Annotated in this window: 59 protein-coding genes (1 of these 59 cut by a window edge); 25 read left to right on the top strand and 34 right to left on the bottom strand. The window is 72.4% G+C overall.

Annotated elements, in window-relative coordinates; genetic code table 11:
• Nucleotides 1–856, bottom strand: partial view of an erythromycin esterase family protein gene (locus AB0G11_RS27585; protein WP_357589323.1) — the 5' portion only. Its footprint begins 500 nt before the window's first position; the window shows 856 of its 1,356 coding nt (coding positions 1–856); its start codon is at nt 854–856; its stop codon lies off the left edge, out of view.
• A 59-nt stretch (nt 857–915) separates the two neighbouring features.
• Here AB0G11_RS27585 and AB0G11_RS27580 point away from each other — a divergent pair, with 59 nt between their 5' ends.
• Nucleotides 916–1,485 (top strand): helix-turn-helix domain-containing protein, encoded by a 570-nt coding sequence (locus AB0G11_RS27580; RefSeq protein ID WP_357589321.1) that lies wholly within the window; start codon nt 916–918, stop codon nt 1,483–1,485.
• Here the strand turns inward: AB0G11_RS27580 and AB0G11_RS27575 are convergent.
• From AB0G11_RS27575 to AB0G11_RS27560, 4 genes are all read right to left on the bottom strand, one after another.
• Complete coding sequence (locus tag AB0G11_RS27575; RefSeq protein WP_219509115.1) at nt 1,465–2,610, bottom strand: DUF418 domain-containing protein; 1,146 nt, start codon at nt 2,608–2,610, stop codon at nt 1,465–1,467. The two genes, AB0G11_RS27580 and AB0G11_RS27575, sit on opposite strands and share 21 nt — an antisense overlap.
• 61 nt (nt 2,611–2,671) lie before the next feature.
• Nucleotides 2,672–3,874: a cytochrome P450 gene (locus AB0G11_RS27570; RefSeq protein ID WP_357589319.1), complete on the bottom strand. Its 1,203-nt coding sequence runs from the start codon at nt 3,872–3,874 to the stop codon at nt 2,672–2,674.
• 11 nt (nt 3,875–3,885) lie between these two features.
• The gene (locus AB0G11_RS27565; RefSeq protein ID WP_219509318.1) at nt 3,886–4,647 is read right to left on the bottom strand and encodes an ABC transporter permease; all 762 of its coding nucleotides are present in this window, start codon (nt 4,645–4,647) and stop codon (nt 3,886–3,888) included.
• 11 nt (nt 4,648–4,658) lie between these two features.
• A complete protein-coding gene (locus AB0G11_RS27560) occupies nt 4,659–5,423 on the bottom strand; it encodes an ATP-binding cassette domain-containing protein (protein ID WP_219509319.1) in 765 nt (254 codons plus the stop codon).
• A gap of 311 nt (nt 5,424–5,734) precedes the next feature.
• On the opposite strand from AB0G11_RS27560, the gene AB0G11_RS27555 reads away from it, so the two are divergent.
• The 4 genes from AB0G11_RS27555 to AB0G11_RS27540 all read left to right on the top strand — a co-directional run bounded on the left by AB0G11_RS27555 (nt 5,735) and on the right by AB0G11_RS27540 (nt 10,488).
• Nucleotides 5,735–7,129 (top strand): serine hydrolase domain-containing protein, encoded by a 1,395-nt coding sequence (locus tag AB0G11_RS27555; RefSeq protein WP_357589317.1) that lies wholly within the window; start codon nt 5,735–5,737, stop codon nt 7,127–7,129.
• A gap of 103 nt (nt 7,130–7,232) precedes the next feature.
• Entirely contained in the window at nt 7,233–7,877 is a 645-nt protein-coding gene (locus AB0G11_RS27550) for a helix-turn-helix domain-containing protein (RefSeq protein ID WP_357589314.1), read from the top strand.
• A gap of 92 nt (nt 7,878–7,969) precedes the next feature.
• The gene (locus AB0G11_RS27545; RefSeq protein WP_357589312.1) at nt 7,970–8,899 is read left to right on the top strand and encodes an ABC transporter ATP-binding protein; all 930 of its coding nucleotides are present in this window, start codon (nt 7,970–7,972) and stop codon (nt 8,897–8,899) included.
• Nucleotides 8,896–10,488, top strand: coding sequence for a hypothetical protein (locus AB0G11_RS27540; RefSeq protein WP_357589310.1), 1,593 nt, complete (start codon nt 8,896–8,898; stop codon nt 10,486–10,488). The genes AB0G11_RS27545 and AB0G11_RS27540 overlap by 4 nt, the downstream gene beginning before the upstream one ends.
• Before the next feature lie 6 nt (nt 10,489–10,494).
• On the opposite strand, the gene AB0G11_RS27535 is transcribed toward AB0G11_RS27540, so the two are convergent.
• From AB0G11_RS27535 to AB0G11_RS27520, 4 genes are all read right to left on the bottom strand, one after another.
• Entirely contained in the window at nt 10,495–11,730 is a 1,236-nt protein-coding gene (locus AB0G11_RS27535; RefSeq protein ID WP_357589308.1) for an FAD-dependent monooxygenase, read from the bottom strand.
• Between the two features lie 33 nt (nt 11,731–11,763).
• Nucleotides 11,764–12,483 carry a maleylpyruvate isomerase family mycothiol-dependent enzyme gene (locus AB0G11_RS27530; RefSeq protein ID WP_357589306.1) on the bottom strand — a complete coding sequence of 240 codons (720 nt, stop codon included), beginning with the start codon at nt 12,481–12,483 and terminating at the stop codon, nt 11,764–11,766.
• A 34-nt stretch (nt 12,484–12,517) separates the two neighbouring features.
• Nucleotides 12,518–13,666, bottom strand: a complete 1,149-nt coding sequence (locus AB0G11_RS27525) for a cupin domain-containing protein (protein WP_357589305.1) — start codon at nt 13,664–13,666, stop codon at nt 12,518–12,520.
• Between the two features lie 114 nt (nt 13,667–13,780).
• Nucleotides 13,781–14,611, bottom strand: a complete 831-nt coding sequence (locus AB0G11_RS27520) for a sugar nucleotide-binding protein (protein ID WP_357589303.1) — start codon at nt 14,609–14,611, stop codon at nt 13,781–13,783.
• A 98-nt stretch (nt 14,612–14,709) separates the two neighbouring features.
• Between AB0G11_RS27520 and AB0G11_RS27515 the strand changes: the two genes are divergently transcribed.
• The 4 genes from AB0G11_RS27515 to AB0G11_RS27500 are packed head-to-tail and all read left to right on the top strand — an operon-like array spanning nt 14,710 to nt 19,699.
• Entirely contained in the window at nt 14,710–15,360 is a 651-nt protein-coding gene (locus AB0G11_RS27515; protein ID WP_357589301.1) for a TetR/AcrR family transcriptional regulator, read from the top strand.
• On the top strand, nt 15,357–16,226 hold the full coding sequence (locus AB0G11_RS27510) for an amidohydrolase family protein (protein ID WP_357589299.1): 870 nt from the start codon (nt 15,357–15,359) through the stop codon (nt 16,224–16,226). The genes AB0G11_RS27515 and AB0G11_RS27510 overlap by 4 nt, the downstream gene beginning before the upstream one ends.
• Nucleotides 16,223–17,800 (top strand): AMP-binding protein, encoded by a 1,578-nt coding sequence (locus AB0G11_RS27505; RefSeq protein WP_357589297.1) that lies wholly within the window; start codon nt 16,223–16,225, stop codon nt 17,798–17,800. Before AB0G11_RS27510 ends, AB0G11_RS27505 begins: the two co-directional genes overlap by 4 nt.
• Nucleotides 17,801–17,803: 3 nt before the next feature.
• A complete protein-coding gene (locus tag AB0G11_RS27500) occupies nt 17,804–19,699 on the top strand; it encodes a CocE/NonD family hydrolase (protein WP_357589295.1) in 1,896 nt (631 codons plus the stop codon).
• Nucleotides 19,700–19,706: 7 nt separating this feature from the next.
• Here AB0G11_RS27500 and AB0G11_RS27495 read toward each other — a convergent pair whose 3' ends face one another.
• Entirely contained in the window at nt 19,707–20,573 is an 867-nt protein-coding gene (locus AB0G11_RS27495; RefSeq protein ID WP_219509331.1) for a sigma-70 family RNA polymerase sigma factor, read from the bottom strand.
• 90 nt (nt 20,574–20,663) lie between these two features.
• Here AB0G11_RS27495 and AB0G11_RS27490 point away from each other — a divergent pair, with 90 nt between their 5' ends.
• Nucleotides 20,664–21,092 carry a DoxX family protein gene (locus AB0G11_RS27490; protein ID WP_357589293.1) on the top strand — a complete coding sequence of 143 codons (429 nt, stop codon included), beginning with the start codon at nt 20,664–20,666 and terminating at the stop codon, nt 21,090–21,092.
• On the opposite strand, the gene AB0G11_RS27485 is transcribed toward AB0G11_RS27490, so the two are convergent.
• The gene (locus tag AB0G11_RS27485) at nt 21,010–21,795 is read right to left on the bottom strand and encodes an FHA domain-containing protein (protein ID WP_357589291.1); all 786 of its coding nucleotides are present in this window, start codon (nt 21,793–21,795) and stop codon (nt 21,010–21,012) included. The two genes, AB0G11_RS27490 and AB0G11_RS27485, sit on opposite strands and share 83 nt — an antisense overlap.
• Before the next feature lie 150 nt (nt 21,796–21,945).
• Here AB0G11_RS27485 and AB0G11_RS27480 point away from each other — a divergent pair, with 150 nt between their 5' ends.
• Together AB0G11_RS27480 and AB0G11_RS27475 are read left to right on the top strand one after the other, a co-directional pair.
• Entirely contained in the window at nt 21,946–23,886 is a 1,941-nt protein-coding gene (locus AB0G11_RS27480) for a serine/threonine-protein kinase (protein WP_357589289.1), read from the top strand.
• A 68-nt stretch (nt 23,887–23,954) separates the two neighbouring features.
• Nucleotides 23,955–24,332: a hypothetical protein gene (locus AB0G11_RS27475; RefSeq protein ID WP_219509335.1), complete on the top strand. Its 378-nt coding sequence runs from the start codon at nt 23,955–23,957 to the stop codon at nt 24,330–24,332.
• Here the strand turns inward: AB0G11_RS27475 and AB0G11_RS27470 are convergent.
• Nucleotides 24,322–25,128 carry a cytochrome c biogenesis CcdA family protein gene (locus AB0G11_RS27470; protein WP_357589287.1) on the bottom strand — a complete coding sequence of 269 codons (807 nt, stop codon included), beginning with the start codon at nt 25,126–25,128 and terminating at the stop codon, nt 24,322–24,324. The two genes, AB0G11_RS27475 and AB0G11_RS27470, sit on opposite strands and share 11 nt — an antisense overlap.
• A 6-nt stretch (nt 25,129–25,134) precedes the next feature.
• Nucleotides 25,135–25,917 (bottom strand): thioredoxin domain-containing protein, encoded by a 783-nt coding sequence (locus tag AB0G11_RS27465; protein WP_357589285.1) that lies wholly within the window; start codon nt 25,915–25,917, stop codon nt 25,135–25,137.
• Nucleotides 25,918–26,054: 137 nt separating this feature from the next.
• On the opposite strand from AB0G11_RS27465, the gene AB0G11_RS27460 reads away from it, so the two are divergent.
• Nucleotides 26,055–26,438, top strand: coding sequence for a BlaI/MecI/CopY family transcriptional regulator (locus AB0G11_RS27460; protein ID WP_219509338.1), 384 nt, complete (start codon nt 26,055–26,057; stop codon nt 26,436–26,438).
• The gene (locus AB0G11_RS27455) at nt 26,435–27,409 is read left to right on the top strand and encodes a M56 family metallopeptidase (protein ID WP_219509339.1); all 975 of its coding nucleotides are present in this window, start codon (nt 26,435–26,437) and stop codon (nt 27,407–27,409) included. Before AB0G11_RS27460 ends, AB0G11_RS27455 begins: the two co-directional genes overlap by 4 nt.
• A gap of 21 nt (nt 27,410–27,430) precedes the next feature.
• On the opposite strand, the gene AB0G11_RS27450 is transcribed toward AB0G11_RS27455, so the two are convergent.
• From AB0G11_RS27450 to AB0G11_RS27425, 6 genes are all read right to left on the bottom strand, one after another.
• Complete coding sequence (locus tag AB0G11_RS27450) at nt 27,431–27,937, bottom strand: pyridoxamine 5'-phosphate oxidase family protein (protein ID WP_357589283.1); 507 nt, start codon at nt 27,935–27,937, stop codon at nt 27,431–27,433.
• Nucleotides 27,934–28,698 (bottom strand): metalloregulator ArsR/SmtB family transcription factor, encoded by a 765-nt coding sequence (locus AB0G11_RS27445; protein ID WP_357589281.1) that lies wholly within the window; start codon nt 28,696–28,698, stop codon nt 27,934–27,936. Before AB0G11_RS27445 ends, AB0G11_RS27450 begins: the two co-directional genes overlap by 4 nt.
• A gap of 32 nt (nt 28,699–28,730) precedes the next feature.
• Nucleotides 28,731–29,114, bottom strand: a complete 384-nt coding sequence (locus AB0G11_RS27440) for a VOC family protein (RefSeq protein WP_357589279.1) — start codon at nt 29,112–29,114, stop codon at nt 28,731–28,733.
• The gene (locus AB0G11_RS27435) at nt 29,111–29,494 is read right to left on the bottom strand and encodes a metalloregulator ArsR/SmtB family transcription factor (protein ID WP_357589277.1); all 384 of its coding nucleotides are present in this window, start codon (nt 29,492–29,494) and stop codon (nt 29,111–29,113) included. Before AB0G11_RS27435 ends, AB0G11_RS27440 begins: the two co-directional genes overlap by 4 nt.
• Nucleotides 29,481–29,915 carry an SRPBCC domain-containing protein gene (locus AB0G11_RS27430; RefSeq protein ID WP_357589275.1) on the bottom strand — a complete coding sequence of 145 codons (435 nt, stop codon included), beginning with the start codon at nt 29,913–29,915 and terminating at the stop codon, nt 29,481–29,483. The genes AB0G11_RS27435 and AB0G11_RS27430 overlap by 14 nt, the downstream gene beginning before the upstream one ends.
• Nucleotides 29,916–29,991: 76 nt before the next feature.
• Nucleotides 29,992–30,399, bottom strand: a complete 408-nt coding sequence (locus AB0G11_RS27425; RefSeq protein ID WP_357589273.1) for a nuclear transport factor 2 family protein — start codon at nt 30,397–30,399, stop codon at nt 29,992–29,994.
• Between the two features lie 57 nt (nt 30,400–30,456).
• Between AB0G11_RS27425 and AB0G11_RS27420 the strand changes: the two genes are divergently transcribed.
• The 3 genes from AB0G11_RS27420 to AB0G11_RS27410 all read left to right on the top strand — a co-directional run bounded on the left by AB0G11_RS27420 (nt 30,457) and on the right by AB0G11_RS27410 (nt 32,597).
• On the top strand, nt 30,457–31,038 hold the full coding sequence (locus tag AB0G11_RS27420) for a TetR/AcrR family transcriptional regulator (RefSeq protein ID WP_357589271.1): 582 nt from the start codon (nt 30,457–30,459) through the stop codon (nt 31,036–31,038).
• An 87-nt stretch (nt 31,039–31,125) separates the two neighbouring features.
• Nucleotides 31,126–31,659, top strand: a complete 534-nt coding sequence (locus AB0G11_RS27415) for an RNA polymerase sigma factor (RefSeq protein ID WP_357589269.1) — start codon at nt 31,126–31,128, stop codon at nt 31,657–31,659.
• Nucleotides 31,659–32,597: a CU044_5270 family protein gene (locus tag AB0G11_RS27410; RefSeq protein WP_357589389.1), complete on the top strand. Its 939-nt coding sequence runs from the start codon at nt 31,659–31,661 to the stop codon at nt 32,595–32,597. Before AB0G11_RS27415 ends, AB0G11_RS27410 begins: the two co-directional genes overlap by 1 nt.
• 21 nt (nt 32,598–32,618) lie before the next feature.
• On the opposite strand, the gene AB0G11_RS27405 is transcribed toward AB0G11_RS27410, so the two are convergent.
• Nucleotides 32,619–33,374 carry a helix-turn-helix domain-containing protein gene (locus tag AB0G11_RS27405; protein ID WP_357589267.1) on the bottom strand — a complete coding sequence of 252 codons (756 nt, stop codon included), beginning with the start codon at nt 33,372–33,374 and terminating at the stop codon, nt 32,619–32,621.
• Nucleotides 33,375–33,446: 72 nt separating this feature from the next.
• Here AB0G11_RS27405 and AB0G11_RS27400 point away from each other — a divergent pair, with 72 nt between their 5' ends.
• Nucleotides 33,447–34,874, top strand: coding sequence for an MFS transporter (locus AB0G11_RS27400; RefSeq protein ID WP_357589265.1), 1,428 nt, complete (start codon nt 33,447–33,449; stop codon nt 34,872–34,874).
• An 8-nt stretch (nt 34,875–34,882) separates the two neighbouring features.
• Here the strand turns inward: AB0G11_RS27400 and AB0G11_RS27395 are convergent, their stop codons facing one another.
• Nucleotides 34,883–35,713: an alpha/beta hydrolase gene (locus tag AB0G11_RS27395; RefSeq protein WP_357589263.1), complete on the bottom strand. Its 831-nt coding sequence runs from the start codon at nt 35,711–35,713 to the stop codon at nt 34,883–34,885.
• Nucleotides 35,710–36,147, bottom strand: coding sequence for a MarR family transcriptional regulator (locus AB0G11_RS27390; RefSeq protein WP_357589261.1), 438 nt, complete (start codon nt 36,145–36,147; stop codon nt 35,710–35,712). The genes AB0G11_RS27395 and AB0G11_RS27390 overlap by 4 nt, the downstream gene beginning before the upstream one ends.
• A gap of 125 nt (nt 36,148–36,272) precedes the next feature.
• Between AB0G11_RS27390 and AB0G11_RS27385 the strand changes: the two genes are divergently transcribed.
• Entirely contained in the window at nt 36,273–36,797 is a 525-nt protein-coding gene (locus tag AB0G11_RS27385; protein WP_357589259.1) for a hypothetical protein, read from the top strand.
• Nucleotides 36,798–36,834: 37 nt separating this feature from the next.
• Here the strand turns inward: AB0G11_RS27385 and AB0G11_RS27380 are convergent, their stop codons facing one another.
• From AB0G11_RS27380 to AB0G11_RS27365, 4 genes are all read right to left on the bottom strand, one after another.
• Nucleotides 36,835–38,739: a serine hydrolase domain-containing protein gene (locus AB0G11_RS27380; protein ID WP_357589257.1), complete on the bottom strand. Its 1,905-nt coding sequence runs from the start codon at nt 38,737–38,739 to the stop codon at nt 36,835–36,837.
• 122 nt (nt 38,740–38,861) lie between these two features.
• On the bottom strand, nt 38,862–39,110 hold the full coding sequence (locus AB0G11_RS27375) for a hypothetical protein (RefSeq protein ID WP_357589255.1): 249 nt from the start codon (nt 39,108–39,110) through the stop codon (nt 38,862–38,864).
• A complete protein-coding gene (locus AB0G11_RS27370) occupies nt 39,107–39,439 on the bottom strand; it encodes a winged helix-turn-helix domain-containing protein (protein WP_357589253.1) in 333 nt (110 codons plus the stop codon). The genes AB0G11_RS27375 and AB0G11_RS27370 overlap by 4 nt, the downstream gene beginning before the upstream one ends.
• A gap of 123 nt (nt 39,440–39,562) precedes the next feature.
• The gene (locus tag AB0G11_RS27365; protein WP_219509353.1) at nt 39,563–39,943 is read right to left on the bottom strand and encodes a helix-turn-helix domain-containing protein; all 381 of its coding nucleotides are present in this window, start codon (nt 39,941–39,943) and stop codon (nt 39,563–39,565) included.
• Between the two features lie 97 nt (nt 39,944–40,040).
• Here AB0G11_RS27365 and AB0G11_RS27360 point away from each other — a divergent pair, with 97 nt between their 5' ends.
• Entirely contained in the window at nt 40,041–40,445 is a 405-nt protein-coding gene (locus AB0G11_RS27360) for a RidA family protein (protein ID WP_357589251.1), read from the top strand.
• 24 nt (nt 40,446–40,469) lie between these two features.
• On the opposite strand, the gene AB0G11_RS27355 is transcribed toward AB0G11_RS27360, so the two are convergent.
• Entirely contained in the window at nt 40,470–41,414 is a 945-nt protein-coding gene (locus AB0G11_RS27355) for a LysR family transcriptional regulator (protein WP_357589249.1), read from the bottom strand.
• Between the two features lie 103 nt (nt 41,415–41,517).
• On the opposite strand from AB0G11_RS27355, the gene dnaE reads away from it, so the two are divergent.
• On the top strand, nt 41,518–45,063 hold the full coding sequence (gene dnaE, locus AB0G11_RS27350) for a DNA polymerase III subunit alpha (RefSeq protein WP_357589247.1): 3,546 nt from the start codon (nt 41,518–41,520) through the stop codon (nt 45,061–45,063).
• 32 nt (nt 45,064–45,095) lie between these two features.
• Here dnaE and AB0G11_RS27345 read toward each other — a convergent pair whose 3' ends face one another.
• The 3 genes from AB0G11_RS27345 to AB0G11_RS27335 form a co-directional block, all read right to left on the bottom strand.
• Nucleotides 45,096–45,545 (bottom strand): hypothetical protein, encoded by a 450-nt coding sequence (locus AB0G11_RS27345; RefSeq protein WP_357589245.1) that lies wholly within the window; start codon nt 45,543–45,545, stop codon nt 45,096–45,098.
• Between the two features lie 135 nt (nt 45,546–45,680).
• A complete protein-coding gene (locus tag AB0G11_RS27340; protein ID WP_357589243.1) occupies nt 45,681–45,917 on the bottom strand; it encodes a hypothetical protein in 237 nt (78 codons plus the stop codon).
• 11 nt (nt 45,918–45,928) lie between these two features.
• Complete coding sequence (locus tag AB0G11_RS27335) at nt 45,929–46,798, bottom strand: PhzF family phenazine biosynthesis protein (RefSeq protein WP_357589241.1); 870 nt, start codon at nt 46,796–46,798, stop codon at nt 45,929–45,931.
• A gap of 97 nt (nt 46,799–46,895) precedes the next feature.
• Here AB0G11_RS27335 and AB0G11_RS27330 point away from each other — a divergent pair, with 97 nt between their 5' ends.
• Complete coding sequence (locus AB0G11_RS27330; protein WP_357589239.1) at nt 46,896–48,332, top strand: PLP-dependent aminotransferase family protein; 1,437 nt, start codon at nt 46,896–46,898, stop codon at nt 48,330–48,332.
• A 9-nt stretch (nt 48,333–48,341) separates the two neighbouring features.
• Here AB0G11_RS27330 and AB0G11_RS27325 read toward each other — a convergent pair whose 3' ends face one another.
• Nucleotides 48,342–48,932 (bottom strand): hypothetical protein, encoded by a 591-nt coding sequence (locus AB0G11_RS27325; protein ID WP_357589238.1) that lies wholly within the window; start codon nt 48,930–48,932, stop codon nt 48,342–48,344.
• A gap of 70 nt (nt 48,933–49,002) precedes the next feature.
• Nucleotides 49,003–50,079, bottom strand: coding sequence for a right-handed parallel beta-helix repeat-containing protein (locus AB0G11_RS27320; protein ID WP_357589236.1), 1,077 nt, complete (start codon nt 50,077–50,079; stop codon nt 49,003–49,005).
• Nucleotides 50,080–50,308: 229 nt separating this feature from the next.
• Here AB0G11_RS27320 and AB0G11_RS27315 point away from each other — a divergent pair, with 229 nt between their 5' ends.
• Genes AB0G11_RS27315 through AB0G11_RS27305 form a run of 3 tightly spaced genes read left to right on the top strand, consistent with a single transcriptional unit; the run spans nt 50,309 to nt 52,210 of the window.
• The gene (locus AB0G11_RS27315; RefSeq protein WP_357589234.1) at nt 50,309–50,872 is read left to right on the top strand and encodes an RNA polymerase sigma factor; all 564 of its coding nucleotides are present in this window, start codon (nt 50,309–50,311) and stop codon (nt 50,870–50,872) included.
• Nucleotides 50,872–51,807, top strand: a complete 936-nt coding sequence (locus AB0G11_RS27310) for a CU044_5270 family protein (protein ID WP_357589232.1) — start codon at nt 50,872–50,874, stop codon at nt 51,805–51,807. The genes AB0G11_RS27315 and AB0G11_RS27310 overlap by 1 nt, the downstream gene beginning before the upstream one ends.
• A gap of 55 nt (nt 51,808–51,862) precedes the next feature.
• Complete coding sequence (locus tag AB0G11_RS27305) at nt 51,863–52,210, top strand: hypothetical protein (protein WP_357589230.1); 348 nt, start codon at nt 51,863–51,865, stop codon at nt 52,208–52,210.
• Between the two features lie 70 nt (nt 52,211–52,280).
• Here the strand turns inward: AB0G11_RS27305 and AB0G11_RS27300 are convergent, their stop codons facing one another.
• Together AB0G11_RS27300 and AB0G11_RS27295 are read right to left on the bottom strand one after the other, a co-directional pair.
• The gene (locus tag AB0G11_RS27300; RefSeq protein ID WP_357589228.1) at nt 52,281–53,078 is read right to left on the bottom strand and encodes an alpha/beta hydrolase; all 798 of its coding nucleotides are present in this window, start codon (nt 53,076–53,078) and stop codon (nt 52,281–52,283) included.
• Nucleotides 53,079–53,250: 172 nt separating this feature from the next.
• Nucleotides 53,251–53,658 (bottom strand): hypothetical protein, encoded by a 408-nt coding sequence (locus AB0G11_RS27295; protein WP_219509367.1) that lies wholly within the window; start codon nt 53,656–53,658, stop codon nt 53,251–53,253.
• Nucleotides 53,659–53,764 lie beyond the last annotated feature (106 nt).

Here is a 53,764-nt window from a genome sequence, read left to right as displayed (position 1 = left end):
GGACGATCCGGTCGTGCCCGCGCAGGATCTCCTCGACGGTGCCGGCGATCTCGGCGTCGCGGTTGTAGAGCACGCTCCGCTGGTCACCGCCGGTCATGCCGCGGATGACGGAGTCCAGGGTGAGCGCGTGGCGCAGGGAGCGCAGCGCTCGCTCGTACGCCTCGGTGGTCGTGCGCCTGACGTACTCCAGCCGCCGGCCCCGCATGCGCGCGGCGAGGCCGGCGAGGCCCGCCGTCAGCGCGTTCCCGGTCTCCGGCCGAAGCTGCGCGTAGGCGGCCATGGTCGCGGGCGCGGCGAACGGGGACGTCGCGGCGAAGGCCGAGGCCGTCTCCCGGACGGCCGGGTCGGCCTCGAAGCCGTGATCGGCGTGCGCGAGGAAGGCGAGCACGGCGTCCAGGGCGGGGATCAGCGAGGCGTTGTGGCCGCCCAGGTCGATGCCGTGGAAGCCGATCGGGCGCTCGGCGGAGGCGTTGTGCCCGCGCATCCACTCCAGGTGGGCGCCCATCTGCCGCCACAGGCCCATCAGCGAGGTCAGACCGTCCGCCATGACCTCGCCGAGCCGGTCGCCGCCGCCGCGGACCCAGGCGTCAGCCCGCCATCCTTCGGTGAAACCGGTCTCCATCGCGTAGGCGCCGAAACCGTGGCGCTCGGCCAGGTGGCGCAGGAGGCGGTGGCGCAGTTCGTAGGACTCGCGGTTGTAGTGCGCGCTCTCGCCGATCGCCACCACCCGCGCGTCCCCGATCGCCTCGTCCAGCCATTCCAGGTCGTCCAGCGCGGCGGCCGGATCGAGCGTGCGCAGGGGGATCACCGCCGCGTCGCTGAGGCGGGCCGGTGGTGTGGTCGTGTGCGTGGCCATCGACACCCTCTCAATTCTCCCAAGTTTGGGAACAGTACCATTTATGGGAGTATTGATTCGTGGACACGCTTGAGCTGATCTTGCATCCGATCCGGCTGCGCATCATGTGGGCCCTGTCGGGCGGACGCGTCCGGACCACGTCCGACCTGTGCGAAGGCCTGCCCGACGTGCCCAGGACGACCCTGTACCGGCATGTCGGCATGCTCGCCGACGCCGGGCTGCTGGAGGTCGCCGGCGAGCAGCGGGTGCGCGGGATGATCGAGCGCCACTACCGCCTGCGGCACGACGCCCTCCACGTCGGCCTCGACACGGCCCGGGCCATGTCGAACGACGATCACCGTCACGGGTTCGCGGTGGCCGTGGCGGCGCTGCTCGCCGAGTTCAACGCCTACCTCGACCGGCCGGGAGCCGACCCGGCCGCGGACCGGGTGGGGTACCGGCAGGGGACGCTGTGGCTCAGCCCGGAGGAGATGGAGGACGTCGCGGGTGAGCTGCTGGCGGTGCTCAGAGCCCGGGCGGGGAACGGGCCCGCGCCGGGGCGCCGCCCGCACATGATCAGCGCGATCTTCTTCCCGGCCGGGCAGCCGGACGAGGACGGCCCGCGGGGATCAGCGGGACAGCCGGCGTAGGGCGATCTCGAACGGGCCCCGGTGGCCGATGCGGCGCATCCAGTCGGCCAGCACGATCGAGACCAGCCAGACCGCCACGCCGACGGCGATGACGGCGGCGGTGCCCAGGTCGCCGGCCAGGTCCAGCGTGAAGGGGTAGAACAGGGCGACGAACACGACGGACTGGAAGAGGTAGAAGGTCAGCGAGCGCCGGCCGAGCGCCGCCAGCGCGGTCGTGACCGGGCCGTGGGCGCCGCCGATCCTGACGGCGGCCAGGGCGACGGCGGCGGCCAGGGCGATGCCGCCGGTGTGACCGGTGAACGTGTGCGCGATCGCGGGCAGCCAGGTCGCGTCCGTCTTCCAGACGCCCGCCGAGATCAGCGCCATCGGCAGCCGGCCGGCGACGACCAGGGCGAGGAAGGTGAAGGTGACGCGGCGGAGCAGGGCCACGTGCCGCTCGGGGTCGTCGAGGATCCGGCGCCGGGCGGCCCAGATGCCGATCGTGATGCCGGGCACCACGAGCAGGACCACCCCCGGAGCCTTCCCCGCCCACACCAGCAGGTGCAGGAGCACCTGGCTGGGGAAGTCGTCCTTCATCATCGACGGCAGCGTCTCGGGGTGGCCGGCGACCTCGGCGGCGTGCGCCCGTACGGTCTGCCAGGCCAGCAGGCCAGTCATGGGCACCAGGGAGATCGCCGAGGTCCAGAGCAGGACCGAGTCACGGGCCCGCATGATCGGCGCCATGATCAGCAACGCCAGGCCGTAGGTGGAGACGATGTCGAGCGGCACCAGCAGCGTCGCGTGCAGGAAGCCGATGACCAGCAGCCAGAACCCCCGGCGGCGCAGCAGCTTGCGGACCGCGAGCCAGTCGTCGCCCTTGGCGAACCGGCCGGCGGCGAGCTGGCCGAGCCCGTAGCCGAACAGGAACACGAACATCGAGCGCGCCAGGTTGTCGGCGGCGAAGACCTTGAGGAACCGGCCGAAGGTGTTGAGCGCCGCCGGGCCGAGGTCGGCGTGGCTGATGAAGACCGGCGCGTGCGCCAGCGCGATCAGCAACAGCATGAAGCCGCGCGCCAGGTCCGGGGCGAGCGCGCGGGCTCGCGCAGGGGACGGCGCCCGCACGCTGCCCGAAGGGACGGTGGGCATGGGTCACTCCAGAGAGAGGGGAGAAAAGGGAACCGCGGCGTCGTGCGTCACCGGCCGGCGGTCAGGCGTCCCAGGTGACGGGCAGGCTCTTGACGCCGTAGATGTCGGCGATCTCCGGGCGCAGGGCGACCTGTTCGGCGGGCACGGCCAGGCGCAGCGTGGGGAAGCGCTGGACCAGGGCCGGGAGCGCGACGCGCAGCTCCACCCGGGCGAGCTGCTGGCCGAGGCACTGGTGGATGCCGTGGCCGAAGGCCAGGTGGCCGCCGTCCTGGCGGCGCAGGTCGAGCCTGTGCGGGCCGGGGAAGCGCTCGGGGTCGCGGTTGGCGGTGCAGAGGGACAGGATGACCGTCGTCCCGGCCTTGATCGGGTGGCCGCCCAGCTCGACGTCCTCCAGCGCGATCCGCACGAACTGCTTGGCCACGCTGAGGTAGCGCAGCAGCTCCTCCACGGCGGGGCCGGCGAGCGCGGGGTCGGCGCGCAGCGCGGCGAGCTGCTCCGGGTTCTCCAGCAGCGCGAACGTGCCCAGGGCGAGCATGTTGGCGGTGGTGTCGAGCCCGGCGGCCAGCAGGATCAGGGCCATCCCGCGCAGTTCCTCGTCGGTCAGGTCACTGTCGAGCAGGTCGCTGAGCACGTCGTCGGTGGGGTGGGCGCGCTTGGCGGCCACCAGGGCGGCGAGGTACTCCTGGACGGCGGTGTAGGCCGCGATCAGGTCCTCGTCGCTGGTCTCCCCGTTCATGAACGTGTCGATGTCGTCCTGGAAGGAGCCGCGGTCCTCGTACGGGACCCCGAGCAGCTCGCAGATCATGATCGCGGGGATGGGCTTGGCGAAGGCGGTCACCAGGTCGGCGGGCGGCCCGGCCTGCTCCATCGCGTCCAGGTGCGCGGCGGTGACCTGCTCGACGCGCTCGGTCAGCAGCCGCATCCGCCGCACGGTGAACCGGCCCACCAGCGGCTTGCGGTAGCGGCTGTGCCTCGGCTCGTCCATCAGCAGGAACTCGCCGGGCGGCGCGGGCGGGACCTCGATGTCGCCGTAGTCGATCGTCGGGTGGTGCCTCATGAGCTCCTTGCGGGAGCTGAAGCGCGGGTCGGCCAGGATCGAGCGGGCCAGGTCGTAGCCGGTGACCAGCAGGCCCTGGTGCCCGTCGGCGAAGGGCAGGCGGCTGATCGGGCTCCGCTCGCGCGCCTCGACGAGCTCCTGGGGCGGGTCGAAGGGGCAGCCGGGCCGGCGCTCGGTCGGCAGCGCCGGCAGGGCGTGTTCGGTCATGACGCCTCCTTTCAGGAGATCTTGCGGCGGTAGGTGTTCATGGCGAAGCCGTAGGCGACGACGAGGATGCCGGCGCACCAGGCCAGGGCGACCCACAGGTCGGTGCCGACCGGCTGGCCGGCGAACAGGGCGCGGACGGCGTTGACGACGGAGGTGACCGGCTGGTTCTCGGCGAACCAGCGCACCGGTCCCGGCATGGTGTCGGTGGGCACGAACGCCGAGCTGAGGAACGGCAGGAAGATCAGCGGGTAGGAGAACGCGCTCGCGCCCTCCATCGTCCTGGCCGACAGGCCCGGGATGACGGCGATCCAGGTCAGCGCCAGCGTGAACAGGACCAGGATCCCGGCCACCGACAGCCACGCCAGGACTCCCGCCCCCGAGCGGAAGCCCATCAGCAGGGCCACCAGCATCACGACCGCGAGCGAGATCAGGTTGGCGACCAGCGAGGTCAGCACGTGCGCCCACAGCACCGACGAGCGCGCGGTGGGCATCGACTGGAAGCGTTCGAAGATGCCGCCCTGCATGTCCATGAACAGCCGGTAGGCGGTGTAGGCGATGCCCGAGGCGACGGTGATGAGCAGGATGCCGGGCAGCATGTAGTTCACGTACGAGCCCGAGCCTGTCCTGATCGCGCCGCCGAACACGTACACGAACATCAGCATCATCGCGATCGGCATGATCGCGGTCGTGATGATGGTGTCGGGGCTGCGCGCGATGTGGCGCAGGGAGCGTCCCAGCAGGACGGCGGTGTCGCCGAAGAAGTGCTTGCTCATGGTCGTCCCCTTCAGGCTTTCGTGCCGACGAGGCTGAGGAAGACGTCCTCCAGGGTCGGCTGCTTCTCGACGTACTCGACCTTGGCGGGCGGGAGCAGCCGCTTGAGCTCCTCCAGGGTGCCGTTGACCAGGATGCGGCCTTCGTGCAGGATCGCGATCCGGTCGGCGAGTTGTTCGGCTTCGTCCAGGTACTGGGTGGTGAGCAGCACCGTGGTGCCGCCCGCGGCGAGCTCCCTGACGGCCTGCCACACCTCGATCCGCGCCTGCGGGTCGAGGCCGGTCGTCGGCTCGTCGAGGAAGATGACCGGCGGGTGGCCGATCAGGCTCATCGCGATGTCCAGGCGGCGGCGCATGCCGCCGGAGTAGGTGGCGACCCTGCGCGCGCCGGCGTCGGTCAGCGAGAACCGGGCGAGCAGGTCGTCGGCGATCCCGCCCGGGTCCTTGAGGTGGCGCAGGCGGGCGACCAGCACGAGGTTCTCCCGCCCGGTGAGGATCTCGTCGACCGCGGCGAACTGCCCGGTGAGGCTGATCGACTCGCGGACGTCCGGCGCCTGCGTGGCGACGTCGAAGCCGTTGACGCGGGCCGTCCCGGCGTCGGCCTTGAGCAGCGTGGACAGGATCTTCACGGCGGTGGTCTTGCCCGCCCCGTTGGAGCCGAGCAGGGCGAAGATGCTGCCCCGCGCCACGGTGAAGTCCACGCCGCGCAGCACGTGCAGATCCTTGTACGACTTCTCCAGGCCCTGCACCTGGATCGCCTGAGTTTCCTGGGTCGTCATCGCGGGGTCCTGTCCTCCTGGGCGGCGCGCTCGCCGGCGCTGGTGAAGCGGGCACGCTCGCGGGCCCTGTACTGCCGGTAGCGCTTCTTGTCCTCCAGTGACCCGGTGACGATCTCCAGGTGCCGGAGGGCGCGGCTCGTCGGCCATGTCCGCCTGCCTCCTTCGTGAAGCCGTTGCGACGACTACTCGGTGACGCTGACTACCGGTACAAAGTAACACTGACTACCGCTATCTAGCAACACCGAGTAGCTGGCAAAGCAGGAGTGGCATTTGGGGTGATTGATACGCTTGACGGCCACATAACCGAACAGATGGGGGTGTCTCGCCTGATGTTCGAGTCGCTCGGTGACCACTGCGCCCACGTCCTCACGACCACCCCGTCCGCCTCGGTGTCCGTCGCCGTCGCCCGGGACGGCGCGCCGGTCCACGCCGAGGCGGTCGGCATGGCGGACCTGGAGGAAGGGCGGCCCGCCACCACCGGCACCGCCTACCTGCTCGCCTCCATCACCAAGCCGATGATGGCCACCGCCGTGTGCCTGGCCGCAGAGGAAGGGCTGCTCGGCCTCGACGACCCGGTGGAGAAGCACCTGGACGGACTCCGGCTCGCCCGGCCCCGGGATCACGGCGAGCCGACCGTGCGCGAGGTGCTCCAGCACCGGGCCGGGCTCGGCAGCCACTACGACTTCGCCTACGCGCCCGCCCCGAGCGTGACGGCGCGGCAGGCCGTCGAGCGCTACGGCACGCTGTACCGCGAGCCGGGCTCCGGCTTCGAGTACTCCAACCTCGGCTACGGCGTCCTGGACCTCGTCCTGCGGTCGGTCACCGGCCAGGATCCCGCCGGCTTCGTCAGGGATCGCGTCTTCACCCCCCTGGGGCTGCGGAGCTGCCACATCGGCCCGGAGTACCGGGGCCCCGCCCAGGAGGCGGCGCGGCACACCGCCGACGGCGGCCGCTACCCGGTCTGCGACACCAGCCACCGGGGAGCCACGCTGGCCTGGGCGACCGCCACCGACCTGGCGATGTTCGGGCTGTCCTGCGCGGACGCGCCCGGCGTGCTGGGCCGGGACTCGCGGGCGGCCATGCTGGACGCCCTGCCGATCGGCCCCGGGCTGGGATACGGGCTGGGCTGGTTCGTCTCGCGCCAGGGCGCGCACACCGTCGTGAGCCACAGCGGAAGCATGGGCGGCGTCGCCACGATGCTCGTGGTGGTGCCCGAACTGCGGCTGGCCGCCTGCGTGCTCACCAACCGCACCGGCGCGGCCGTGCGCGAATCGGTGCTCGTCCATCTCATGGGCGAACTGGTGCCCGGATTCACCCGGGCATCGCTGCCGCCGCCCGCTGACGCCCCGGCCCGCGAGATGACGGTCCCCGCGGGCGTCTGGGAAGGGCGTATCGACACCTACGAGGGCGGCGTCCCGCTCGTCCTGCGCGTGCGGGACGGGCAGGCGGAGGTGTCGCTGGACGGCGGCGAGCCGGTGGCGGGCGAGCTGGCCACCGCCACCCCGGAGTGGGACCTGCGCGCCCTGTTCGCGGTGCAGCTCCCCACGGCGGACGCGCGGGCCGACTCGCCGCTGCTCAACCTGGACCTCAACGAGCGGGACGGCGTGCTGACCGGCGCCGCCCGGGCGCTGAAGGACGGCGAGCAGGGCGGCCTGCTCGGCAACTTCCTCAGCCACTGGTGCGAACTGCGTCTCACCGACAGCTAGAAACCGGGCCGCACCCGAACCTCGGCACCTCTATGACTACACACGTGTGTAGTATACGATCCAGCCGTGTAGCCAGATGCGCGACGGAGTAGGAGGCTTGGTCATGGCGAGGGTGGAAGCGGACCCGGAGGACCTGACCGCGCGTGCCCGCATCCGCGACGCCGCGCTGCGGCAGTTCGGCGAGCTCGGTTTCGAACGGGCGACCATCCGCGGGATCGCCGAGGCGGCGGGCGTGTCCTCAGGGCTGGTACGCCACCACTTCGGCTCCAAGGAGGCGCTGCGCGAGGAGTGCGAGCAGTTCCTCGTCAAGTCGCTGCGCCGGCTCAACGACGAGACCCGCGCCGACCCGACGCCCCGGCAGGCGAACCCGGTCGCCGCCGCCCAGCGGATGTTCGGCGCGTACCAGCCCTACCTCGCCCGCGCCCTGGCCGAAGGGCGCGCCGCGGCCGTGTTCGACGAGATGGTGCGGATGGCCGAGGAATGGCTGGAGGAGGCCGACAAGGCCCGCCCCGACCCGCCCTTCGCCAGCCGGAAGGCCCGCGCCACCGTCGGCACCGCCATGAGCCTGGCCGTCCCCGTGCTGCACCAGCACATCTCCCGGGGGCTCGGAGTCGACCTCCACGGGCCCGAGGGCTCGCACCTGCTCGCCCTGGTCCTGCTCGACCTCTACTCCCACCCCCACCTCACCCCGGAGGCGGCGGCGTCGCTGCGCGACGCCCTCGAAAAGCTCCGGGACCCCTCACCCTGACGCGCGCGTACCCCATAGGACCGCGCCGCAGGGCGTGGCGATCGCGCCCCGATCGGACCACCCCTCCTGATCGACACCACCGGAGCACACCCATGACCCCTGCCATCGAAACCTCCGGGCTCGTCAAGACCTTCGGGCCGGTACGCGCCCTCGACGGACTCGACCTCTCCGTCGGCAGCGGCGAGATCCACGGCTTCCTCGGCCCCAACGGGGCGGGCAAGTCCACCACCATCCGCATCCTGCTGGGCCTCATGCGAGCCACAGCCGGGCGCGCCACGCTCCTGGGCGGCGACCCCTGGAGCGACGCCACCGCGCTGCACCGGCGGCTGGCGTACGTGCCCGGCGACGTGGAGCTGTGGCCGAACCTCACCGGCGGCGAGGCCATCGACCTGCTCGGCCGGCTGCGCGGCGGCATCGACGCCGGGCGGCGCGACGAGCTGATCGCGGCCTTCCAGCTCAACCCCACCAAGAAGGGCCGCACCTACTCCAAGGGCAACCGGCAGAAGGTCGCCCTCGTGGCCGCCTTCGCCTCCGACGTGGAGCTGCTGATCCTGGACGAGCCGACCTCCGGGCTGGACCCGCTCATGGAGGCGGTCTTCCAGGAGATCGTCGCCGGCCTGAAGGACGCCGGGCGGACCGTGCTGCTGTCCAGCCACATCCTCGCCCAGGTCGAGAAGCTGGCCGACCGGGTCAGCATCATCAGGCAGGGCCGGATCGTCCAGGCCGGCACCCTGGCCGAGCTGCGGCACCTGACCCGCACCACCGTGGAGGCCGAGACCGCCGCCCCCGTCACCGGCCTGCCCGCCCTGCCCGGCGTGCACGACGCGACGGCCTCCGGCGCGCGGGTGCGCTTCAGCGTGGACGCCGAACACCTCGACGCCGCCGTCAAGCACCTGGGCGCGTTCGGCATCCGGGCGCTGACCAGCCACCCGCCGACGCTTGAGGAGCTCATGCTCCGCCATTACGGCAACGAGCGTCACTACGGCAACGAGGGCCACTACGGCGACGGGGCGGCGGCATGAGCGCGACCATGACCCGGGGCGGCGCGCTGACCGGCACCGGCATCCTGCTGGGGCTGGCCCTGCGCCGCGACCGGATCAAGCTGCCGGCCTGGACGCTGATCATCGCCCTGTTCGTGCCCTACTTCGCCACCGTGGCGGCCAGGACCAACCCGACCCCCGAGGCCCTGCGCCGCACGATGGACATGATGGACGTGCCCATGCTGCGGCTGTTCACCGGCCCCTCGTACGGCACCGGCGACCTCACGGTCCAGCGCTACCTGATCGCGGTCTACTTCGTGGAGTTCCTGCTGGGCGCCGCGCTGATGAACATCCTGCTCATCGCCCGCCACACCCGCGCCGAGGAGCAGACCGGCCGGGCCGAGCTGATCCGGGCCGCCGTCGTCGGACGGCACGCCCCGCTCACGGCCGCCCTGCTCCTCAGCGTCATCACCACCGCCGTGCTGGCCGGGCTCATGACCGTCACGGCGATCGGCGCGGGGCTGCCCGCCGGCAGCGCGCTGCTGTTCGCCGTGGCCACGGCGGCGACGGGGCTCGTCTTCGCCGGGGTGACCGCGGTGAGCGTGCAACTGACCGAGCACGCGCGGGCCGCGGCCGGCATCGCGGGCGGGGTGCTGGGCGTCGTATGGGTGATCCGGGGAGCGGGAGCCGTCCAGGACACCGAGGGCGGCGGGCTGACCTGGCTCTCCCCGCTGGGGTGGTCGCAGCTCACCCGCGTGCTGGCGGACGAGCGCTGGTGGCCGCTGGGCCTGTCCGCCGCGCTGACCGCGGTCCTCGTGACGGCCGCGTACGCGCTGGCGGCCCGGCGGGACCTCGGCGCCGGAGTGGTCGCCACGCGCCCCGGCCCGGCGTCGGCGCCCGGCTGGCTGCGCTCGCCGGCGGCGCTGTCCCTGCGCCTGCAGCGCTCCTCCATCCTGTGGTGGAGCGGCTCGCTGGTCGCCGGCGGCCTGGTCTTCGGCGCGCTCGCCGGGTCGATGCGCGACGGCCTCGCCACGGACTTCCTCGACGCCGGGCCCGACGTCCTCAGCGGCTACCTCAGCCTCATGGTGGTCGGCATGTCGTTCATCGTGGGGATCTTCGCCATCCTGGCGGTGACCAGGCTGCGGACGGAGGAGGTGCGCGGGCGGATCGCCCCGCTGCTGACCACGCCGACCAGCCGGTGGGCCTGGCTCGGCTCGTCCCTGCTGGTGACCGCCGCCGCGGCGGTGACGCTGCTGGCCCTGTCGGGCCTGGCCCTGGGGGCCGGCGCCGCGCTGTCGCTGGGCGACGGCGGCTACGTGGGGGAGCTCACCGGCGCGGTCCTCGCCCGCGCCCCCGAGATCCTGCTGCTCCTGGCGATCACGCTGGCGCTGTACGGGTTCGCGCCCAGGGCCGTCGCCGTGGCCTGGGCGGTGCTCGCCTACGGTGGGTTCGTCCGGTTCTGGGCGACGGATCTGCCGGCGGCGCTGAAGGTCCTGTCCCTGTTCGACCACATCCCGCGGATGCCGATCGAGGGCTTCACCCCCGCCCCGCTGGTGACGCTCACCGTCCTGGCGGCCGGGGTGACCCTGCTCGGCCTGTACGGGTTCCGCCGCCGCGACCTGGATGGATAGCCGGCATCAGCGGCCGTCGTAGCCGGCGAACATCGGCGGCAGCTGATCCGGGGTGAGCGCGGTCGGGCCGAAGAGCCAGTCCACATGGCCGTAGTCGTAGGGGTCGCGGGCGCGGAGCACCTCGTTGCGCCACGTCCGCTTCTCCCCGTCGTGATGCCACAGCTCGCCCCAGGCGCGGGCGGTGGTCTGCACGCGGCGGCAGTGCCGGACGCGCACGGCGTTGTAGGCGGCCAGCGCGGCGTCCCAGCCGACCCCGGCCGCGGGGACCCTCTCCGCCCGGCCGCTCGCGTGTTCGGCCAGCACCCACGCGTCCTCGATCGCCATGACGGCGCCCTGGGCCAGGTACTGCAGCGGCGGGTGCGCCGCGTCACCGGTGAGGGCGATCCGGCCGCGGACCCAGTTCGGGATGGGGTCGCGGTCGAACATCCGCCACCAGCGGTCGCGCCACATCAGCGGCAGACCGGCGCGCACCTGCTCGCAGGTGCCGGTGAACGCCGCGTCGAGCTCGTCCGGCGTGCCCCAGTCGGCCTCTCCCGCCAGCGCCTTCGGCGACTCGAACACCGCGACCTGGTTGAACATCTCGCCGTTGCGCAGCGCGTACTGGACGAAATGGCACCGGGGGCCGACGTGGACGACCACGTCATCGGGCTGCGTCGGCAGGTGGGCGACCTGTTCGAAGGGCACGGCGCCGCGGTAGGCGACGTACGCCGAGTTGACGGGGGCGTCGTCGCTCATGATGCGGCGCGCCACCGAGTGCAGCCCGTCGGCGGCGAGCACGACCCGGCCGAACTCCCGCCCGCCGTCGTGAACGGCGAAGGCCCCTCCTCCGGCCTGCTCGTACCCCGTCACGGTGACGTCGTTGACGAGCTCCACCCCGGCCCGCCGGCAGGCGCGCAGCAGCGCGCCGTGCAGGTCGCTGCGATGGATCACCAGGTACGGGAAGCCGTAGCGTCGCTCGACGTCCCGCAGGTCGAGCACGGTGAGGACGTCACCGTCGAGCGCGTCCCTCATGACGATGCTCCGGGGCAGCACGCCGAGGGACGTGACCTCGTCGAGCAGCCCCCAGTGATGCAGGATGCGGGTGCAGTTGGGCGCGATCTGCAGCCCGGCGCCGACCTCGCCGAACTCGTGCGCCTGCTCCAGCAGCCGCACCCGCAGGCCCTTGCGGGTGAGCGCCAGGGCGTTGGCCAGCCCGCCGATGCCGCCGCCCACCACCACGACGTCGTGGCCCTGTACAGACATGACCGGTGATCGCCTTTCTCGACGCGTGCCGGACTAGAGCCAGCGGGGGAGCCTGGGCGCCGGGCCGCCGCCGGGGGCCGTGACGCCGTCCGACCGGCGGCCGGAGAGGTAGGCCGCCAGACCGGCCAGGGTGCCGGTGACCCGGGCGGGCTCGCCGGAGCCGGGCACGGTCCACGTGCCGTCGTGGCCGGTGGCCGTCAGGACCAGCGCGGGCCCGGCGGCGGACCGCCCGGCGGTGATGTCGTCGATCAGGGCGGCGAGGAAATCGGCCGGCAGATCGTCGAACTCCACGCCCGCGCCCAGGTCGACGGCGTGCACCATGACCTCGCGGGCGCGCATCCAGGGGATCTCCCCGGCGGTCACCGTGCGGCCCTGGGCGGTGCGCACGTGCCGCTCCCACTGCGACCGGTCCAGCTCGGCGAGCCGCGCGTCCAGGGTCAGCGCGGCTCGCGCCAGCCAGGCGCGCAGCTCGGCCGCCGGCAACGCGGCGCCGGCCTCGATGTCGGCGTCCCGCCGCTCGGGGGAGGGGTACATCGGCCGCTCCTCGCCGGTGCGGGCCCAGTGCGCCAGGTTGACCAGCGCGTCGGCGTTGGCCGCCAGGTGCGCGAGCAGGTGCCTGCCGCTCCAGCCGGGGAGCCGGGACGGCCCGTCGAGCCGATCGTCCGGCAGCGCGGCCAGCGCCCTGCCGAGGATCGCGCCGCCCTGCGCCATCCACCGCAGGGCGTCGGCGCGGCTCCGGTACGCGGCCGTCATGCGACCGGCCCCGCGATTCCGCCGGTGGTGTGCTTCACGTGCTGGGTCCTTCCACGTCGGAGCGGTCCAGGCGCAGCGCCTCGAAGATCGGGCCGTCGCTGAACCGGAAGAGGTCGAGCGCGCCCGAGTCGGAGTCGGACGCCGAGGCCTCGGACCGCGCCGAGAACGGCGTCCAGGACGGCACGACGAACAGGTCGCCCCTGGTGACCGGCCACGACACGTCGCCGACCGTGACCCGGCCGCTGCCGTCGAAGACCTGGTAGACCGAGGAGCCGGTCTCCCGGCGGGGCGCCGTCTCCGCGCCGCGCCGGATCCGGTGCATCTCGACCCGGATGGTCGGCAGCACGTCGCCGCCGGTGGTGGGGTTGACGTAGCGGACCGCCGCGTGACCGGGCTCGACCGTCGCCACATGACCCTCGGCCTCCAGCGCGAGCTGGTCGGCCAGCGCCCGGTCGGTGTCGGCCCACCGGTAGGCCAGCAGCGGCGTGGCGGGCCGGGAGCCGGGGAACGCCACCGGGCGCAGGCCCGGATGCCCCCACAGCCGCTCCGACCGGGACCGCCCGGGGGTGGTGCGCTCGGCCGCGCCGATCCGGTCACGGCCGGGCTCGAAGAACTGGGACTCGGTCACGTACTGGAACGGGATGTCCAGCCCGTCGATCCACGCCATCGGCCGGTCGGCGGCGTTGTGGTGGGCGTGCCAGTTCCAGCCGGCCTGCGGCAGGAAGTCGCCGCGGCGCATGGGCACCGGATCGCCGCCGACGACCGTCCACACGCCCTCGCCCTCGACGACGAAGCGGAACGCGTGCTGGGTGTGCCGGTGCTCCGGCGCGTCCTCGCCCGGCATCAGGTACTGGATCGCCGCCCACAGCGTCGGCGTCGCGAACGGCCGCCCGCCGAGCGCCGGGTTCGCCAGCGCGATCGCCCGCCGCTCCCCGCCCCGGCCGACCGGCACCAGGCGCCCCGAGCGCTCCGCCAGGGCCAGCAGGCTCTCCCACCGCCACAGGTGCGGGACCGCCTTCGACCGGGGGTGCGGCGGCATCAGGTCGCCGATCTCGGTCCACAGCGGGACCAGCAACTCCTTCTCGAAGCCGCGGTACAACTCCGCCAGCGCCGGCGTCGGCGACGGCTGGCCGGGGGAGTCCACCACGGACAGGCGAACCGGGGAGTCCGCTGTCTCGGTCATGTCAGCTCCTTGGTCGGTCGACGCGGACCCCAGCTTGTCCCGCGAGGCGCGAAAGAGAACAGCAGATTCTGCTGTGCAGAATCTTCCGGACCCAGCGGCGATCCGGCAGGCGGGTCAGCCGTGCGGGCGGCGCAGGAACTCGCGAGCCCCGCGCAGGCGCGTGCCCAGGAGCCCCTGCGTACGGGCGCCGTCCAACCGGACGTCCAGCGCTGCGCCCGGGCCGGTCTGTGCCCGGCGGCCATGGGGGAGGTCGCTCGGGTCGTGCCCGGCCCGGCGGGCGATCAGCCGGCCGAGCTCGTACCGGCTGACCGCGTCCGCGCCCGCCAGGTGGACGATGCCCGCGTGACCGCCCGCCGCCACCTCCAGGAGAGCGGCCGCGAGGTCCCCGACGTACACCGGACAGCGGACCACGTCGGTGAACAGCACCCCTGCGCGATGCCTCATGGCCAGCGCGTGGACGAACTCCTCGTGCTTGGAGTCGCCGTCACCGATGATCAGGGAGGTCCGGGCGACGACGGCCGCCGGGTCCAGCGCCCGGACCGCCGTCTCGGCCGCTGCCTTGGCGGCCCCGTACGGGGTGACCGGATCCGGGAGCGCGTCCTCGTCGTAGCGGACCCTCGTACCGGAGAAGACGGCGTCGCTGGAGACGTGCACCAGCCGGCACCCGTGCGCTTTCGCGGCGACCGCCACGTGTGCGGCCCCGTCAGCCGTGGTCGCCCAGTCGGCTCCTCCGGACGCGGCGTTGATCACGATCGACGGCCGTGTGGCGGCGATGACGGCGGCGATCTGATCCGGGACGCGGAGGTCGACCGGCGACCACCGGGCTTCCGGGCCGCTCTGAGGCCGGGTGGTGTAGGTCGCTGTGACACTGTGCCCGGCAGCGTGCGCTAGCCGGACCAGCCGGCTGCCCAGATGGCCGCTGCCGCCCACGATCAGGATGCTCATGCGGCGCCACACTACGAGCTCCGCCGATGCGCCGGCCCTTGACCGGGGATCCTCCTCGTGGTTCAGTACCTGTCAATCGATCGATAGGGAAGCTGTTCATGGGGATTGCGGAGATCCAGCAGGTGGCGGTGAGCCTGTTCGCGCAGAAGGGGTATGCGGCGACGGGCATCCGGGAGCTCGGGCGGGCCGCGGGCATCACGTCGGCGACCCTCTACCACTACGCCGGGTCCAAGGAGGAGATCCTCACCGGCATCATGCGGGCGTGCCTGGAGGAGCTGCTGCGGTCGGCGCGCGAGGCGGTGGGCGGCTCGGCGGATCCGGCCGTGCGGCTGGCTCGTCTGGTACGGGTGCATGTGGGGTTGTGCGCGCTCAACCCGCTGACGGCGAAGGTGACCGACCAGGAGATCCGGGCGCTGACCGCCGATGACCACAGGCTGCTCGTCGGGCTCCGCGACGACTACGAGTCGATCTTCGCCGGGGTGATCGAGGACGGCATGAGCACGGGCGTCTTCCGGCTCGCGGATCAGCGTGTCGCCCGCCTGGCCCTGCTGGAGATGTGCAACGGCGTGGCCAACTGGTACCGGCCCGACGGCCGGCTGGGCGTCGCCGAGCTGCAGGACCAGTTCGTGGAGCTGGCCTGCCGTCTCATGGGGGCGCCGGCGCGGAGGCCGGGGGAGCAGGGGGAGCTTCCGGCTCCCGTCCGGCTGGCGAGCGAGCCGGTCGCCGAGCGCGCGGAGGTGGCGGGGTGAGCGTCATCGACGCCCGGGTACGGCTCCCGCAGGAGCTCCGCCCGGCCACCGCGTACGCCGCCCCGCGCCAGCAGGTCGAGCAGTACGACAGGGTCCTGCAGCTGACGGACAAGATGAACGCCGGCCGCCTCGCCGATCTGTTGCAGGCCATGGACGACGAGGGCATCGGCCAGGCCGTCATGCACGCCGAGTCCGAGGGCGGCGAGTCGGCGGAGGCGCTCAACGAGGCGCTGTGCCGGGTCCTGGCCGACCATCCCGGCCGGTTCGCGGGCATCGGATGCGTCGACGTCGCCGAGTCGCGGCCGACGCGGATCGCCCGGCAGGCGGCCTCGATCGCCGGTCTCGGCCTGCTGGGGGTCACGGTGCAGCCGGCGTTCTTCGGGCTGGACATCGACGACCGCCGCCTGTATCCCCTGTATTCGCGGGCCGAGGAGCTGGGCCTGATCGTGGCGGTGCACACGGGCATCACCTACAGCCGGATGCACCCGCTGCGGCACGAGCGGCCGGAGCTGCTGGACCAGGTGGCCTGCGACTTCCCGGACCTGAAGCTGATCGCCTGCCACGCGGGCTGGCCGTGGGTGACCGAGTACTGCGCCGTGGCGCGCCGCCACCCGACGGTCTACCTGGAGTTCGGCGCGCTGGCGCCGCGATACGTCGCCAGGGCGGGGACCGGCTGGGATCCGCTGTTCGGCATGATGCGCAACGTCCTGCGTGACCAGGTGCTCTACGGCAGCGACTGGCCGATGATGGCTCCGGCCCGCGCTCTCGCCGAGTGGCGGGAGTCCGGGCTGCCGGACGCGGCGCTGCGGGCGCTCTTCCACGACAACGCCTCCCGCCTGTTCGGGTTCGGCGGGGCGGCCCGGTGACGGGCGGCGTCACGCTGTCCGCCATGCTCGGCCGGGCGGCGGCCGACACCCCTGACGGCGTCTTCCTCCGTACGCGTGAAGGAGATCTGACCTACCGCGAGACCGAGGAGCGGTCGGCCGGGCTCGCGGCGGCGTTCGCCCGGGCGGGAGTGGGCGCGGGCGCCCGCGTCGCGCTGCTGATGGGCAACAGTCTCGAACAGGTCGTCGTCTGGTTCGCGCTGGCGCGGCTGGGCGCGGTGCACGTGCCGCTCAACACCGCCCTGCTGGCCGAGCAGCTGACGCACGCGCTGCGGGTGGCCGGGGCGTCGGCGCTGGTCGCGGACGCCGAGTTCCTGCCGGTCGTCACGCCGGTGCTCGATCGGCTGCCCGAGCTGAGGCGGGTCGTCGTCAACGGCCCGCCGGGCGAGCCCCGGTACGAGGACCTGGCCGCGTACCGGGACTGCCCGGACCGGGCTCCGCGGGCCGAGGTGGACGAGCTGGGCGCGGCCACCCTGCTGTTCACCTCCGGCACGACCGGCGTGTCCAAGGCGTGCGTGCTGTCGCACCGATACCTCGCCAGGCAGGCGCAGCTCCATGCCGCGAACCTGGGCCTGCGCGGCGACGACGTCCTCTACTGCCCTTTCCCGCTGTTCCACATCGACGCGGCCACCCTGACCGTCGGGGCGGCCCTGGCCTGCCGTGGCACCGCCGCGCTCGGCCGCCGCTTCAGCGCCTCGCGGTTCTGGGACGACGTGCGCGACTTCGGCGCGTCCGTGTTCAACTTCATGGGCGCGACGCTGACGATCCTCTGGAAGCGGCCACCCGGCGAGAGGGACCGCGACCACCGGGTCAGGCTGGCGTGGGGCGTGCCCATGCCCGCGTGGCACCGGGAGTGGGAGGAGCGGTTCGGCATCCCGCTCCGGCAGGTGTACGGGCTCACCGACGGCGGGGTGCCCGTCTACGACCCCGTCGAGGGCCCGCGCAGGCCCGGCACGTGCGGCCGGGTGATCCCGGAGTTCGACGTCCGGATCGTGGACGACGCCGGGCGCCCGCTGCCCAGCGGGCGGATCGGCCAGATCATCGTACGGGGCCGCGAGCCGGGGCTGGTGATGAACGGCTACCACGCGATGCCCGAGGCCACCGCGCGGGTCCTGAGGGACGGCTGGCTGTACACCGGCGACCTCGGCACGCTCGACGACGACGGCTACCTGACCTTCGAGGGCAGGCTCAGCGACTCCATCCGCCGCCGGGGCGAGAACATCTCCGCCTACGAGGTGGAACAGCTCCTCACCCGGCACCCGGCGGTCGTGGAGGCGGCGGCCGTCGGCGTGCCCAGCGAGCTGACGGAGGAGGACGTCAAGGCCGTCGTGGTCGTCCGGCCCGGCGCGAGCCTGACCGCCGAGGAGCTGCACCGGTTCTGCGTGGACACCGCGCCGGGCTTCATGGTGCCCCGCTACATCGAGCTCGTGCCGGCCCTGCCGAGGACCCCGACGCAGAAAGTCGAGAAGTTCCGCCTGCGCCAGGCCGGGATCACCCCGGCGACCTGGGACAGCCAGGCGCGGCCGGACCATGACCAGCGCCAGGCAGGAGACTGAACGATGTCCCGGATCCTGCGTCACGTTCCTCTGACGATGCGCGACGGCGTACGCCTCGACGCGAACGTCCACCTGCCCGGCGGCCATTCCGCCGCCGGGTCGCCGGTGATCGTGGCCGCGAACCCGTACGCCAAGGACGTGTGGTTCGGCCCGCGGACGGCCCCGCACCTGGAGAGGTTCACCCGGGCCGGGTACGCGGTCGCGGTGGTCGACTTCCGCGGGACCGGCGCCTCGGAAGGGGTCAAGCAGGACGCGTTCGAGCGGGTCGAGCAGGACGACATCCACGACGTCGTCGAGGAGCTGGCCGCACAGGAGTGGTGCGACGGGAGGGCCGCGGTCTGGGGCCTGTCCTACGGCGGCATCACGGCGCTGCGCGCGGCGGCCGGCGGGCCTCCGTCGCTGCGCGCGGTGGTGGCGATCGAGGGATCGACGGACCCCTACACCGACGAGGTGGCGCGCAGGGGCGCCGTCGGGCTGGCCATGATCATCGGCGAGTGGTCGGCGATGATGCTGGCGCTGACCGCCCTGCCGCCCGAATCGCCCTGGCTGCCCCGGTCGGCGTTCTCCGCGCGGCTCCGGGCGGCCAGGCCCTGGCACGAGGCGTGGGCGGAGCACCCGCACCGGGACCACTACTGGCGGGGCCGGGAGGTCGACCCCGCCGCCATCGAGGTGCCGACCCTCCTCTTCACCGGCTGGCGCGACACCAACGTCGCCGGCGCGTGGCGCGACTTCGCGGCGATCCGGGCGCCCCGCCGCATCGTCTGCGGGCCGTGGCTGCACGGCATGCCGGAAGGGCAGGAGCGGGCGCCGGTCGACTCCGTGGCGCTGGCCATCGCCTGGTTCGACGAGCACGTACGGGACATCCGGCCCGAAGGCCCGCCGGCGCCGGCCGTGTCGGCGTACGTCATGGGCGCCGAGCGGTGGGAGTTCGCCGAGGGGTATCCGGCCGTGCCGCCCGTCGATCACGTCCTCCACCTCGCGGCCGGCGCACTGCGCACCGGCCCGCCCGCGACGCCGGGGAGGGTCTCCGTCCGTTTCGACGCGACGGTCGGAGTCGCCGCCGGGCTGGGAATGTCGGCGGGCCCCGGCGACCAGGCGCGGGACGCGGCCCGCTCCGCGGTCTTCACCTCCGAGGCGCTCGGCGCGAGCCTGGACCTCGCGGGGGAGCCGCGCGTCAGCCTCTCGCTGCTCGTCCCGCACCTCGACCTGGACGTGGCCGCCAACCTCAACGACCTCGCGCCGGACGGCCGCGCCACGCTGATCACCCGCGCGTTCCAGCGCCTGTCCAACCCGCCGCCCTACACCGGGACGCCCCGGCCGTCGGACGCCGGGCATCGGGTCGAGCTCGCCTTCGACCCCACCCGCTACCGGTTCAGGCCCGGGCACCGCCTCCAGCTGACGCTCAGCGCGGCGGCCTTCCCCGAGCACTGGCCGCACCTGTCCGGCAGCGGCTACGACGTGCTCGTCGGCCCGCCGCACGGCAGCGCGCTCCACCTGCCCGCGATCCCCACGGCCGACGAGACGCCCCCGTTCGAGCTGCCCGCGCCCATCGCCGTGGAAGGCGGCGATCGGATGCTCGACCGGGTCGTGCCCGTGACCGTCGAGGAGAGCCCGGACGGCACGGAGGTCGTCGTGCGCGGCGGTCACCGGTCGGCAGGCCGCACCCTCGGGGGCGATCCCGTGGAGCTCCTGCACGCGTACGAGATCTCGGCACGCGCCCACGACCCCTCGGCGACGCGGCTCAGCACGCGGACCGACATCAGCGTGGGCATGGCCGGGAGCCTGCGGAGCGCCCACGCCACCTGCGAGATCAGCCCGTACGGGTCGGCCGCCACGTTGCGCGTCACCGGCGACGGCATCGACCACTCCGCCACCTGGGACACGCCGTCGCGAACGTGAGCGGAGGTCAGCGCCCCTCCCTGTCACCGGCGAGGTGGACGATGTGGAGGCCGCGCAGCCGGTCGGCGTCGGTGTCGATGGCGATGTGCGTGATCTTCCCGTCGTGGACGGTGAACGTGATGACGGCCTTCGGGCGGCCACGATGCGACCAGACGGCCGCCGGGACGCCGTCGACCAGGGCGAGCCGGGCCGCCTGCGCCCGCCCGGCGAAGAACGCCGCGACCGCTTCGGCGCCGCGGATCTCGACGGCCACGGCCTCCGGATCGAGCAGCTCGACCAGCGCGGCGAAGTCCCCGCCCCGGGCCGCGGCCAGGAACGCCTCGACGACCTCCCGTTTCGCCGACCGGGCCGCGCCGGAGGCGTCCGCCGTTCCCCGCACCTGGCGCCGGGCCCGGCTGGCGAGCTGCCGGGCGGCGGCGGGGGAGCGGTCGATGACGGCGCCGATCTCGGCGAACGAGACGGCGAAGACGTCGTGCAGCACGAACGCGAGCCGCTCGGCGGGAGTCAGCGTGTCCAGCACCACCATCAGCGCGACACCGACCGAGTCGGCCAGCAGCGTCTCGTCCTCGGGGGTGGCCCGGGCCGGGTGGCCGCTCGGCGGCGGCGCGGCCGGCTCGGGCGGCAGCGCCCCGGCCGGCTCCTCACGCCGGGCGCGGCGCGCTTCGAGCATGTTCAGGCAGACGCGGGCGACGATCGTGGTCAGCCACCCGCCCGGGTTCTCCACCTGGCCGGTGTCGGCGCGGCCGACCCGCAGCCACGCCTCCTGCACCGCGTCCTCGGCCTCGGCGGGGGAGCCGAGCATCCGGTAGGCGACCGCGTGCAAGCGGCTCTGGTGCTCGGCGAACCGTTCGCTCAGCCAGTCCTGCTCGACCATTCGTCACATTCCTCCGTCCGGTCCTGTCATACCGATTGACCGGCGGACAGCCGCCGATGTGACAGCCGAGCTCCCCTGGAAGAGGCGACCATGCCGAAACACCTGAAGACCGCCCTGTACTGGTTCATCGCCCTGCAGTTCGCGCTGGGCGCCGTGACCAAGTACTGGCCCGGAGACACGATCTTCGGTCCGGCGTACTCCGTGAAGTTCGCCGACTGGGGCTACCCGTCCTGGATGCGGTTCGTGGTCGGGGCCCTGGAGGGCGTCGCCGCCGTCCTGCTGGTGATCCCCGGCCGGCGCACGCGCTTCCTGGGGGCCACGGTGCTGATGTTCGTGCTCACCGGGGCGGTGACCACCCACCTCGTCAACCACGACCCGGCGGTGGAGAGCTGGGCCGCCCCCACCCACCTCGTCATCATGGGCGTCATCGCGCTGGTCAACTGGCCCGCCCACTGGCGGGCGCCGGCTCCTCAGGTGGCGGGTCCGGCTCGTCGAGAAGCCGGAGATCGGACGGGGTGATCGTGGCGGAGGCCAGCAGCGCGATGATCAGGTTGTGGTTGAGCGTGTTGCCCAGCGGCGGCGGGATCTCCTCCTCCAGGAGTCCGGGCACGCGGGCGCTGAGCCGCTTGCGCGTCTGGGTGACGATGTGGGCCGCGCGCTTGGCGGTCCACCGCTCGCCGGGACGGACGCGGGCGAGCTCGTCGGCGACCTGAGCCCAGGTCAGCGGCTGCGGCCACGGCTCCGGCCGGAGATAGCGCTGACCCAGGCAGACCAGGACCAGGCGTTCGGTGGCGCTCAGGGGGTGTCCGGCGGGTTCGCGGGTGTCGGCCTCCTGGCGGGCCGGCGCGGCCGGAGCCGGCGGCCCCGCGACGACCCGCACCTCCAGCAGGTGCTCGCGTTCGGGGCCGACGACGAACAGCGGTGTGTACGCCACGGGCAACGCCACCCGGTGCCGGGTGAGCACCAGCCGCCCACCCGGCAGGCGGATGGGCAGGTTGCCGAGGTTGTGCAGCACCCACCGCCCGTCCTGGCGGCTGATGGACCCCTGCCGCCGGCTGACGTACGGGTCGTCGGGGCCGACGCAGACGTGGACGTCCGGCTCGCAGCGCCCGAACACCACCTCGAACCCGGCGTCGGGCGCGACCCGGATCCCGCCCTTGGCCCCCCGGACGTACAGCGTGCCGGGAACGGCCGGGGGGAGATCCGCGGAGTCCCGCGGCAAGAGGTCCACCTTGCTCGCGGTCCCGCGCCTCGTCCCCGCCATGCCGCCGATCCTCCCCGCCCGCCCCGGGGGGAGTCAACCAGGTCCTGACACCCGAACTACTGGTCAGTAAGCTTGTGGAAGATCTGCTGTCTGGCATCACAATGACGCATGGCCGACTTCACCCCGCTGCTGCCCGGTGACCCTGAGCAGATAGGCGGCCTGGATCTCCTCGGCCGGCTGGGCCAGGGCGGACAGGGCGTCGTCTACCTCGCCAGGACCCCGATGGACGTGCGCGTGGCCGTCAAATGGCTGTATCCGGCCGAGGACGAGGAGAGCACCGAGCGCTTCCTGCGGGAGGCGGAGGTCGCCCGGCGGGTGGCGCCGTTCTGCACCGCGGCCGTCCTGAGCACGGGCGTCGAGCAGGGCCGGCCGTACATCGTCAGCGAGTACGTCGAGGGCCGCTCGCTGGACCGGGTCGTCAGGGAGGACGGCCCGCTCACGGGTGGCGACCTGGAGCGGCTGGCCATCGGCACCGTCACCGCGCTCGCCGCCATCCACGAGGCCGGCGTGGTGCACCGGGACTTCAAGCCCGGCAACGTCATCATGGGCGTCGGCGGCCCCCGCGTGATCGACTTCGGCATCGCGCGCACGCTCGGCCCGGCCACCATGACCAGCAGCACGCAGATCGGGACGCCCGCGTACATGTCCCCCGAGCAGATCCTGGGCCGCGGCGTGGGGCCAGGGGCCGACATGTTCTCCTGGGGCTGCACGATGGTCTTCGCCTCCTGCGGCCGGCCGCCGTTCGGCACCGACGGGACGCCCGCCGTGATGCACCGGGTGCTCAACACGCAGCCCGAGCCGGGGCTGCTCGACGGACGGCTGGGCGACCTGGTCCGCCAGTGCCTGGACAAGGAGCCGCAGAACCGGCCGACGGCCATCGACGTCATCACCCGCCTGGTGCGGAACCCGGAGCCGGGCGCCGACCCGCTCACGGAGGGGGCCAGGCAGGCGGCGCCGGACGCCGGGCCCACCAGGCCGTCGCGCACGCCGATGCTCGCCGCCGCCGGGGCGGTGCTCACCGTCGCGGCCGTGGCGGCCGCGCTGATCGTGCCCGGCTGGCTCCGACCGGCCACACCGACCTCGCAGACCAAGCAGAGCACGCTGTCCACGCAGGCCGACGCCCAGAGCGCCGGGCCGGCTGCCGCGCCGTCGCGGGCCGCCCCCGCCAAGGTCCCGCTCCCCGGCGGCGCGATCACGCTGTACGAGAGCCCGTCCGACCCGATCACGCTGACCGCGTACGAGGTCGACGACGCCGACTACGCCAGGCAGTCGTTACGGGGCACGTTCGAGGCGTACCCGGACAACGTGGACTCGCTGGTCTCTCCCGACGGCCGCTATCTCGCCGGCCGGCCGGAGGACTACACCTCCGACGGCTACGACTCGATCCTCATCACCGACCGGCAGGCGGGTTCGAGCTTCCGGGTCAGGACCGTACGCGAACCGCTCGACACCAGCGTCCGCGCCTGGTCGAAGGACAGCTCGAAGATCCTCCTCAACCTCAACAGGAAGACCGAGGACAAACAGGGCAAGGACGTCTGGACCACCCTGGGCTTCGCCATCCTGGACGTGCCCCGGGCGCGGGTCCAGGTGGTCGAGGTGGCCGACGACTCGATCCGGGACGGCGACTTCGGCTGGGACGCCGAGGAGGACGGCGTGATCGCCGTCTCCGGGAAGGACGAGGCGCTGCGCTTCTTCGACGCCTCCGGCAACCGCACGCGCGACCTCCCCGGCGTCGGACCGCTGGCGTCCGGCACCGTCGACGTCTTCTCGCCCTCGGGCCGGATGTTCGTGACCGACTGCCCCGGCTCGGACGACGGCGACCACTGCCTGTGGGACTCGCGCACCGGCAAACGGCTGCGCACGTTCTCCTCCGACTGCGACAAGGTGCTCGGCTGGTACGACGAGGCGCACCTGTACTGCTGGGAGTACGACAACGGCGCCGAGGACGAGGTACGCGTGGTGGCCTTCGACGGCAAGCTGGTGCACCGGCTGCTGGAGTCGGCGGACAAGCTGGAGGTCGCCCCGTACTTCACGATCGACCCGCGCTGATCAGGATTTCGGGACCCCTCCCGGCGTGGTGGCGGTACAACCGTGGCATGCCTGCCGAAGGGAAGCCCATGTCCAGGATGATCGTCACCGCCCTGGCCCTCGCGTGCGCCGTGGTCATGGCGCCCGCGGTGGCCGCCGCCCCCGCCGCCGCCACGGCCAAGCCCTCCTACCGCGGCTGCTACGACGGGAAGTGCAAGTTCACCTTCTCCGACCCCGTCAGCTTCCGCATCTCCAAGAAGCGTTACGGCTTCTCCAGGGTGTACGTGTCGAAGGAGTACGTCGGCGGCATCTTCAACACGGACATGGTCGTGGTGCGGGCGCCCGGCCTGACTGCCTCCCTGGGCGAGGGCGCCGAGGGAGATATCCGCAGCAACGGCAAGAACACCCTGTCCTTCCGCGTCCTGGCCATCACCAGCCAGGGAGCCACGATCCGCTTCACCGGGTGACCTTCCGGGCCCGGACGAGGAGCCGGCCGGCCAGCGCGACGGTCACGACGACGCCGGCGACGAGGAGGTCGGGGACCTGGCCGGCTCCTCGCAGGACGGCGCCTTCGATCGCCGCCTGGTCGGTCGCGCCGAGGATGCCGGTCAGCTCGGTCGTGCCTGCGGTGGCCAGCAGCAGGACGCCGACGGCGACGGTGAGCGCGCCCCCGACGATCCCCGTCCAGGTGTTGCGCCACCGCCCGATCGTGACCTCGCGCGGCCGGACGAGGCGCCTGACGAACGGAGCCCGCCCCCACAGCAGCGCGAGGACCAGCAGCGGCAGAGCCATGCCGGCGGCGAAGACCACCAGGACGAGCCCGCCGGCGAGCGCGTTGCCGGAGACCGCGGCGACGGTCAGCACGGCGCCCAGCAGCGGGCCCGCGCAGACCCCGGCCAGCCCGTAGACGGTGCCGAGCACGTACACCGCCGTGGTGGAGGTCCCCTCGGCGGCGGCGCCGCGGGACAGGAACGGGACCGGGACGTTCAGCAGCATCACCGCCCCAAGCGCGATCACCACGATCGAGGCGACGGTGACGAAGGTGAAGCGGTGCTCGTTCACGAACGCCCCGAGCGTCCCGGCGAGCACGCCGAGCGGGACGAGGGTGGTGATCAGCCCGAGGTAGAACACCCCGGTACGGGAGAGCAGGGCGCGCGGGCCGGCGAACGCGTAGGAGAAGAACGCCGGCAGCAGCATCGCCGAGCACGGGCTGAGCAGCGTCAGCACGCCGCCGAGGAACGCTCCGAGCAGGCCGATGTCCATGCCGGGCTACTTCGCCTGGTCCAGGGCCTGGTCGAGGAACCCCTGGAAGACCTCCGCCGGCTGCGCCCCGGACAGCGAGGTGTTGCCGGCGACGAAAAACGGCACGGCGGTGACGCCGAGCTGGTGCGCGGACTGCGTGCTCGCCCGCGCGGCCGCCCGGAGCGCGGGATCGTCGAGATCGGCGGTGAACCGCTTGATGTCGGGAACGCCCGCCTTCTTCGCCAGGCCGACGAGCGTGTCACGGGGAAGGTCGGCGTGCCCCTTGTCGGGGGCGGCGGCGTAGACGGCCGTCACGAACTCCACGAACCTGTCCTGCCTGCCCGCCGCCCGGGCCGCGACGGCGGCGTCCTCGGACTGCTCGCCGAAGAACGTCACGTCATGGAACTCGATCCGCACCTTGCCGGTGTCGACGTACTTCCCGATCAGCGCCGGCAGCGTCTCGCGGCTGAACACCGCGCAGTACGGGCAGCGCAGGTCGAGCCACTCGGTCAGGACCACGGGGGCGTTCACGTCGCCGATCGCCATCGGGTCGCCGGCGTCCCGGCGGACGAACTCCAGCTCCTGGCCCTGGTGCGCCCCCTGGTCCGCCCGCTGGTCCGCCCCTTGGTCCGCAGGGGACGACGGGGACGCCGCCGGTGGCGCCGCGGCGGGGGAGCGCTGGGGGAGGAGCTGGGCGGTGACCACGATCGCGAGGAACACGACCACCGCGCTCAGCACGACGGTCCAGGTCGTGGAGCGGCGGCGCCTGGCCGCCATCGCGTCCGCTGAGCTCGATGCCGGGGAGTTCACAGATCGGTCTTCCTTCTCCTCAAGTCGACTATCTCGCATAGTCGACTATGCACCATAGTCGACACAGGGCATGATGGACGCATGGAGTGGTCCCCGCGGATGACGGATCCGGCAGCCTCGGCCGGGGAGGCGGTCCGATGAAGCCCGCCGCCCCCGGAGAGCCGCCCCGGCTGGGCGCGCTGGAGGCGCAGGTGATGGACGTGCTGTGGGATCACGGGCCGGCCACGATCCGGGGCATCATCGGCCGCCTCCCCGGCGAGCCCGCCTACACCACGATCGCCACCGTTCTGGCCAACCTGGACCGCAAGGACCTCGTCACCTCCCGCAAGCAGAAACACTCGACCCTGTACGCGGCCCGCGTCGCCCGCGAGGAGCACGTGGCGTCGGTGATGAACCACGCCCTCGGCACCAGCAAGGACCGCGCGGCCTCGATCCTGCACTTCGTGGAGAGCATCCCCGACAGCGACCTCGACCTGCTGCGCGAATATCTGCGGCGGCGCGACGACGGACACCGGTCATGACGGCCCGGATCCTGGCCGCGCTGCTGATCCTGGGACTGGTCCTCACCGCGGTGGCCGGCCCGTGGGCCCTGCGCCGCGCGTCGCCGGTGCTGATGCGCCTGCCGCGACCGGCGATCGGGCTGCTCACCGGCGGCATCGTGGCCTGGGTGCTGGCGCTGCTCGCGCTCGGCCCGATGCTGGCCTGGGTCGTCTCCGGCCCCGACGTCCTGCCCAGCGGGGCGGCCCAGGTCTGCCGGCGCTGCCTGGCCGCCGCCAACCCGTTCACGGACATCCCGGTCGACACCGTCGTCCCGGTCGTGGCGCTGCTCGCGCTCCCCACGGCGGGCGCGCTGCTGCACGCCGTCTCGATCATCGTCGAGGCGCGGCGACGGCACCGCGGCACCCTGCGCACCGCGCGACGGCTCCGGGCCCGCAGCGAGCCCCGCCGGCTGCACGGCCACGCGGTGCTCGTCGCCGACGACCCGCACCCGTTCGCGCTCACCCTGCCACGGCGGCACGGCGGCATCGTGATCTCCACGGGCGCACTGGACGTCCTGGACCCCGGCGAACTGGCGGCGGTCCTCGCGCACGAGCACGCCCACCTGCGCCAGCGCCACCACCTCATCACCGCGGTCGTCGCCACGCTGACCCGCAGGCTGCGGTGGGTGCCGCTGATCGCCGCCGCCGAGGCCGCGCTCGGCCACTACCTGGAGATCGCCGCCGACGACACCGCACGCCGCCAGGTCGGGACGCCCGCCCTGGCCGGCGCGCTGCTCACCCTCGGCCAGAACGGCCGGCCGCACGGCGCGGCGCTGGCCGGGGCCCTGCACGCGCTCGGCCCCAACCGCATCCACCACCTGGTCCGGCCCCACACCGGCATGACCGGCGCGATCGCCGCCGTGGCCACCGCCTGCTGCCTGACCGCGCTCACCCTGCTGGCCGCCGCCGTCCACGTGCCGTACGTGCTGGCCGTGCTCACCGGGTGCGCCTGAGCCGATGCCCCGGGGATCCGGCTATTGACCTCGCCGGGCGAACTCGTCGGGCGTCGTGCCGCCGGGGAAGCGGGTGACGAAGTCGAGCACCCCCACCCAGGCCGGCCGGACGGCGATGCGGACCATGGTGGTGCCGGGCCGGTCGACCGCGGCGACGTTCGCGGCTCCCTGCTCCTCGCCGGCGTAGCGGCGCTGGGCGGCGGCGTACTCCTCGACGATGCCCTCGACCTCGGTGACCTCGGCGTTCCCCCGGATGAGGAGCGCCGAGGGCGGGGTGGTGGCGGTGTCGATGGTGATGGCGATGCCGGGACGGGCCCGTAAGGCCCGGACTTTGAGACCGCCGAAGGTGGAGAGCACGATCTCGGCGCCGGTCCAGTGGAACAGCATGGGGAACACCCGCGGCGTGCCGTCCTTGGCCACGTAGGCGACGCGGGCGAGCTCGGTGGAGTGGAGCAGCCGCTGGGCGACGCCGGTCTCCAGCAGGCGGAGGTCGCCCTGCGGCAACGCCGCCTCGGCGAGGCGGGTCATCGGGTGACGACGCGGTCGAGGTTGTCCAGGCACAGGTCCCAGCCCTCGCGAAGCTCGGCCGCCGCCTGCCGGTCGGGCAGGCCCGAGTGGGTCAGCACGACCGAGGTGAGGCCGTCCCGCTCGGTGATCTCCAGGTCGCAGCGCGATCCGGTGCCCGCCTCGCCCTCCTCGCCGTGCCAGATCCAGGCCAGGCGGGCGGGGCGTTCGACGACGGTGTAGACGCCGGTGGCGGTGTACTCGACGCCGTCGGCGTCGCGCATGACGACGCGCAGCCGCCCGCCGACGCGCAGGTCCACCTCGGCCTCGGAGGTGTCCCAGTCGGGGCCGGCGTGCCACCACTTCCTGATCACTTCGGGGTTCGTCCAGGCGTCGAACAGGGCGTCCGCCGGCGCCCGGTAGGTGCGTTCGATGCGGACGGCGGTCGACTGCGAGGTCGTTTCGATCATGGGTGTCTGCTCCTTGTCAGCCAGGTGTTCCTCGACGGCCTCGAACATGCGCTCCCAGAGGGCGCGCTGGCGGTCGACCCAGGTGACGGCGTCGACGAGCGCGGCCGGGTTCAAGGCCAGCCGGTGCGTACGGCCGACGACCTTGCGGACGACGACCCCGGCCTCTTCGAGGATCTTCAGGTGCTTGGTGATCGCCGGTTTGGAGACGCCCAGGTCCGAGGTCACCTCGCCGACGGTCGCGGGGCCGTCGCCCAGCCGTTCGATCATCCTGCGCCGGATCGGATGGGCCACAGCCCTGAACGGATCGTTCACCATGTGGCTAACAGTACACCCTTTAGTTAACGATGTCAGTGGGTCTCCGCGATCAGGTGGACGATGCCGGCCGGGTTCTTGATCCAGTGGGTCCGGGAGTCGAGGTTCTCCAGGGGCTCGACCTCGTCGCACGGGTGGACGCCGATGCCGGCCAGCTCGCTCACGGCCGCGTCCAGGTCGTCGGTGTGGAGCTGCAGCCACAGGTCGGGCCGGCTGTAGTTGTCGACGCAGTCGAGCCACAGCGTGTTGGGGCCGAACCGCACGGAATGGGTCCGCGAGACGGTCGGGGCGTAGGAGACGTCGTCCTCCTTGACGTCGAAGCCCAGGGTGTCGCGGTAGAAGGCCACGGTGGCCTCGTACTGCGCCTTGGGGATCTTCATGGCGATGTTCAGGCCGGCGGTGAAGGTCGGAGCGGTCATGGTCGTGTGTCTCCTCGGTTCGTCTCGGTGGCGTGCGGTGCGTCCTCGGTGGCGTCCAGGGCGTCTTCCAGGGCGGCCAGGCGGTCGTCCCATCTGTGGGCGAGCCTGGCCAGCCAGGTCTGGGCGGTGCGGATGGCGGCTGGTTCCAGCCGGTAGGGATGGCGGCGGCCGGTCGGGCCGGCGGAGCTGATCAGTCCCGCTTCGGCGAGCTGGCCGAGGTGCTTGGCGACCGCCTGGCGGCTGATCGGCAGTCGCCGTGCCAGGTCGGTGACGGTCGCGGGTCCGGCGCGGGCGAGCTCGTCCAGCAGTGCCCGCCGCGTCGGGTCGGTGAGCGCCGTGAACACCGCGAGGGCCTGGCTCTCCACGTCACCCGGTGGCATCGAGGTAGATCTCCAGCTCGGCGAGTTCGGCGTCCCACCCCTGGCTGTTGGCCGCGCGGGCGGAGCGGCCCACGTCGGCGGCGGCCTGGGCGAACCCGCTCTCCACCAGGCGCAGCCGCGTGCCCTCCGGCACCGGCTCCAGGGTGAACTCCACCAGCGTCCGGGCCGCGTCGTCCTCGGGCAGGCCCTCGATCGCCCACCGGAACGCGAAACGGCGCGGCGGGTCGACCACCGCGACGGTGGCGACGGATTCCTGGCCGAGGTCGTCCCAGCGGAAGAACGCGCGCCCGCCGGGTCGCAGGTCGATCTCCGCCACCGAGCCGAACCACCGCGAGAGCCCTTCCGCGGTGGTCAGCGCGGCCCAGACCCGCTCGACGGGGTGCCGGAGCACCACCACCCGTTCGATCGCGTCCGCGTCCATGCCCACCTCCTTCGCAACCTGTAGGTTGCCATCAATGGGCAACCTACAGGTTGCGACGGGTGTCCCGCAAACTCCGTCAGCCGGCCAGCGCGGACAGGACGCGGCTCAGGTCCCAGTAGGCGCGCAGCGAGACGATCCGCCCGTCGTCGTCGACCCGGTAGACGAAGACGCCGTCGTAGCCGACGCGGGCGCCGGTGGCGAAGCGGGCGGAGACCGAGGCCACGACCGCCGCCTCGGCCCCGGCGGGGTGCACCGCGGCGACCTCGAACCGCACCTGGCTGGGGGCGACGGTGAGCTCCCAGAAGCGTTCGAGGGCGGCCCGGCCGCGCAGGCCGGCGCCGTGGGGGTCCAGCGGCGAGCCGCCGACCGGGTCGTGGAGCACGGCGTCCGGCGCGTAGCAGGCGAGCCAGGCGTCCCGGTCGCCGGCGCCGATCGCGCTCATCGCGGTGAGCGCGGCGACGGCCGCCGGGTGGGTGGTGTCCATCGGGTGCCTCCTCAGGCCTGTGCTTGACGCGTGTCAAGCTAGGTCTACGCTTGACACATGTCAAGCACGCGCTCGCGCATCCTGGAGACCGCCCAGCGGCTCGTCACCGAACAGGGCCCCCAGGTCTCGATGGCCGAGGTGGCCCGCGCGGCGGGGATCTCCCGGCAGGCGCTCTACCTCCACTTCGGCTCCCGGGCCAGCCTGCTCGTGGCCGTCGTGCGGAACATGGACGCGCGCAGCGGCATCCGCTCACGCTGCGAGGAGGCCCTGACCGGGCCGGAACCCGTCGAGGCGTTCCGCGCCTTCCTGCGCGTCTGGCTGCGCTACGCGGCGACGATCCACCCGGTGGCCTCGGTGCTGCTGGCCTCCCGCCGCGACGACCCCGACGCCGCCGCGGCCTGGAACGACCGGATGGGCGAGCTCCACGAGGGCTTCCTCACCGCCGCCCGCCGGCTGCGAGCCGCCGGGCGGCTGCGGCCCGGCCTGACCCCGGACCTCGCCGCAGACCTGGCCTGGGCGATGACCTCGATCCCCGTCTGGGAGCAACTGACGACCGACCGGGGCAGGAGCGCCGCCGACGTCGAGGAGCACCTGGTCGGCGCCGTGACCGCCGCCCTCACCGGCGGCCCGCCGGCATGATCCGAAGCCCGTGAAACTCACCTGGAAGGGTTCCCGGCGACCGGGCAATCACCAGTGTCCTGACATTCCAGGTGAGAGAGACCATGCATGACCACGTTCCTCGACGGAGAGGTCGCCGATCCCGAGCGATTCGCCGTCCTCTTCGATGCCCATGACGAGGAGATCCGCCGCTACATCGGCCGTCGGCTCGATCCCGACGTCGCCGAGGACCTGGCGGCCGAGACCTTCCTGATCGCCTTCCGCCGGCGTGACAGCTTCGACGCCGCCAAAGGCGGCATCAGACCCTGGCTGTACGGGGTCGCCACCAAGCTCATCGGCCGGCACCGGCGTGCCGAGCTGCGGCGATACCGGGCGCTGGCCAGATCGGGGCCGCCCGTGGACGACGACGGCCATGACCAGCGGGTGGTGGACCAGGTCGCCGCGCGGGTGACCGTACAGAACCTGTCCGCCGCGCTCGCGGGGTTGTCGCGCGGCGAGCGCGACGTGGTGCTGCTCGTCGCCTACGGCGAGCTGACCTACGACGAGGTGGCGGCGGCGCTCGGCGTCGCCTACGGCACCGTCGCCTCCCGGCTCAGCCGGGCCAGGACCAAGCTTCGTGACGCGTTGGGAGTTGAGGTGTGATGAAGGAGTTCCAGCTCATCGACGAGGTGATGCCGCACCTGCCGCCCGCCGACCACGCGACGGCGATGGCCGCGCGCGCCCGGGTGCTGGGCGGTGTCCGGCGGCGGCGGCCGGTCTGGCCCAGGGTGGCGCTCGCGGCGGTCGCGGTCAGCGCGGTGATCGCCGGCGGCTTCGTGGCCGTGCCCCTCCTGGGCGGGACGGGCGTGCGGACGGCAACCGTGCCTGCCGCGGACGCGGCGGACGCGGTGCTCGACGCGGCGGCCGGCCGGCTGGCCGCCCAGCCCCCGGGGACCGGGGCGTGGTGGCGGCGGGAGATGGTGCGGGTGTCGCGGGTGCGGACCGCGACCTACACCGTGGAGCAGCGGGCCAGGGACGTGCTGTGGGCGAGCCGGGACCGGAAGGTCGGATACCGGCACCAGCGCGGCCCCGTCTCCGCCGAACCGCTCACGCCCGCCGACCGGCAGGCGTGGCAGGCCGCGGGCTCGCCCGACCTGTGCGACGACTGCCTGCCGGGAAAGATCTACTTCACCCCGCTGAAGCTGACGACGACGCCCGCGACGCGGCTGCCCGCCGAACCCGGGGCGCTCAAGGCCGAGATCCTGCGGGCCACCGACGGGCGGGCTCCGGAGGCGTGGCTGTGGGGGGCGAGCGCATGGCTCCTTCTCGACGCCGAGACCACCCCTGCCACCAGGGCCGCGCTCTACCGGGTGCTCGCCGGCCTGCCGGGTGTGCGGGTGGAGGACGGCGTCACCGACCTCGACGGCCGCACCGGGGTCGCGCTGACGTACGGCGAGGCGTCGGCCCGTCAGCAGATCGTCATCGACCGGGACAGCGGGCAGCTCCTCGCCATCCAGGAGAGTGACGGGTCCTCGGCGTATCTGGTCAAGCGGCTGGGCTGGACCGACGACCCGGCCCCGAAGGAGTCGACCTTCTCGTGACGCCGGCCCGCCCGGCGAGGATCACGTACGGTGCCGCGCGTCGGCCAGCAGGTCGCGCGCGGTCACGATCAGCCCGTGCATGGCGTGCTCGAACGCCTCGTCCACCGTCATGAGCGGCGCGGCTGCGACCGCCTCCCGAAGGTGCGGGACGGCCAGGCCGGGGTGGGCGCGCAGCCAGGAGGGCGGGGCGGGAGTGTGGTGCATGACCGGCTCGCCCTGGTCCTGGCGGTGGTCCACGAGCAGGACGAACGCGAACACTCGCATCGTCAGATCGTGGTGCACGATCTGCGCCTGGGCGACGCTCAGCCCGATCGCCCGCAGCATGCCCAGGAAGGCGTCGGTGTGGACGAGGCGGTTCGGGTGGATCGCCACGTCGCCGAGGTCCTCGTCCAACGACACCAGCAAGGCACGCGGGTAGCGCCGGTAGACCGCGCGCAGGGCGGCGCCGTACTCCCGGATGCTGCGTTCCCACTGCTCAGGATCCGGCCGCGGGGCCGGCCACTGCTCGATGAACAGGGCGACCGCGCGGGCCACGAGCTCGTCGCGGTCCTCGGCGTAGTTGTACAGGGCCCGGACCGTCACGCCGAGATGCTCGGCGAGCAGCCGCATGGTCACCGCGCGGAACCCGTGCACGCCCGCGAGGTCGAGCATCGTCTGGGCGATGAGGTCCTTGGTGAGCGTCGGCCGGCCCTTGCGCGTCAGCGGCCTGCGGCGGCGGCGCGGGCCGTCGGCGGGTCCGGTCCGGTCCGGTCCGGCTGTGTCGGGATCTTCGGGCACCGTCCGAGCATAACAACGTTGAACTTCACACAGTGTTGACTTTAAGCCGGGGCATGCATCACGATCACTTAGGTGAGCCTTACCAATCCCCAGCTCCCTGGCCGGGCGACGGCCGTTCGCGGCCGCGCGATCCTCGGCCTCGTCATCGCCGGCACCGCACTGGTCGTCATCGACATGACGATCGTGACCATCGGCCTGCCCGCGATCCAGGCGGACTTCGGCACGACGCTCGCCGGCGTCCAATGGGTGATCGTCGGCTACATGATCACCATGGGCGCGGTGACCCAGGTCGCCGGCAGCCTGTCCGATCGCATCGGCCGGCGCCGCATGTACCTGTTCGGCATTGCCCTGTTCACCCTCGCCTCGCTCGCCTGCGGCGCCGCGCCCACCCCGGTGGTGCTCGACCTCGCCCGCGCCCTTCAGGGAATCGGCGGCGCCGTCCTGATGGTGAACGCCCTGCCCCTGCTGTCGGACCACCTGGACGGGGAACGCCGCAACCTGGCCATCTCCACCTGGGGGAGTGCCGCGACCGCCGCCGGCCTGATCGCCCCGCTCCTGGGCGGCACCCTCGTCGACGCCTTCGGCTGGCGCGCGATCTTCCTGATCAATGTCCCCATCGGCGTGGCCGCGTTCCTGCTCTGCCTGCGCGTCCTCCCGGCCGACGCCTCCGGCCGGTCCGCCGCGCACGGCCGGATCGACTGGGCGGGCGCCGCACTGCTGATCGCCGCGCTCGCCGTGGCCGACTTCGCGCTGCTCCGCGGCGAGGAGCAGGGCTGGGCGTCGGCGGCGACACTGACCCAGCTCGTGATCGCGGCCGTCCTGCTCGCCGCGTTCCTCCTGCTCCAGTCCAGGTCCGGCGCGGTCACCCTGGACCTCGCGCTGTTCCGCAAAGCCGCCTTCACCGGGGCCGCCGCGGCGGTCTTCATCTCGCGCGTGCTGTCCATCGGCGGCACGGTCTACTTCGTGCAGTACTTCCAGGAGGCGCTGCACCTGAGCCCCACGCAGAGCGGCCTGCTGCTGGCGCCCGTCTTCCTGGCGCAGATGGCGGCCGGTCTGCTCGGCGGCAAACTCCTGAGCTGGTTCGCCCCCGGGCACGTCATCGCCGCCGGCTACCTCTGCAAGGCGATCAGCGCCACGTGGCTGGCCCTGGCCCTCACCCCGGCCGCCTCGCCGTGGCTGCTGACCATCCCTCTGCTCGTCTGGGGGGTCGGCGGCGGCATCGCCGGCGCGCCGGTGATGGCCGTCGCCATGAACGTCACCGACAGGCAGCGCGCCGGCATGGTCTCCGGCACGATCACCAGCCTGGCCTCCATCGGCGCCGGGATCGGCACCGCCGTGCTCGGCGCCGTCTACACCACCCGCATCGCCGGCGTCACCGCCGGACCGCGCGAGGCCGCCGTCGCCTCCGGCGCGTCGGCGGTGCTCTACGGTTGCGCGGGCCTGGCCGTCATCACGATGGTGCTGGTCCTGGCCCTCATCCCTCGGCGCGGGCGAGCATGAGGACGGGATCAGCCGGCGTCAGGACTGCGGAGGAACCGCAGGACGCGCTCGGCGACCGTCCGGGCCGTCTTCCCCTCCGGCCCGAAATGGTCCAGGCCGGGCAGGGTCTCCAGCTCGGCGCGGGGAAGGGTGTCGCGTACGGCATCGAACTCCGCCCTGCTCGCGCGCGGCGTACGACCCCCGCACAGCACCAGCACCGGGGCGGTGACGGCCGCGAACGCGGCAAGCCGGCCCTGCTGGGCCGCCACCTGCTCGTGCTCGGCCAGGCCGGCGCCCAGCAGCGGCCGCATCCGCTGCCAGCTCGGCCCGCGGAACCCGACCCGCAGCGCCATCCGCAGGTACCAGTACGGCAACTTGGCCAGAAAGGCGGGTGCACCACCCGCGCCCCGGATGAAATGAACGAACGCGCCATACGGATCACCCGCGGCCAGCCGCTCCCGGTACGGATCCATCCACCCCGTGGGCACCGGACCGGCGGGGACTCCGGGCTCGTACACCGCGACGCGCTCGAACACCGGGAACGACCGAGCGCCCTCGAGAACGACAAGGCCGCCGAAACTGTGCCCGAACGCCAGCCGCGCTCCGGTCTCCGCCTGGACGGCCAGCAGATCCTCCACCTCCTTGCCCAGGGAGTAGTCAGGCCCCTGCGGACCGCTGGCGCCGCGCCCCCGCCGGTCGACGACGTGCACGGTGAAGGAGCGGGCCAGAGCGGAGGCCAGCGGTAAGTAGTCCTGAGAGGTTCGCAGCGCGCCCCCGAGCACGATGAGACCCGGCCCGGCGCCCGACGTCAGATAGCTGATCGGCGTCCCGTCCGCGGAGAAGACCGTGCGCTGCTTCACCTGGCCGCCTCCCGCTCCACCCGGTCCAGCGTCGCGAGCAGCCGCGCGGTGTGCTCGGCGAACTCGGCATAGGGCACGCCGCTGTGCTCGACCAGAGCGGCCAGCTTCTCCTCGAACTCCTGCCGGAGCGAGGCCACGAGGCGCTCGCCCTTGCCGGTGAGGCTGAGCTGCCGGCGGTTCCCGCCCGCCGGATCGGGCTGCACGTCGAGCAGCCCGTCGGCGGCGAGAACGGCGGTCATCCGGCTCACCGACGGCTCGGTCACACCCAGGCCGTCGGCAAGGGCGCGCTGCGTCGAAACGCCCAGCTCGCTGATCAGGGTCAGCGCGAGAAAGCGGCTGTAGGAGATGTCATGCTCCGCCCGCAGCATCCGGTCCGCCGCCCGGTCAAGGCGGGCAAGGAGCACATGCAGGTTGAGACTGAGATTGCGTTCCACACCAGCTAACTTAGCATGCTAACTTAGCCTTGCAAGTCGGCTCGAAGTTTTGGTCAAAAGGCTGCCTCATCACCGGCCAGCCGACATATGGTGTCTCCGCCGTCCGTCTCTCGGTGGAGGTAGTGATGACCGATTCGGTGCCGTTGCGCCCGCCTGTCCTGGTCCGCCACTTCGACACGATCGCCGACGCCGGGCTTGCCGCCGGCACCGTGGTCCTGTTCGTCGCCGTCGCGCTGGGCACCGGCGTGACCTCGCCCTGGCAGCCGTGGCCCGGTGTGATCCCGGTGGCGCTGGGCCTCGGCGGCCTGCTGTTCCTGCGCCGCCGCCGGCCGATGACCGTGCTGCTGCTGTCGATCGCGGTGCTGGCGTTCTACCACGCCGGGGAATGGTCCCCCGCCGGGTGGATCTGGCCGCTGTCGGTCGCGTACGTGACCGCCGCCGCCACCCCGCACGTCCGCTGGGTCGCCGGCATCGGCGCCGCCCAGCTCGCCTATTCCGCTGTCGACGCCTGGTGGATCGTCGAGCGGAACCTGGAGCGCTACCTGATCCACACCGTCGGGGAGGCCGCCCTCCTGGCCCTGCTCATCACCGGCGGCATCGCCTGCGCCGCGACCCGCCGCTGGCGCGCCCGCCAGCCGGAGCGGCCCTGACCTGCCGTCGCTCGTCGCCGAGCTGCTGGATGTCTCGTCAGCCGATCAGGTTGTACGCCGCCGCCACGCTCAGGTAGGCCAGCGCCGCCAGGGTGACGGCGCTGTGGTGCGCCCGTCCGGCCAGGGTCCACCAGCTTTTGCGCCAGGCGAGCGCGACCGTTACCACCTGGGCGGCGGTCGCGACCGCGGCCAGGACGGGCAGGGTGGTGATGGCCGTGAACAGCGGGCTGCCGCCAAGGAAGAAGTCGGCCTGGTTGGCGTCGAAGTCGGCGACCATCGCCACGAGCGAGCCGGCCGAGGCCGTGACGAGCGCCGCGGTGAGCCAGCCCGGCAGCCCGGCCGGCCGGGGCGCGGGCGCGGGGGAGCGGCGGCGTGCCCGCCGGACGGCGAAGGCGACGGGCCAGCCCACCGCCGACAGCACCAGGACGGTCAGGCTGACGCCGAGCAGGCCGAGATGCAGCGAGGGCGACTGGTACCAGGCGAGCCGTTCCAGCGGCCCGGCCGGGTTCTCGGTGGCGAGCAGCCCGTCCGCGCCGAACCGGATCGTCCGGTAGCCGTTCTTCTCGCGGAACAGGCCGGGCGCGATCTGCGTCCACTGCCGGGTCTCCGGCGCCCCGAGCGCGGTCGCGCCGGTGGTCGTCAGCGTTCCGTCCGCGGCGGCGGTCACGGTCGTGACGCTGGTGAGCGAGCTCACCTTGCCGAGGTCGGTCATGTCGGCCGCCAGCGCGGTGCGGTACGAACCGGCGTACCCGGCCGGGTCGGGCAGCGGGCCGGCGGGCTCCGCCGCGGGGGCCGGGGCGGCGGCGAAACGGTCGGCGAAGGCGTTGACCAGCGCCCACGCGGAGTCGGGGCCGCCCTTGCCGTTGCCGTTGTAGGAGGCGTAGATGCCGATGTCACGGTCGGGGACGAGCGCGAGGACGGCGAAGTAGCCGGGGATGTTGGCCCGGTGCACGAGCAGGCGGCGGCCGTTCCTGGTGTGCTCCTGGAAGCCGTACGCCATGCCGGAGGTTCCTTCGGCGTTGCCGAACTGCCGGGTGTGCATCAGGCGCGCGGTCTCCGGCTTGAGGATCTTCCCGCCGTCGTCCAGGTGGGCCAGCATGAAGGCGGCCATGTCGGTCGCGGTGGAACGGAACCCGGCGCCGTGCGGCGGCATGTGCCCGTACTTCGCTCCCGTGGCCCTGACCTGGCGGTCGCCGCTCAGCCGGTAACCGGGCGCGAGGGCGCGGCCGATGGGGCCGGGCTCCGGCTGGGCCAGGGTGGAGCGCGTCATGCCCAGCGGGGCGAAGATGTTCCGCTGGACGTACTCGTGGAAGGGCATGCCCGAGCGGAGCTCGACCAGGTGGCCGGCCAGGCCCATGCCGTAGTTGGAGTACACCGCGCGGGTGCCGGGCGGGCGGATGCGGCGGGGCTGGTGGCCGGCGAGGTGCTCGCCGAGCCGGTGCACGTCCTGCGCGGTGGCCGCGCCGGTACCGAAGTCGCCGCCGGCGAAGCCCGCACTGTGGGTGAGCAGATGGGCCGTGGTGACCGGCTTGCCCGGGTAGGCGTCCTCGATCTTGAAGTCCGTGAGGTACTCGTTGACGTCGGCGTCCAGGTCGATGCGGCCCCGTTCGACGAGCTGCATGACGGCGGTGGCGGTGATCAGCTTGGCCACCGAGGCGGGGGCGAAGACGGTCTCGGCGGCGTCCACGGGACGGCGCGTCTCCACCTCGGCCACGCCGTAGCCCTGGGCGAAGACCTGGCGGCCCCCGGCCACCACGGAGACGGCCGCGCCGGGAATCCGGTGTTCGGCCAGTTGCCGGGTGACGAACGTGTCGGCGAAGTCCCGTACGGACTGCGCCGGGCTCTCGGCGGCGGCGGGGGCGGTGACGCTCAGGAACGAGACGGCGGCGCCCAGTGCGCACACCAGGGCACGCCGACGGGATGGTTTGCGTTCGAGCAGCATGAGCTGCTCTCCTTTCCTAGGGAACACGTACGCGTCAAGGCACGCCGTTCAGGCGTGGTCGTGCGGTTTCCGCTGTCCGGGGGCGAGTTGCCGCTCGCTCCCGGACCTCGTTCACAGGTGGTTCAGTCGACGCTGCGCAGGATCCGCTCCACCGCCGCGACCCTCTCGGTCAGCTCCGCGAGCCTGGTCTGCACCTGGTCCTGCTTCTGTACGGCCTGCTCGGTGAGCTCCCGGTACCGGGCCATTTCGGCCGCCAGGACGTCCGTGCGATGCCGTTCGAAGCGGAAGTAGAACGCCAGGCAGGCCGTGATGCTCCCGAACAGGATCAGCATGACCGCGATGGGGATCACGATGGAACCGACGTCGATCACTGCGGGGTCTCCTGCACGTGGTGGGGTCCTTCCTCGTCGTCCGCGCGGAGGGCCGCGAGGACGGTGCCGATGTTCAGGGTGAGCTCGAAGGGCAGCAGCCGGAGATACTTCATCGCCTTGCCGTCGGCCGACAGCTCCAGCTGCCCTTCGACCAGCCGGGCCTTCTCCAGCCGCTCCAGATGCATGTAGAGCAGCGGGCGGGACACGCCGACGCGGCGGGCAAGCTCGCTGACGTGCACACGCTCTCCGGCGAGCTCGGCCAGGATGCGCAGCCGCACCGGGTGCCCGAACGCGGCCAGCAGCTGGAGCAACTCTTCACTGGTCAGCATGCCGTCCTTTGTGCGCGCCGGTTTTCACCTGTTAGTTGAGTCTGACAGGTGGAAGATGGAGCGTCAAACGTTGCGTTCGGTCATGCCCTCCGGGCACCGGCGAGCGCCGAGGCGTGGCAGGCGTCAGGCGTCGAAGCGGCGCCGGGCGGACTCGATGTGCCCGAAGTGCTCGTGGGTCCAGCCGCAGAGCAGGTCCACCGTGGCGCGCAGGGCCTGACCGGGCCCGGTGAGCGTGTACTCGACCCGTGGCGGCACCGTCGGATACACCTTCCGCTCGGCCAGGCCGTTGCGCTCCAGCATGCGCAGGTTCTGCGTGAGCATCTTGTGGCTGATGCCCTCGACCTCGGTCCGCAGCTCGCTGAACCGCAGGGTGCGCTCGCCGAGCGCTTCGATGATCAGCAATGCCCACTTGTTGGCGACGTCAGAGAAGATCTCCCGCGCCAGGGAGTCGGCGCGCCGCAGATCCGCTTCGTCGGACAGGTTGCTGAGCTCTTTGGTCACCATCAGGTTCCCCAGTCACTGAAAAGTGCGTTCTTCCATGTCAGCGCACACTCTCCTACAGTTCCTGAGTAACCGCAAGAAACTATCGATGGAGAAGATCGTGGCTGTTACGCTCATCAACCCTGAAGGACACGTCCGCGTGCCGCTCTACCACCACGTCGCGGTGGCGACCGGAAGCAGGCACGTCCACCTCGCCGGTCAGGTGGCCTGGGACGAGAACGGCGCGCTGGTCGCGCCCGGCGACCTGGCCGGGCAGGTCGCCCAGGTCTACCGCAACGTCGCCAAGGCGCTCGGCGCGGCGGGGGCGACGTTCCACGACGTCGTCCGTTTCACCTGGTACGCCGCGGGCTGGAAGAGGGAGATGTACGACGCCTTCAACGCGGGCGTCGAGCAGGCGGCGCGCGAGTTCGACCTCGCCACGCCGCCGGCCGCGCTGATCGGCGTCGACATCCTCTTCGAGCCCGGCATCCTCGTCGAGGCCGAGGTCACCGCGATCGTCGACTGAGCCGCGTCACCCCCAGACAGGCCCTCAGGGGAGGAAGGCGGCGCGGTCGGCGGCGGGCAGCCATTGGCGTCCGGGGTCGAACGGGCGGAACCGGTCCCTGACGAAGCGGGCGAGCGACGTCAGCAGCGGATGGTCGTTGTGCCGCCGGCGGAGCAGCGAACAGGGATACACGGGGACCGGGTCGACCACCGGGATCTGCACGGTGCGCGCATGGCTGGGCAGGCGGCACCACTCGCCGACGAGGCCGACGCGCTCACCTGAGGCGATCCCCTCGACGTAGTACTCCCAGCCGAAGTCGGGGCCCGAGTCGTCGATGTGGACGCCGAACTCGGCGCCGAACAGGTGCCAGAAGTCGGCCCACTCGCTGCCGGCGGCGTTGCCCGGCATCCACACGGTCATGCCCGCCAGCCGCCCCGTCTCCACCTGCGGCAGAGCGGCCAGGGGATGGTCGCGGCACACCAGCAGGTGCGCCTGCTCCAGATAGGCGGGGCTGGACACCAGGTCGTCGCCCAGCGGCCCGCAGGCCCGCGCGAAGGCCGCGTCCACGGACCCGTTCGCCAGCGAGGCGCGCGCGGAACGCAGCCCGTTGGAGGTGACGATGTCGATCTCGGCGTCCGCGGTGACCTGGTGGAAGGCGCGGATCACGTCGATGGAGGCCAGCCGGGTGTCCAGGACGTCGACACGCAGGGTCCGCCGCCGGTTGCGCAGCATCTCGGCCGCCTGGTCGGCCAGGCCGACGAGGGCGCGGGCGTGGTTGAGGAACGCCCGGCCGTCCTGGGTGGGCTCGGCGCCGACGCGCGTGCGGGACAGCAGCCGTACGCCGAGGTCCGTCTCCAGTTTCGCGATGCGCTTGGAGACGGCCTGCTGGCTGATGCCGAGCGTGGCGGCGGCCTCGCTGAAGTAGCGCTCGTCGGTGACGGCGACGAAGGCGCGGACCGCCGCGAGGTCCAGGTCAACTGGTGGTACCACCGCTGGTTGTGGACGGGCGGCGTGTCGGTTGTTGGACAACCCGGCTTCCTCTCGGGTCGAATGCGGGGTCTTCGCCGCAGCGTACAACCAGGGGGAGTGGATAGTGACGGGGTCCTTCGTGCATCTCCACGTGCACACCGAGTACAGCATGCTCGACGGCGCGGCCAAGGTCGGCCTGCTGATGCAGGAGGTGGCGCGGCTCGGCATGCCGGCCGTGGCGATGAGCGACCACGGCAACGTGCACGGGGCGTACGAATTCCACCAGAAGGCGCGCAAGGCGGGCATCAAGCCGATCATCGGCATCGAGGCGTACGTCGCCCCCGCCTCCAGGCACCACCGCAAGCCGGTGTACTACAGCGACGACCTCTCGCTGCGCCGCTCCGACGACGAGACCGGCGAGGGCGGGGACGTCTCCGGGCGCGGCCTGTACACGCACATGACGATGTGGGCGGCCGGTGCTCAGGGCCTGCGTAACCTCTTCCGGTTGCAGTCCCGGGCCTGGCTCGAAGGACACGTCCAGAAATATCCGCGCATGGATGACGAACTGCTCGCCGAGCACGGCCAGGACATCATCGCCACGACCGGCTGCCCCTCCGGCGAGGTGCAGACCCGGCTCCGGCTCGGCCAGTACGACCAGGCCGTCGCGGCCGCCGCCCGCTACCGCGACATCTTCGGCCCGGACAACTACTTCCTGGAGCTGATGGACCACGGCCTCGCCATCGAGCGCCGGGTCCGCGACGACCTGCTGAGGCTCGGCAAGGAGCTCGACCTGCCGCCCCTGGCCACCAACGACTCCCACTACGTCACGGAGAACCAGGCCCAGGCCCACGACGCGCTGCTGTGCGTCGGCACCGGCAAGCGGCTCGCCGACCCCGACCGCTTCCGCTTCAGCGGCAGCGGCTACTACGTCAAGCCCGCCGAGGAGATGCGCGCGTCGTGGGACGCCGAGGTGCCGGGCGCCTGCGACAACACGCTGCTGATCGCCGAGCGGGTCGGCGACTACGGGGAGGTGTTCGCGCACCGCGACCTGACGCCGCGCTTCCCCGTACCGGAGGGCGAGAGCGAGTCGAGCTGGCTGCGCAAGGAGACGCTGGAGGGGGCGCGCCGCCGCTACGGCGGCCGGCCGTCGCAGGAGGTGCTGGACCGGATCGACTACGAGCTGTCGGTCATCGACGCGATGGGGTTCCCCGGCTACTTCCTGGTCGTCGCCGACATCTGCCGGTACGCCCGCGAGCACGGCATCGGCCTGGGCCCCGGCCGGGGCTCGGCCACCGGCTCGATGGTCGCCTACTGCACCGGCATCACCCAGCTGGACCCGATCGAGCACAAACTGATCTTCGAACGCTTCCTCAACCCCGAGCGCGTCTCCATGCCGGACGTCGACCTCGACTTCGACGACCGCCGGCGGGACGAGATGATCGACTACGTCACCCGCAGGTACGGCGAGGACCGGGTCTGCCAGATCGTCACGTTCGGCACCATCAAGGCCAAGGCCGCCATCAAGGACTCGTGCCGGGTGCTGGGCCTGCCGTACGCGCTCGGCGACCGCATCACCAAGGCGTTCCCGGCGGCGGACGGCGGCAAGGAGATCCCGCTGGCCGCCATCCACGACCCCGGCCACCCCCGCTACGGCGAGGCCGCCGAGCTGCGCCAGATGTACGAGCAGGACCCCGACGTCACCAGGGTGATCGACGCCGCCACCGGCATCGAGGGCCTGACCCGGGGGACCGGCATCCACGCCGCCGGTGTGATCCTCTCCAGCGAGCCGCTCATCGACGTGATCCCCCTGGTCAAGCCGAAGACGGACGGGCCCGTCATCACCGGCTTCCCCTTCACCCAGGCCGAGGAGATGGGCCTGCTGAAGATGGACTTCCTCGGCCTGCGCAACCTCACCGTCATCGGCGACGCCATCGCGAACGTCCGCGCCAACAAGGGCGTCGAGCTGGACGTCCTGGAGATCCCGCTCGACGACGCCGCGACGTACGAGCTGCTGGCCCGCGGCGACACGCTCGGCGTCTTCCAGCTCGACAGCGGCGGCATGCGGGTGCTGCTGAAGCTGATGCAGCCGACCACGTTCACCGACATCGCCGCGGTGAACGCGCTGTACCGGCCCGGCCCGATGGAGATGAACGCCCACACCAACTACGCGCTGCGCAAGACCGGCAGGCAACCGGTCGAGCCGATCCACCCCGAGCTGGAGGAGGCGCTGGAGCCCATCCTGGGCGACACGTACCACCTGGTGGTCTTCCAGGAGCAGGTGATGGCCATCGCCCAGCAGCTCGCCGGCTACTCACTCGGCGCCGCCGACATGCTGCGCCGGGCCATGGGCAAGAAGAAGAAGGAGGTCCTGGACGCCGAATGGGACCGCTTCTCGGCGGGCATGCGCGGGCGGGGCTTCTCCGAGGAGGCCGTCAAGGCGGTGTGGGACGTCCTGGTGCCGTTCAGCGGCTACGGCTTCAACAAGTCGCACACCGCCGGCTACGGCCTCGTCTCCTACTGGACGGCCTACCTCAAGGCCAACCATCCGTGTGAATACCTGGCGGCGCTGCTCACCTCCGTCGGCGACGACAAGGACAAGATGGCCGTCTACCTGGCCGACTGCCGGCGCGCGGGCATCAAGGTGCTGCCCCCGGACGTCAACGCCAGCCGGCAGGACTTCGCCGCGGTCGGCGCCGACATCCGCTTCGGCCTGGGAGCCGTCCGCAACGTGGGCACGGGCGTCGTGGACGCGATCGTCACCTCCCGGGAGACCAAGGGCCAGTACACCGACTTCAACGACTTCCTCACCAAGGTCCCCGCCGTCGTCTGCAACAAGCGCGTCATCGAGTCCCTGGCCAAGGCCGGCGCCTTCGACAGCCTGGGCCATCACCGCCAGGCCCTCGTCGCGGTGCACGAGCAGGCCGTCGACGCGGTCGTCGACCTCAAGCGCAACGAGGCCCACGGCCAGGACTCGCTGTTCGGCGAGCCGGGCCGGAGCAGCGCGTTCTCGACCACGATCCCGGAGGGCGAGTGGGACCGCGCCACCCTGCTCGCCTTCGAACGCGAGATGCTCGGCCTGTACGTCAGCAGCCATCCGCTCGACGGCGCCGAACACGTCCTCGACGCCAACCGCGACACCACCATCGCCGAGCTGCAGACCTCCGGCCGGCAGGACGCGCCCGTCCGCATCAGCGGCATCGTCTCCGGCCTGCAACGCAAGATCACCAAACAGGGCAGCCCCTGGGCGATCGTCACCCTCGAGGACCACGACGCCGCCGTCGAGTGCCTCGTCTTCCCCAAGACCTACACCCTGTACGGCGAAGCGCTGGCCGAGGACCGGGTGATCTCCGTACGGGGACGGGTCAACGTCCGCGACGAGACGCTGAGCGTGTACGGCGAGGAGATCAAAGTCCTCGACGTGTCACACGCGAACGCCGAGCCGCCCGTGGTGCTCTCGATCCAGGAGAGCCGCCTGAACGCGCGCGTCGTCTCGGAGCTCAAGCACATCCTGTCCGCCCATCCCGGCCGCGCCCCCGTCCACGTCCGCCTGCACCGCCAGGGCGCCAAAGGGCTGCTGCTGAACCTGCAGCCCTTCCGGGTCGCCCCGGAGCCGGCCTTCTACAGCGACGTCAAGGCCCTGCTCGGCCCAGGAGCGATCTGGCAGGGCTGACCCGGCGGCCCGGAGTCGTGGCGCTTCGGCGGTCAGGTCCAGTTGGTGCTCGTCAGGACGTGGCCGTCGCACGCCAGCAGGGCCCGCGAGACGCGGCCGTGGAGGTTGTTGCCGATCTTCGTGTAGGCGTAGGTGACGCCCGGGTCGACGGTCTCCGAGACCCAGCCGTCGGCGCGGGCGGCGCCGGAATTGGAGCGTTCCAGGACGGCGGCGCAGTTGGTGCGGGAGTTCTCGATGCGGGCGAACGAGCCGCACCGGTCGGAGTAGAAGTATTTCAGGGCCATGCCGCCGGCGGTTCTGGTCGGCCCGACCTGCCGGAAGGTGCCGGCGCAGCCGCCGACGGTCGGGTACTGGCCCTCGAACCCGTAGGCCCCGTAGTTGCCGCCCGAGAACGACGCGGCGTCGGCGGTGAGCGGGGTGAGCGCCAGCAGCGCGGCGGCGCCCGAGGCGGTCAGCAGGGTCTGGAACGATCGGCGGCGCATGCGAACCTCTTTCGTCAGCGGGCTGGGCGGCCATCGCGTGATCCTCCGCGTGGTGCGCACGTCAAGACCGATGGCCGCAGACATCAGTGTGACGTCCGCGCAGCCGCTGACCAGGCAGATCGAGACCGGGGACTCCTACTTGTCGCGCCGCTGCCCTCGTTCCAGGAGGGCGAGGGCGGTCTCGGCGGCGGCGAGGTCCTGCGGGCCGAAGCCGATGAGCTTGGCCACCGTGACGTCCTCCGGCGTGCGGCGTCCGGGAACGCGGCCGGCCAGGACGTCGCCGATCTCGCCGTCCACGCGGCCGGCGCTCACCTCTCCGGCGTCGACGACGGCGCGGATCCGGCCGGCGGTGTGGAGCGGGAGACTGGGCATGGGCGGAGTCCTCATCCGGGCAGGGTGTCCAGGGTTCCCCGGGCCACCGCGGTCACGTGTCCGCCGACGCGGACGTTGTGCAGGTCTTCAGGCCGGCCCTGCGGCAGGACGGTGAGCAGGCTCGGCCGGCCGGCGAAGCGCCCCTGCCGCAGCACGAACTCCGCCTCGGCCGGGACGAGGCGGTGCCTGGCCAGATAGGCGCCGACGCAGCCTGCGGCGCTGCCGGTCGCGACGTCCTCCAGGACGCCGTCGTTGTTCCAGTGGCGGCCTTCGAGGGCCTCGACGTCGACCAGGTACGCGAACTGCGCGCCATGACGGGCGAGCAGATCCGCGAAGTCGTCGCGGACGATCCTCGCCCCGGCCAGACCTCCCACCACCGGGACGACGAGGTAGCGCAGCCCGGTGGAGACGACCTCCAGGGGAAGATCGGCGAGCGCGGTCTCCGGCAGGCGCAGGGCCGTGGCGATCTCCCGCCTGCCCCCGGCCGGCACGGTCGCGAGGAACCCCGGCCTGCCCTGGTCCACCGCGGCGTGGTGCCCGGCGGCCGTACGGTGGGTGGTCACCGCGACGGTCCTGTGGCGCAGGCGGAACCGCCACCGCCGCGGGCCGGGATCGCCGTCGCGCTCGTGCAGGACGGCGGCCGCCCCGAGGACGGGGTGCCCGGCGAAGTCCAGCTCCTCGAAGAGGTCGAACACCCGGGCCCGGACCTCTCCGGTCTCGCCGGGCTCGCTCAGGAAGATCGTCTCGAAGTGCCGGAGCTCCTGCGTGATCGCGAGCATCTGGGCGCCGGACAGGTCCGGGTGTCCGGGAAAGACGGCAAGGCTGTTGCCGGTGTACGCCGTGGCGGCGAACACGTCGACATGGCGGTAGCTCAGGGGCATCAGGGTTCCCGGGGTCGGCGCGAGGGCGGGTGGATACCTCGACGCTAGGCGGGGACGGCCCATCCGGTCATGGTCCAATCCCGTTAAAGTGGCCTATATGACTGGCATGGTGCGGCGCGTACCGGCGTCGCACTTCCCGCGCCTGCTCGGTGACTGGCGCGCCGGCGACGGGCCGCTCGCCGAGCGGCTGGCCGTGGCCGTGGAGAAGGCCGTCCAGGACGGCCGGCTGCCGCTGGGGGTGCGGATGCCCGCCGAACGCCTGCTCGCCGGCGAGCTCGGGCTGGCGAGAGGCACCGTGGCCGCGTCCTACCACCTCCTGCGGGCCGCCCAGCTGATCACCACCCGGACCGGCTCCGGCAGCACCACCTGCCTGCCGCCCCGGCTGCACGACCGTCTGTCGCCGTGGGCCAGCGACCGAGGCCAGGCCGGCCGGGACGGCGCGGAGCTCGACCTGACCAGAGCGGAGCCCGCCGCGCCGTTCGACGAGCTCCTCCAGGCGGTGCACGCGGCGGCCGACGCCCTGCCCGCCGTCCTGCTGCACGACACCTCTGGCGGCGTCGGACCGTCAGCGCTGCACACCGCCATCGCCGACGCCCACACCGCCCAGGGGTTCGCGACCCGCGCCGGGAACGTGCTGCTGACCAGCGGCGCCGACGCCGCGCTGAGCCTGCTCGGCGCGGCCTTCCTGCGCCCGAACAGCAGGGTCGTGGTGGACTCTCCCACCTATCCCGGTGCGCTCGCGGTGTTCCGCTCCGCCGGCGCCAGGCTCGTCGCGCAGCCCCTCGGCTCCGGCGGCTGGGACATTCCGGCCCTCGACCACACCCTCCAGGCGGCCCGGCCGTCCCTCGTCTACCTGATCCCGGACTTCCACAACCCCACCGGCCTGCTGATGAGCGAGGACGAGCGTGGTGAGCTCCGGCGCCGCCTGCGCCGCCATGACACGATGGTCGTCTTCGACGAGACCATGCGGGAGCTCGACCTGCGCGAGCGCGCCGCCCCGCCGCCTCGCGCCGTCACGCGGGCCGACGATCGCGGCGTCGTCCACGTGGGCTCCCTGAGCAAGTCCCTGTGGCCGGGCCTGCGGGTGGGATGGATCCGCGCCCACCCCGACGTCGTCCGCCGTCTGGCGGCGCTCCCTCTCGCGGCCGCCCTCGCCCCCTCACCGTTCGACCGGCTCCTCGCGACCCGGCTGATGGAACGCCAGGAGACGATCGTCGGCCGCCGGCGCGCCCAGTTGCGCGCCCAGCGCGACCATCTGGTCTCCCGCCTGTCCGCGCTGCCGTGGTGCCGCTTCCGGACCCCGCAGGGCGGCCTGTCGCTGTGGCTCGAACTCCTCGACGCCGACTCCAGCCGGCTGGCCGCCCTCGCGGCCACCCGCAATCTCTTCCTCACCCCGGGCTTTCATTTCTCGCCCGACGGCGCCCTGGGCCACTACCTGCGGCTTCCCTTCACCCTCCCGCCGGAGGCGCTCGACGCCGCCGTCGACAGGCTCATCGAGACCCACGCCGCCCTGTACGAGCCGGGCACGCGGTGAACGGCCCGGTCACGCCAGGACCGACACGAGGATCACCGTCATGACGACGGCGAGCACGACCCCGGCGACGGCGAACGCGACCCGATAGGGATGGCGCTCGGGCCAGGACACCAGGCCCGGGTACGTCCTGGCCAGCTCCGCGGCGTCGACCGGGCGATCAGGGCCGCCGCACGGCACGCCGAGCGCGCTCACCAGCCGGTCGATGTCCGCGCGCGCGTAGCCGCCGGCGGGCACCCGCATGAGCAGGCTGCGGTCGGCGTCGAGCACGAACAGGGTGTCGCCGGGCGACCCCCGCGGCGCGACGAGGGTCGCCCGCACCACCTCCGCGACGCGCGACCGTGAGCGGCGCCGCTGGTAGAACAGCCCTCGCAGGACGATCTCCCGCGACGTCAGGACGATCCGGGCCCGGACGAAGGCGCAGATCCCCAGGAGGATCGGCACGGCGAAGAAGGCGCCCACGATCGGGGCGAACACCGTCGGGGCGTCGCCGGCCAGGACGGCGGCGACGATGAGCACGGCGGCCACCAGTGCGGCGGCCAGGAAGATCGCCCCCTTCCCGGCATCGGGCCGCAGAACGAGCTCATCCTGTGTCTCTCGCACGCCAAGATCCCCCTTTTGCTCTCCTTCCCTAACTTGCCTCACCAGGAGCGGTGCTCCGGCCATGCGGGGTTCAGGGGGTGACGGGGATGTTCGTCAGCCCGGAGACGGCGTTGGTGACGGTGTTGGAGGAGTGCACCACGTTGGGGCGGGCCCGGCACTTCGAGGTGGACGTGATCTTGATGGCGTAGGCGCCCACGCCGCCCAGGTCGGAGCGGTTCCCCCGCCACACGTTGCCGCAGCCGTTGGCGAACGACGGGCTGGTCGCCGGGTTGTGGGTCTCGTAGCCGTTGGCGAGGACGCCGGGCGAGGAGAAGGTGCCGGTGTTCCCCTCGATCAGGTAGCCGATGCCCTTCACGTCGATCCAGGAGTCGGCCGAGTTCTGCCCCGACAGGCCCCGGCCGTCGAAGGTGTTGCCCCGGATGACGCCGTCGTGGGTGCCCTCCTTGACGTCGACGTGCTCGGCGGCGACGCCGGGCCCCAGGACGTTGTCCAGCACCTGCACCCGGTCGCTGCGGTCCACGCCGCCGGAGTTGCCGTGGCAGGACCAGTTGGAGCCGGCCGAGCCGATGTAGACGGCTTCGCCGTACCCGGGCTTGACCGAGCCGGTGTTGTCGATGCGGGAGTTCTTGACGACCCCGTCGGAGGACGACCTGCGGAAGTGCACGGCCTCCTCCTCGATGTGATGAACGTGGACGCCGTCGATGGTCACGTGCCGGGAGTCGTCGAGGACGATTCCCTTCTTGGAGTCCTTGACGGTGAAGCCGGTCAGCTTCCAGTGGGGCGCGCCGTAGAGCCACAGGCCGTAGCCGGAGTCCCAGCCGTTGCCGGGGACGGGGCACGCGGGCGCCTGTCCCGACGGGCCGTCGTTGACCAGCACGGCGGTGGCGGGCCCGGTCAGCGTGATCGGCGCGGACGCGGTGCCGTCGCGCTCGGCCACGAAGGCGCCCCGGTACTCGCCGGGCGCCAGCCGGATCGTCTGCCCCGGCTGCGCGCCCGCCAGCGCGGCGACCAGCCCGGCGGAGGTGGAGACGTCCACGGTCGTGACGGTGGCCGAAGCGCAGACAGGCTGCGCGGCCAGGGTGAGCGCGGTGACGCCGGCCGCCACGAGCAGACGGCGACGTGCGGGTTCGTACACCACAGGTAGCATCGACGCTCCTGACATGGGGGGTGTCGGGGGGTCATTAGGAGAGTTTCCTAACTTAACGCGGAGCGTAAGTGCGACGGCACTCCTCTGCAAGCCCTCGGTGCAAAAAGCTCGATCTGATCCAGTCCGCAGGTTAGGAACCCTTATTAAGGTCGAGCTTCGCGGCATCGGGAACCCGGTGACGCCCTTCGGGAGACAGCACGGTGAAACACCCACTCACGAAGGAGAGGCGTTGAGCGCTGAGACGGTCGAGATCGACGACGGAGAGCTGATCCGTCGTTCGGCGCACGACCCAGAGCAGTTCGCCGCGCTGTTCGATCGCTACGCCAAGCAGATCCATCTGTACGCGGCCCGGCGGCTCGGCACACAGGCTGCCGATGACATCGTGGCCGAGACGTTCCTGGCGGCCTTCCGCAGGCGCGGCACGTACGACACGTCGTGCGCGCTGGCCAGGCCGTGGCTGTACGGGATCGCCACGACGTTGATCGCCAGGCACCGGCGGCAGGAGGAACGGCTGCTGCGGGCGCTGAGCCGCACCGGCGTGGACCCGCTGCCCGAGGCGCTGGCCGACACCGTGACGCGCCGGGTGACGGCCCAGGGCAGGGAGCGTGAGCTGGCGGGGGCGCTGGCGTCGTTGCCCCGAGGTCATCGGGACGTGCTGCTGCTGGTGGCGTGGGAGGACATGTCGTACGAGGAGGTGGCGCGAGCGCTGGACATCTCGGTGGGGACCGTACGGTCACGCCTGCACCGCGCGCGGAAGAAGGCCAGGCACGTACTCGGGGACGAGGAGCTGTGATGAACGTGATCAAGGAGTTCCGCCGGAACACCCCGGCGATGACCGACGAAGCCGCGGCCGCGGCCAGGACCCGGCTGATGACGGCGATCCACGAGCCGGAGGCCGCGGCGAAGCCGGCCGCGTCCCGCACGAGAAGGTTCGGCTGGCGGATCGCGGTGGCGGCGGCTCTGGCCCTGGCCGTCGGCGGGACCGTCGTGACGCTCAGGGACGAGCCGGGCATGGCACCGGTGGCCAGCGTGACCGAGCTGGGCGAGCGCGCCGCCCGTGCGGCCGAGAACGATCCGATGCCCGCGCCGGGCCCCGGACAGTGGCTCTACACCAAGGAACTGCAGCTGACCGGGGTCGAAGGGGACGTCGACCGAGACCGGCGTGACACCTGGGAACGGTGGACAAGCGTGGACGGCAAGCGGTCGGCCTGGTACCAGGGCGGCAAGCTGATGTTCCAAGGCAGCGCGATTTTCAACCCGGCTGAGCTGGCCAAACCGCCTGTCACCCCGCCGGGGGTGATCGCCAGGATCAAGGCGGCCATCCTCGACGAGGACCGCCGGGGGCCGCAGGAGCTGAACGGCCACGTCCCGCCGGTGATGCTCTTCATGGAGATCAACCAGCTCATCTCCGAGCAGTGGCTCGCCCCCGAGGTGCGGGCCGCGCTCTTCCGCGCGCTGCCCACGATCGAGGGCATCACGGTGACCCAGGATGTGCCCGTCGCCGACGGACGGCGAGGCGTCGCGTTCAGCATCACCGAGGCCGAGGCACGGAGCTATCTCGTCCTGGACCCGCAGACCTTCCGGTATTTGGGCACCAACTCGACGCGGCTGCAGGATCGGACCTACGAGTGGGCCGATGGCAGTAAGGAGACCTTCAAGGCGGGCACGGTGGGCCTGACGGCGCAGCTGGAAGCCACGATCGTGGACCAGCCCGGCCGCCGCTCCTGACCACGGCGGCATCCCGGGCCGCACGCGGGCCCGGCCGCGGGGCTACCGTCGAGGCATGACCCACGACCTCGCCCCCGGCCTGGGCTGGGTGCCTTCCTCCTGCACCCTGCCCAGCGCCGAGCAGCCGCTTCGCGTGGCCGAGTTCGACGCCTTGTTCGCCGACGCGGTGCGGGGTGTGGCACGGCCGGAGCGCACCCGGCTGCGCCTGGAGCTCGTCCTCAGCCCGGAGAACGCCGCCCGGGCCGCCGAGCTGGCGGCCAGGGAGAACGGCTGCTGCTCCTTCTTCGCCTTCGGCCTCTCCATCGCCGCCGGCAGCCTGACGCTGGACGTGGCGGTGCCGGCAGAGCACGTCGAGGTGCTGGACGCGCTCCAGGCCCGCGTGGGCGCCGTGGCCCCGCTCTGAGCCCGGGCCGAGGCGGTCAGGGGCGGGCAGGTGGATCACGTCCCCGGCGGCCTTCGCAGGGTGGTGTCCGTCACCGGGTGCCGGGAGGGGCGTCGATGAAGTCGCGGGTGAGCGCGATGAGCCGGCTCGGGTCGGCGAACCAGTCCATGTGGCCCTGCCCCTCGATCTCGACGAGGCGGCTGTTCCGGATGGCGGCGTGCAGCCGGCGGGAGCCTTCGACCGGGATCATGTTGTCGTCGGCGAACCCGATCACCAGGGTAGGGGCGGTGATGGCGGGCAGCAGCGGGCGGATGTCCACGTTCAGCCCGAGGTCGACCTGGCGGCCGATGCCGGGCGGGGGCCAGGCGTCGGCCAGCGAGTAGGCCAGGCCCTCGTGGCCGAACCGGTCCAGGGCGGCGGCGCCGAAGCCGGTCAGGGTGGAGAAGCGCTTGAACAGCTCGCGGTCGGTGTCCAGGAGCTTGCGCGCGGTCTCGAAGTAGAAGCGGTCGCGGGGGCCGGTGGTGTCCGGCCAGCCCGCGACGAGGACGAGCCTGCGGACCAGCTCCGGGTGGCGCGCGGCGACGGCGGCCGCGGCGACCGCGCCCAGAGAGAAACCCAGCAGGTCCACCGGACCGTCCACTGCCGCCCGGGCGGCCGCGGTGATCTGCTCCGCGATGCCGTCCACGCTCAGCTCGCGCCCGTCGTCGGTGGTCTGCCCGCTGCCGCTGAAGTTGGGGCGGACGACGGTCCGGGTGGCGGTGAAGTGGCCGAAGACGTTGCCGAAGACCTTCTCGGCGTCGCCGCCCATGCCGTGGACCAGGACCAGGCCGGGGCCCTGGCCGTCGACCTCGTAGTGCACCCGTGCGTCCTGCGCGGAGATGAAAGGCATGATCGAACCCGTCCTTTTAGCGAGAGCTGGTTAAGTGAGCACTAAGATAACGAGTGCTCGCGTAGCAGTCAAACAGATGAGCGCTCGCCTATTCGACGGCGCGGTGCGCAGCGGTCCATGCCGCAACCGGCGGACACGGGCTGCTGCGGCACCGGTCGAAGGGCTGTCCGGGTCAGCCGTTCAGCTGGGCGATCGCTCGCACGGCTTCCTGGTCGTCGGACTGGAGGCGGCCGGCCCAGCCGGCGTTCTCGAGCGGGTAGTGGTTCATCAGGATCAGCGTCTCGTCGGTGTTGGCGAGGCCCTGGTACGCCTCGGCGATCGCGGCATGGATCCTCTCGGTCATGCTCCGCTTGGCGTCCAGGCTGGACAGCTCCGGCGCCTCGAGGAAGCACAGCGGCCGGATCGGCTCGGCGGCGATCCGGCCGTCCTGGGCCACCTGGTCGGGCGCGTACTCGCGGAGCCAGATCCGCACGTCGGGGATGCGGTAGGCGGCGTCGATCGCCTCGGTGATCTGCTTCATCATCTTCTGCTTGGCGTCGGCTCGAACCCCGGTGGGGGCTTCGATGATGAACTGCGGCATGTCCGTTCTCCTCTTTCGGTGACCGTGTGATTGGACCGTACAACTAGTTGATTGGAAAAAACAACTAGAGAGGTAAGTTTCAGAACTACGGCTGCTAGACTCGCGG

It is taken from the genome of Nonomuraea sp. NPDC023979, assembly GCF_040639085.1.
Classification (GTDB): Bacteria; Actinomycetota; Actinomycetes; order Streptosporangiales; family Streptosporangiaceae; genus Nonomuraea; species Nonomuraea ceibae.
This window is presented reverse-complemented; position numbering and strand designations above follow the sequence as displayed.

What these genes read in the sequence shown, in the direction of transcription:
- AB0G11_RS27575 (WP_219509115.1), bottom strand. Translation starts at nt 2,610, where the DNA reads ATGCCCACCGTCCCTTCGGGCAGCGTGCGGGCGCCGTCCCCTGCGCGA.
- AB0G11_RS27570 (WP_357589319.1), bottom strand. Translation starts at nt 3,874, where the DNA reads ATGACCGAACACGCCCTGCCGGCGCTGCCGACCGAGCGCCGGCCCGGC.
- AB0G11_RS27565 (WP_219509318.1), bottom strand. Translation starts at nt 4,647, where the DNA reads ATGAGCAAGCACTTCTTCGGCGACACCGCCGTCCTGCTGGGACGCTCC.
- AB0G11_RS27560 (WP_219509319.1), bottom strand. Translation starts at nt 5,423, where the DNA reads ATGACGACCCAGGAAACTCAGGCGATCCAGGTGCAGGGCCTGGAGAAG.
- AB0G11_RS27555 (WP_357589317.1), top strand. Translation starts at nt 5,735, where the DNA reads ATGGGGGTGTCTCGCCTGATGTTCGAGTCGCTCGGTGACCACTGCGCC.
- AB0G11_RS27550 (WP_357589314.1), top strand. Translation starts at nt 7,233, where the DNA reads ATGGCGAGGGTGGAAGCGGACCCGGAGGACCTGACCGCGCGTGCCCGC.
- AB0G11_RS27545 (WP_357589312.1), top strand. Translation starts at nt 7,970, where the DNA reads ATGACCCCTGCCATCGAAACCTCCGGGCTCGTCAAGACCTTCGGGCCG.
- AB0G11_RS27540 (WP_357589310.1), top strand. Translation starts at nt 8,896, where the DNA reads ATGAGCGCGACCATGACCCGGGGCGGCGCGCTGACCGGCACCGGCATC.
- AB0G11_RS27535 (WP_357589308.1), bottom strand. Translation starts at nt 11,730, where the DNA reads ATGTCTGTACAGGGCCACGACGTCGTGGTGGTGGGCGGCGGCATCGGC.
- AB0G11_RS27530 (WP_357589306.1), bottom strand. Translation starts at nt 12,483, where the DNA reads ATGACGGCCGCGTACCGGAGCCGCGCCGACGCCCTGCGGTGGATGGCG.
- AB0G11_RS27525 (WP_357589305.1), bottom strand. Translation starts at nt 13,666, where the DNA reads ATGACCGAGACAGCGGACTCCCCGGTTCGCCTGTCCGTGGTGGACTCC.
- AB0G11_RS27520 (WP_357589303.1), bottom strand. Translation starts at nt 14,611, where the DNA reads ATGAGCATCCTGATCGTGGGCGGCAGCGGCCATCTGGGCAGCCGGCTG.
- AB0G11_RS27515 (WP_357589301.1), top strand. Translation starts at nt 14,710, where the DNA reads ATGGGGATTGCGGAGATCCAGCAGGTGGCGGTGAGCCTGTTCGCGCAG.
- AB0G11_RS27500 (WP_357589295.1), top strand. Translation starts at nt 17,804, where the DNA reads ATGTCCCGGATCCTGCGTCACGTTCCTCTGACGATGCGCGACGGCGTA.
- AB0G11_RS27495 (WP_219509331.1), bottom strand. Translation starts at nt 20,573, where the DNA reads ATGGTCGAGCAGGACTGGCTGAGCGAACGGTTCGCCGAGCACCAGAGC.
- AB0G11_RS27490 (WP_357589293.1), top strand. Translation starts at nt 20,664, where the DNA reads ATGCCGAAACACCTGAAGACCGCCCTGTACTGGTTCATCGCCCTGCAG.
- AB0G11_RS27480 (WP_357589289.1), top strand. Translation starts at nt 21,946, where the DNA reads ATGGCCGACTTCACCCCGCTGCTGCCCGGTGACCCTGAGCAGATAGGC.
- AB0G11_RS27475 (WP_219509335.1), top strand. Translation starts at nt 23,955, where the DNA reads ATGTCCAGGATGATCGTCACCGCCCTGGCCCTCGCGTGCGCCGTGGTC.
- AB0G11_RS27470 (WP_357589287.1), bottom strand. Translation starts at nt 25,128, where the DNA reads ATGGACATCGGCCTGCTCGGAGCGTTCCTCGGCGGCGTGCTGACGCTG.
- AB0G11_RS27460 (WP_219509338.1), top strand. Translation starts at nt 26,055, where the DNA reads ATGAAGCCCGCCGCCCCCGGAGAGCCGCCCCGGCTGGGCGCGCTGGAG.
- AB0G11_RS27455 (WP_219509339.1), top strand. Translation starts at nt 26,435, where the DNA reads ATGACGGCCCGGATCCTGGCCGCGCTGCTGATCCTGGGACTGGTCCTC.
- AB0G11_RS27450 (WP_357589283.1), bottom strand. Translation starts at nt 27,937, where the DNA reads ATGACCCGCCTCGCCGAGGCGGCGTTGCCGCAGGGCGACCTCCGCCTG.
- AB0G11_RS27445 (WP_357589281.1), bottom strand. Translation starts at nt 28,698, where the DNA reads ATGGTGAACGATCCGTTCAGGGCTGTGGCCCATCCGATCCGGCGCAGG.
- AB0G11_RS27440 (WP_357589279.1), bottom strand. Translation starts at nt 29,114, where the DNA reads ATGACCGCTCCGACCTTCACCGCCGGCCTGAACATCGCCATGAAGATC.
- AB0G11_RS27435 (WP_357589277.1), bottom strand. Translation starts at nt 29,494, where the DNA reads ATGCCACCGGGTGACGTGGAGAGCCAGGCCCTCGCGGTGTTCACGGCG.
- AB0G11_RS27430 (WP_357589275.1), bottom strand. Translation starts at nt 29,915, where the DNA reads ATGGACGCGGACGCGATCGAACGGGTGGTGGTGCTCCGGCACCCCGTC.
- AB0G11_RS27425 (WP_357589273.1), bottom strand. Translation starts at nt 30,399, where the DNA reads ATGGACACCACCCACCCGGCGGCCGTCGCCGCGCTCACCGCGATGAGC.
- AB0G11_RS27420 (WP_357589271.1), top strand. Translation starts at nt 30,457, where the DNA reads ATGTCAAGCACGCGCTCGCGCATCCTGGAGACCGCCCAGCGGCTCGTC.
- AB0G11_RS27415 (WP_357589269.1), top strand. Translation starts at nt 31,126, where the DNA reads ATGACCACGTTCCTCGACGGAGAGGTCGCCGATCCCGAGCGATTCGCC.
- AB0G11_RS27410 (WP_357589389.1), top strand. Translation starts at nt 31,659, where the DNA reads ATGAAGGAGTTCCAGCTCATCGACGAGGTGATGCCGCACCTGCCGCCC.
- AB0G11_RS27385 (WP_357589259.1), top strand. Translation starts at nt 36,273, where the DNA reads ATGACCGATTCGGTGCCGTTGCGCCCGCCTGTCCTGGTCCGCCACTTC.
- AB0G11_RS27380 (WP_357589257.1), bottom strand. Translation starts at nt 38,739, where the DNA reads ATGCTGCTCGAACGCAAACCATCCCGTCGGCGTGCCCTGGTGTGCGCA.
- AB0G11_RS27370 (WP_357589253.1), bottom strand. Translation starts at nt 39,439, where the DNA reads ATGCTGACCAGTGAAGAGTTGCTCCAGCTGCTGGCCGCGTTCGGGCAC.
- AB0G11_RS27365 (WP_219509353.1), bottom strand. Translation starts at nt 39,943, where the DNA reads ATGGTGACCAAAGAGCTCAGCAACCTGTCCGACGAAGCGGATCTGCGG.
- AB0G11_RS27345 (WP_357589245.1), bottom strand. Translation starts at nt 45,545, where the DNA reads ATGCGCCGCCGATCGTTCCAGACCCTGCTGACCGCCTCGGGCGCCGCC.
- AB0G11_RS27340 (WP_357589243.1), bottom strand. Translation starts at nt 45,917, where the DNA reads ATGCCCAGTCTCCCGCTCCACACCGCCGGCCGGATCCGCGCCGTCGTC.
- AB0G11_RS27335 (WP_357589241.1), bottom strand. Translation starts at nt 46,798, where the DNA reads ATGCCCCTGAGCTACCGCCATGTCGACGTGTTCGCCGCCACGGCGTAC.
- AB0G11_RS27330 (WP_357589239.1), top strand. Translation starts at nt 46,896, where the DNA reads ATGACTGGCATGGTGCGGCGCGTACCGGCGTCGCACTTCCCGCGCCTG.
- AB0G11_RS27320 (WP_357589236.1), bottom strand. Translation starts at nt 50,079, where the DNA reads ATGCTACCTGTGGTGTACGAACCCGCACGTCGCCGTCTGCTCGTGGCG.
- AB0G11_RS27310 (WP_357589232.1), top strand. Translation starts at nt 50,872, where the DNA reads ATGAACGTGATCAAGGAGTTCCGCCGGAACACCCCGGCGATGACCGAC.
- AB0G11_RS27305 (WP_357589230.1), top strand. Translation starts at nt 51,863, where the DNA reads ATGACCCACGACCTCGCCCCCGGCCTGGGCTGGGTGCCTTCCTCCTGC.
- AB0G11_RS27300 (WP_357589228.1), bottom strand. Translation starts at nt 53,078, where the DNA reads ATGCCTTTCATCTCCGCGCAGGACGCACGGGTGCACTACGAGGTCGAC.
- AB0G11_RS27295 (WP_219509367.1), bottom strand. Translation starts at nt 53,658, where the DNA reads ATGCCGCAGTTCATCATCGAAGCCCCCACCGGGGTTCGAGCCGACGCC.